Consider the following 55461-nt stretch of genomic DNA (forward strand, 5'->3'; position numbering starts at 1 on the left):
GCTTGTCGAGATCGACGTCGAAGGGCCCAAGGCCGGCGAGGTGCTGGTTCGTATCGCGGCCACCAGCGTCTGCCACACCGACGCCTTCACGCTCTCCGGCGCCGACCCGGAGGGGCTGTTCCCCTCCGTGCTCGGCCACGAGGGCGCCGGCATCGTCGAGGAAGTCGGCCCCGGCGTCACCAGCCTCAAGCCCGGCGACCACGTCATTCCGCTCTATACCGCCGAGTGCGGGCAGTGCAAGTTCTGCCGCTCGGGCAAGACCAACCTGTGCCAGGCGGTGCGCGCCACCCAGGGCCAGGGGCTGATGCCGGATGGCACCTCGCGTTTCTCGCTGGAAGGCAAGCCGCTGCACCACTACATGGGCTGCTCCACCTTCAGCGAATACACCGTGCTGCCCGAGGTGTCGCTGGCGGTGGTCTCGCCGGAGGCCCCGCTGGACAAGATCTGCCTGCTCGGCTGTGGCGTCACCACCGGCATCGGCGCGGTACTCAACACCGCCAAGGTGGAGCCTGGCTCCACCGCGCGGTGTTCGGCCTGGGCGCCATCGGCCTGGCGGTGATCCAGGGCGCGCTGATGGCCAAGGCCAGCCGCATCATCGCCATCGACGTCAACCCGGACAAGTTCGAGCTGGCCCGCCAGTTCGGCGCCACCGACGTCGTCAATCCCCGGGAGCACTCGGACCCGATCCAGCAGGTGATCGTCGACCTCACCGATGGAGGCGTGGACTACTCCTTCGAGTGCATCGGCAACGTCAACGTGATGCGCGCGGCGCTGGAGTGCTGCCACAAGGGCTGGGGCGAGTCGGTGATCATCGGCGTGGCGGGGGCCGGCGAAGAGATCTCGACGCGGCCGTTCCAGCTGGTGACGGGCCGGGTGTGGCGTGGCTCGGCGTTCGGCGGCGTGAAGGGCCGGAGCGAGCTGCCGGGCTATGTGGAGCGCTACATGAACGGCGAGATCAAGATCGACGAGTTCATCACCCACGACATGCCGTTCGAGACGATCAACGAGGCCTTCGACCTGCTGCATGCCGGAAAGAGCATCCGTACGGTGCTGCACTATTGAAGACGACGAAACGGCAACCGGTCGCAAGCGCGACCCATGACCCGGATGACCCCATATGACAACTAGAACGAATGAGGAGTGCATGCCAATGAGCCTGATGGACGCTCTGAAGCGCTGGTTTGGAGGACAGGGAACGGCGCCCCCCACGAGACATCAGCCCACCACGCCACAGCAGCAACGCCATAGCCGGCCAGCGGATCCCGCGCCGACAGCCACCTCGGCCGCCACCACCCAGGGGACAACGACCATGAACCCGACCATCCATCCCGCCGTGGACAACGGCGTACGAGCCGGCAGCGACAGCTTCCCCGGCGGCACCCTCCACTGTCACTGCGCCAGCGATCGGGTCGAAGTCGCCGTCAAGGCACAGTCCGCCCACAATCATGTCTGCGGCTGCACCAAGTGCTGGAAACCCGACGGCGCCACCTTCTCGATGGTCGCCGTGGTGCCCCGCGACAGCCTCAGCGTCACCGCTCATGAGGAGAAACTCGACGTGGTCGACCCCTCCGCCGCCATACAGCGTCATGCCTGCAGGGGCTGCGGGGTGCACATGTACGGGCGCATCGAGAACACCGGGCATCCCTTCCATGGGCTGGACTTCATCCATACCGAGCTCTCCGACGACAGCGGCTGGTCGGCCCCCGAATTCGCGGCCTTCGTCTCCTCGATCATCGAATCCGGCACCAACCCCGGCGACATGGATGCCGTGCGCTCACGCCTGAAGGAACTGGGGCTGCCACCCTACGACTGCCTTTCACCACCGCTGATGGATGCCATCGCCACCCATATCGCCAAGGCCAAGGGAGTACTCTAGGCTCACGCGGGCAATACCGGCATGGGCGAGGCGGTGGCCAGCAGCAGTCATCCCATGCCGGGAAGCTGCTTTCCGAGGCTCGATGAACTTCGATGCCTGCACAATGCCGCCCTGACCATGAGTCGCACTGGACAGCGTGATGACTGGCGATACTATCGGGACAAATCGCTGGTCACCTCCTCGCGCAAGGCGGTCTGCCAAGGTCGATGCAGGACAAGATAGGCGATACCGCCAATCACCACGCCCCAGAAGGCCGAGCCCAATCCGAACAGGCTCATGCCCGAGGCAGTGGCCAGGAAGGTGATGATCGACGCTTCGAGATGATCGGTCTCCGCCGCTGCCTTGCTGATATTGGTGACAATGGCGCCGATCAGCGCCAGTCCGGCCAGCAGTGCCACGAAGGTCACCGGCAGCGAGGTGAACAGGAGCACGATGCTGCCGGAAAACAGTGCGCCAAGCAGGTAGAAGACACCGTTGGCGACCCCGGCCACGTAGCGCCTGCCGGGATCGGGGTGCGCCTCCTTGCCGGTGCACAGCGCCGCGGTGATCGCCGCCACCACCGTGGTGATACCGCCGAACAGTGCCATCGGCAGCGATACCAGGCTGGCCACGGTCAGGATCGGCCGCGCCTGCGTGTCATAGCCTGCCCCGCGCAGGATCGCCATGCCCGGCAGGAACTGCCCGGTAAGGCTGACCAGCGCCAGCGGAATCGCCAGGCTGAGGGTCGCGCCGAGCGTCCACTCGGGACGGATCAATTGCGGCTGGGCCAACTGCCAGGAAACGCCCTGCAGGCTGGCGTCTTCGAACAGCACCGCCAGGGCGATACCCGCGATCAGCAGCAAGACCAGGAAGTAGCGCGGCGACAACCGCTTGAAGAGCAGATAGGCGGCCAACATGCCCACCGCCAGTGCCGGCGCCCGCTCCAGCGAGGTGAATACCCCCACGCCGAACTGGAACAGGATACCGGCCATCATCGCCGCGGCGATACCCGGCGGAATCAACCGGATGATGCGGTCGAAGGAGCCGCTGACGCCAACGACCAGAATGATCGCCGCCGCCGTGATATAGGCCCCCACCGCCTCGTTCAGCGACAAGCCCGGAAACAGCGTCACCAGCAGCGCCGTGCCCGGTGCCGACCAGGCGGTGATCACCGGCACCTTCAGCCACAGGCTGAGGCCGATCCCGGAGATGGCGGCGCCGATGGAGATCGCCCAGACCCAGGAGCTCATCATCGCCGGCGAGACATCGGCGCTCTGCGCCGCCTGGAAGAAGATCGCCAGCGGGCCCGAGTAGGAGATCAGCACCGCCACGAAGCCGGCGGTGAGGGCGGGGATCGACCAGTCCCGGTGAAGTCGCATAAGTGGCCCCCTTGAGTATGCGGTGTAAGGAAAAACGTCTCAGGCGACTCCGAGATGCGTCTCGAGCATCGAGGGATCCTCCCTGAGCCCCCGGGAATCCCCACTGAAGACCACCTCGCCCTTGACCAGCAGGACGTGCCGGTCGGCCACCTCCAGCAGGTTGTCGATGTTCTTGTCGACGATGATGCTGGCGATGCCGGACGCCTTGATCTCCCGGATGATCTTCCATATCTCGTCGCGGATCAGCGGCGCCAGCCCCTCGGTGGCCTCGTCAAGGATGATCAGGTCGGGGTTGGTGGTCAGCGCCCTACCGATGGAGAGCATCTGCTGCTCGCCGCCGGAGAGGAGCGAACCATCGTGGTGGATGCGCTGGCCGAGCCGCGGGAAGGTGTCCAGCACCCGCTCCAGGGTCCAGGGCGACTGGCCGCGCTCGTTGGGGCGCGCGGCCATGATCAGGTGCTCGCGAACGCTGATGCCGGGGAAGATGCCGCGCCCTTCCGGCACATAGCCGATGCCCTGGCGCACCAGTTGCCAGGGGCGGCGCTTCGCGGTGGATTGCCCCTTGATGCTGACCTCGCCCCGGCGCGGCGGTACGAAGGCGAGGATCGACTTCAGGGTGGTGGTCTTGCCCATGCCATTGCGACCCAGCAGGCTCAGGGTCTCGCCGGGCAGCAGGGTCAGGTCGATCCCGTGCAGCACATGGCTCTCGCCGTAGTAGGTGTGCAGGCCGCGCACCTCGACCAGCGGGGTAACGGCGGCCTGGGCAGGATGCGGTTGCTGGATGGCAGTCATGCGTGTACCTCCTCTTGGTGGCGGCCGAGATAGACGTCCCGGACCTTCTCGCTGGCGCGAATCTGGGCGGTGGGGCCCGTCTCCAGCACGCAACCGTCGACCATCACGGTGATGCGGTTGGCCAGGCGGAACACCGAGTCCATGTCGTGTTCGATCAGCACCAGAGTGTAGGTGTCGGCCAGGCCCTTGAGCAGTTCGGTGACCTGGGCGGTCTCCTCGCGGCCCATGCCCGCCATGGGCTCGTCGAGCAGCATCAGCGTCGGTTCCGTGGCCAGCACCATGGCGATCTGCAGCTGGCGCTGCTCGCCGTAGCTCATGGCCGCGGCCGGCGTATAGGCGCGATACACCAGTTGGCAGGTCTCCAGCGCCTGCAACGCCCGCTCGTCAACGGCCCGGGCCCGCTGGCGGGAGCGCCAACTGCCGAGCACCCCGCCCAGGTGGATGCGCGCCGCCAGCTGACAATTCTGCAGGCAGGTCAGCCGTGGGAAGACATTGGTCTTCTGGTGGCTGCGGCCGATGCCCATACGGGCGATCTGCTGTGCCTTCCGCCCCTGGATGGGCCGGTCCTGGAAGCGGATCTCGCCCTCGGAGGGGGGAAACTCACCGGAGAGCAGATTGATCAGCGTGCTCTTGCCGGCGCCGTTGGGCCCCAGGATGGCGTGGATCTCGTTTTCGCGAACGTCGAAGTCGACCTCATTGACCGCCACCAGGCCGCCGAAGCGGCGGGTCAGACCCCGGGTCTCAAGCATGGTCGCGCTCATGGCTCAGCCCTCCCTCGGTGCAGGGGCGGCCGGTTTGACGGCCTCGGAGGCTGGAGCGGCCCGGCCAGGCTTCAGCCACCTGAGCGGCGACGACTTGGCCAGGCTGGCCCGGCTCGGAGGATCGATGATCAGCCCGGCGATGCCCCGTGGCAGGATCAGCACCGCGAGGATGATGGTGATGCCCATCAGGATCGGCCAGTGGGTGGTCAGGTGCTCGAAGGTGTGCTGGAGGATCTCGTAGGCGAAGGCCCCCAGGATCGGGCCGAAGACAGTGCCCATGCCGCCCAGGATCAGCATCATCAGCACCTCGCCGGAGGTGTGCCAACCGAGCTGTGAGGGGTTGGCGAAGCCGTACTGCATGGCTGCCAGCATGCCGGCGAGGGAGGCCATCACCCCGGAGATCACGAAGGCGACCAGCTTGTAGTGGCCGGTGGCATAGCCCAGCGCCTCCATGCGATGCTCGTTGTCGTGGATGCCGTCGAGCACCTGGCCAAAGAAGGAGCGGGTCAGCCAGCGCAGGAAGAGATAGCCGACCACCACCATCGCCAGGCAGACGTAGAAGAAGGTCAGCGGATTGTCGAGGTCGAGCAGCACGGCCCCGCCGACCTCCACGCTGGGCCGGAACATGATGAAGACCCCGTCCGTGCCCCCGGTATGCCGCGAGGTGCTGACGAAGTAGTAGAGCATCTGGCCGAAGGCCAGGGTGGTCATGATGAAGAAGATGCCCCTGGTGCGGATGACCAGGAAGCCCACCACCAGCGCCGCCAGGGCCGCGACCAGCATCACCAGCGGCGCCATCCACCAGATGGCGGCCGGGCTGAAGGCGGGGCTGGCGAGTGCCAGGGTGTAGGCCCCGAGGCCGAAGAACAGGGCGTGCCCGAGGCTGACCAGGCCGACGATGCCCACCAGCAGGTCCAGGCTCATGGCGAACAGCGCCAGGATCAGCATCAGGGTCATCTTTTCCATCATGAAGTCGCTCTGCGCGCCGAACACGGCGGGACCCCAGAGCGGAAAGATGGCGACGATGGCGGTCAACACCAGCATGATGACGACGACGCGCTTGGGATAGGTATGCAACATGACAAGGCTCCCTCAGGCGAACAGCCCGCGTGGTTTGACCAACAGCACGGCGGCCATGATCAGGTAGATGACCATGCTGGCCAGGCTCGGAATCAGCACCGACCCGAAGGTCTCGGCCATGCCGATCAGGATCGCCCCCCAGAAGGCGCCCTTGATCGACCCGATGCCTCCGATGACGACGACGACGAAGCAGGTGATGAGGATGCTGTCCCCCATCCCCGGGGCGATGGAGGTGAGCGGGGCGGCGATCATCCCGGCGAAGGCGGTGAGCGCCACGCCGACGCTGAAGATCAGAGTGAAGAGAGTGCGCACGTTGATGCCGAGCCCCTCCACCATGTCCCGGTTCACCGCGCCGGCTCGGATGATGATGCCCAGCCGGGTATGGCGGATCACCCAGTAGATGACCCCGGCAAGCGCCAGGCAGACACCCATCACGAACAGCCGATAGTGGGAGTACTGCAGGTTGTCGGTGAGCTGGATGCGCCCGCTGAACAGTTCCGGGACCGGCACGCTGTGCACGTCGCCGCCCCAGATGATGCGCTGGGCCTCGTTGAGCACCAGGATCAGGCCGAAGGTGAGCAGCACCTGGTAGAGGTGGTCGCGCTTGTAGAGGGTGTCGAGGAACAGCCGTTCGATGATCAGGCCGAGCGCAATGGCGACGGGAATGGCCGCCAGGATGGCCAGCCAGAAGCTGCCGAGACGGAAGGTCAGGTCGTAGACCAGGTAGGCCCCGATCATGTACATGGCGCCATGGGCGAGATTGATGATGCCCATGATGCCGAAGATGAGCGTCAGGCCGCTGGCGATCAGGAACAGCAGCAAGCCGTACTGCAACCCGTTGAGCAGCTGCACGCTGAAGAATGCGAGATCCATGGAAGACCCCTCCGGAAATGCCGATGAGGGGGCGAGCCGGGCTCGCCCCGTGAGTCCGTGACGCCGCCGTTACATGTTGCAGGCTTCGTCGGGCACCTCGAGGTTCTCGTGGGCGATGCCCACTACCTCGTGCCGGCCGTTGCGGATCTCGCGCAGGTAGACGTTCTGGATCGGATGGTGGGAGTCGGAGAAGGCCAGGGGGCCCCGCGGGCTGTCGAGCTGTATGTTGGACAGGGCGGTGATCAATCGATCCTGGTCGGAGGTGTCGCCCCCCACGGCCTCCATGGCCTGAACCAGCATCATGCCGGTGTCGTAGCCCTGCACCGCGTAGGTGTCGGGCATGTCGCCGTAGGCGGCCTGGTAGGCCTCGACGAAGGCGCGGTTCTGCGGCGTGTCGAGGGTCTCGGCATAGTGCAGGGTGGTCAGCACGCCCTCGCCCGCCTCGCCGATGGCCGCCAGGTTGCCGTCGGTGAGGAAGCCGGAACCCAGCAGCTGGATGGAGTCCTTCAGTCCCGAGGCCGCATAGTCGCGCACGAAGCTGACGCCACCGCCGCCGGCGAAGAAGGTGTAGACGGCATCCGGGCGCAGGCTGCCGATCTGGGCCAGGTAGCTCTGGAATTCGGTGCTGGGGAAGGGCACCAGAATTTGCTGGAGGATCTCGCCACCCTCCTCGGTGAAGGCCTGCTCGAACCCGGCGATGTCCTCCTTGCCGCCGGCGTAGTCCCAGGTGATGGTCACCACCCGGCGGTGGCCGCGGTCGTAGGCCACCTTGCCCATGGGGTAGCTGTCCTGCCACATGCTGAAGGAAGTGCGGAAGACATTGGGCATGCACAGTTCGTTGGTGGCCGCGCCCAGGCCGGCATTGGGGATGATGGTGATGGCGCCGGTCTGCTGGGCCACGCGCAGCATGCCCATGGCCACCCCGGAGTGCACCGGGCCGATCACGAAGTCCACGTTGTCGCCGCGCACCAGGCGGCTCATGTTCTGGGGGGCCCGCGAGGGGTTGGCCTCGGAGTCGAGCTTGACGTACTCCACGCTACGCCCGCCCAGTTGGTCACCGTGCCGGGCAATGGCCAGCTCCAGGCCATTGGTGATCGCTTCGCCCAGCGCCGCATAGGTACCGGTGTAGGGCAGCATCAGGCCCAGTTTTACGGGGTCGTCGCTGGCGTTGACGACACCGCCGATGGCCAGGCCGGCACCGATCAGGGAAGCGAGGGCGGTCTTCTTTACGGTCGTTTTCATTGTTTTCACCAGGGGTGGTTATTTGTTGGTATTGGACTGATGGTGACGCTGGCGATGTCACGGTGATCGGTCACGAGGCATGGTCTGGCGCGGCCTCCCTGCCGCCTGCCAATCGTCCCTCCTCACCGCACCGGGTCAGACGTGGTAAACGTCGATGACCTGATGGATATAATCGTTATTGAGTTGCACGACTTTCTTCTCGATAAGCGGCGTCTCGCCGGACACGTCCAGGGTGTAGCGGGACGTGCCGAAGTAGCCGTCGGTCTGCTTGTAGCGGTGGCTCAGGGTGTGCCAGTTGAAGCGCAGCTCGACCTTGCCACCGTCCTGGCTCAGCACCTCGATATTGGTGATCTGGTGCGTGGTGCGCGGCTCCGGCGTGCTGGCGCCCGAGCGCTCGGTCTTGATGCGGTAGACCCGATCCTCCAGCCCTTCGCGGCTGGGGTAGTAGATCAACGAGATCTCGCTGTGCGGATCACGGGTCAACTGGTCGTCATCGTCCCAGGCCGGCATCCAGAACACTGCGCCCTTGCCGTAGCACTCGAGCCATTCATCCCACTGGCGGTCGTCGAGCAGCCGTGCCTCGCGATACAGGAAGGCCTGGATCTCGGGATAGGAAATGCTCATGCGGAAGCCTCCTCCTCGACAGGTGCGGTGGCGATGAACTGGCTGCGTTCCTTGTCGATGGCACGCAGCATCTCCTCGACCCAGTGCTTGTGATGCAGCACGTAGAGGCCTTCGTCCTCGGGGGAGGCCCCGCTCAGCAGCGGTTTCATGTCGATGGCGCGGGCGTTGTCGTCGGCGCCCTCGATCCACTGCCTGGCACCGCGGGAGAGGTCGTTCCACTCTGCATCGAGCCCGGCATAGCCGGCCTGACAGGCGCGAAACTCCTCCAGGTCGTCCGGGGTGCCCATGCCGGAGACGTTGAAGAAGTCCTCGTACTGGCGGATACGCACGCGACGGTTTTCGGCCGATTCCCCCTTGGGCGCGAAGCAGTAGATGGTGACTTCGCTCCTGTCGACATCGAGGGGGCGGATCACGCGGATCTGGGTGGAGAACTGATCCATCAGATAGACGTTGGGGTAGAGGCAGAGGTTACGGGTCTGGTTGACGATGGAGTCGGCTCGCGCCTCGCCCAGCGTCGCCTCTATCCACTCCTTCTGGGTGTAGACCGGGCGTACCTCGGGGTTGAGCAGCCGGGTCCACAGCATCATGTGGCCGTTGTCATAGGAGTAGAAGCCGCCCTGGCTCTTCGACCAGCCGTCGGCGTCCACCGCCTTGGTGCCACCGGCATCGTAGTTGCGGCGCTCCATGGTCGAGGCATAGTTCCAGTGCACGGTGCTGACGTGATAGCCGTCGGCGCCGTTCTCGGCGCCCAGCTTCCAGTTGCCCTGAAAGGTGTAGGAGGAGGTGCCGCGCAGCACTTCCAGGCCCTGCGGCGCCTGATCGACGATGTTGTCGATGATCTTCATCGTCTCACCCAGGTACTTCTCAAGAGGCTGAACGTCGTCGCTGAGGCTGCCGAACAGGAAGCCACGGTAGTTGGCGAAGCGCGGCAGCCGCTTGAGGTCGTGGGAGCCCTCCTGCTTGAAGCCGTCCGGGTAGGCTCCGGTCTTCTCGTTCTTGGCCTTGAGCAGCTTGCCGTCGTTCTTGAAGGTCCAACCGTGGAACGGGCAGGTGAAGGTGCCCTTGTTGCCCTGCTTGCGCCGGCACAGGGTGGCGCCGCGGTGGGTGCAGGCGTTGATCAGGCCATGCAGCTCGCCGCTCTTGTCCCGGGTGATCACCGCCGGCTGGCGCCCCATGGTCACGGTGAAGTAGTCGCCCGGCTCGCTGATCTGGCTCTCGTGGGCCAGGAACAGCCAGTTGCCTTCGAAGATATGCTTCAGCTCGAGTTCGAAGAACTCGCGGTCGGTGAACATGCTGCGGTGGCAGCGGAAGATGCCGGCCTCGGCGTCGTCGATGACGGCACCGCGCACGCGCTTCTCGAGTTGATCAAGCTTGGTGGTCATGATCAGGCTCCTCAGTATCTCGTCGTGTCGATCCGGCAGGCCCAAGGCGTGGCCCGCCAGGGTCAAGGAATGAGGCCATCCAGCAACCATCGTTCGGGAACTGACCCGGCGGCGCTCCTTGCTGGAGGCCGCGGCGATGGCCCGGTGCCGATCACACCTTGGCGGTAGCGGCCAGCTGGCTGCCGATGTCCTCGACATCTTCCTTGGCCCGCGGGCGAGCGTGGCGGGTCTGCAGCTCGGCCACCTCTGTCTTGGCCAGCTCCACGTCGAACACCACCTCGGTGAAGACACCTTCCAGCCCACGCCTATCCGCCTCGGCGGCGTCCTCGATGCGCTTGCCTTCCACCACCAGCTCCTCGCGGGTCGCGAAGGCGAAGTCGTCCCAGGTGTACTTGTCACCGGCCAGGTTGATCTGGGTGGTCAGGTGCTGGTGCCCCGGCGCCGAGACGAAGTAGTGGATGTGTGCCGGACGCTCGCCGTGACGGCCCAGGGCCTTGAGCACCTGGTCGGTGGGGGCGCCTTCCGGCACGCCGTAGCCGGAGGGAATGATGCTGCGAGCGCGGTAGCGACCTTCGCCGTTGGTGAAAATGGTGCGGCGCAGGTTGTACTCGCTCTGGGTCGGGTCGAAGAAGGAGTAGCCGCCCTTGGAGTCGCAGTGCCACACCTCCACCTTGGCGCCGGCGATGGGCGTGCCGTCCACGTCACGCACCTGGCCGGTCAACCACATCACCTCGGCGTCCGGGTCGCTGCCGTCGTCCATACGCGCGAAGCCCTCGGCCTCCGGGGCGCCGGCCACGTAGAGCGGACCCTCGATGGTGCGCGGGGTACCACCGGTGCGCCGGGCCTCGGCGTCGGCGGCGTCCTGGCGCATGTCCAGGTAGTGGTCGAAGCCCAGCCCCGGCGACAGCAGGCCGAACTGGGTCTCGTGGCCCAGGGCGTTGAGCAGGCTGACGGCGGACCAGTATTCCTCGGGGGTGACGTCGAAATCGTCGATCAGCTTGTAGAGGTCGGAAAGCAGGCGATGCATGATCTGCTTGGCGCGCTCGTCGCCGCCCGCCTGGTCAAAGCCGGCGACTGTCTTCAGGAAATCCTGCACGTCAGGGGTGTCGAAGATCTTCACGGTCATGGTGGAGTGCTCTCTCGTTGTCGTGATGCCCTGCCGGGTCGTCAGCGAAGGCAGGGACAGTTGTCGAGGGCTCGTCCCGTTCCCTGCCGGAGGCGGGCGAGCATTTTCTTGTCATCTCGACTGGATTCTGGCCAGACGCATGAGTGCTCACCAATATCGATTGGGTTCGCCCCTATACCTCCAGGGTATCGCCTGATTCACCCTCGGCGTCCCGCGACCGTCGGCCACGAGACCCAGAGTTCACAAGACAACTATTTTGTAATCAGCGATTTATAAATACATCCCGAGAAGCGCCCAGGGTCTCTTGAGGACAGTTGTCCCAATGCGCCAGGCATCGCACCCCATCTCGCAGAGAAAAAGAGCCTCTCCTGCTCGCTCCGGGGTTCCTGCTGACCGAGGACATTGCGACAAAAGGATAAGGAAGGGTTCGCCAGAGCAGGAGGGTGCTGTCCTGGAGGCCAGCGCCGCCGAACGCAGCACCCTTATCGCAGCACCACGATACTTTCCCACATAGGGAAATCGGCCCTTGGAATGCTCCCAAGGGCCGGAACTCATACCGCTGTGCTTTATGCCGCCAAAGGGCGCCTTCTCCAACGAAGGCTCAGCCGGTTTTCTGCTCAGTGCCATGCTCTGCTGAAGGGTATCAGGCCAAGGCAGTGAGTGAGGTGGCCTCCCATCCCAGGCGAGTTCTGGCCGTGGCCACGTCGTCCTGCGGATCGTGGTTCCACAGCCAGTCGAAGCGGGTCTCCAGCTCAAAAGCCACTTTTTCTTCGTCATCGCCAATGTCGGGGGCACTGTACTCGTAGAGATCCCCCGCCTCGTGGGAGGTACGCTGTACCCTGCAGGTGCGCTCGTGGCGAACCGCCTCGAAGGCCGTCAGGACTTGCTGGGCGTTTTTCCGGGTGCAGGCTTCATCGGTGAGCAGGCTGGCCAGCACATGGGCATCTTCCAGCGCCTGACCGGCTCCCGCCCCCTGGTGGGGCACCATGGCGTGGGCCGCATCCCCCACGAGCAACACCCGATCGCAGTGATAGCGAGGCAGCTCCGGCAGCTCATGCAGCGCCCAGCGCGTCGGCTCGGGAATGCAGGCGAGAATGGCCTGGGAGGCCGCGCCCCAGCCCTCGAACACGCCCAGCATCTCCTCCTGGCTCACGGCATTGACCCACTCCTCGCCTTCGGGAAGCGTGGGGGTCGGGGCAGAGCGGTCGGTGATGAAGGCCACCACATTGATCAGTTCGGACTGCTTGACCGGGAAGGACAGGATGTGACGATCTGGGCCGAGGTACATCTGTGGCACCAGGGCCAGACGCGTGTCGGCGCCCCTGGCCGCCATGGCCGCCTCCAACTGCCCGGCGGGGATCATGCCGCGATAGGCATAGGTACCGCTCCAGTACGGGCCGAGATCACCGTACTGCGCCGGTGGCAGTACATGATCACGCACCGCCGACTTGATGCCGTCGAAGCCGACAAGGATATCGCAGCGATGGCGGCTGCCATCCTCGAAAGCCACCTCGACGCCATCCGCATCCTGCCGCACCTCGATACAGCGCTTGCCAAAGTGGGCGATCCCCTCGGGCAGATTGGCGACGATGGCATCCAGGAAGTCGGCCCGATGCACCGAGGACTGGCCGCAGCCAGGCGCCAGGCTGGCGGTCAGGTAGGCGTCGTCATGCCAGCGCCGCCATTCGAACCAGACGTCCTCATAGGGGGCCGGGGAGGAGTCGGCGATGCGGCGGTACGAACGCTCCAGGCCAAGCAGTTGGATGGCGCGCACGGCATTGGGTCCGAAGGAGACACCGGCCCCGATCTCGGAGAACCGTGGTGCCGCTTCGAAAAGGTGAACGTCGAGGCCGGGCTTCCGCGAGAGGGCCACGGCGAAGGCCACGCCGCCGATGCCGCCGCCGACGATGCCGATGGAAAGACGCTTGCGCGAGATGTCGGATACCATGATGGTGTCTCCTGTCAGGGATGGGATTGTCAGAGCTTGTTGTGGTGCTCCTCACGCTATTCCCCTGACTCGGCTGCCACCACACAGCCCCCTGCATTCACTGCATAAACACAACTAATAAGTCCATAAAACAATAACCTGGGTGATTCCGCGCCTATCGGAACTCGACCTTTGTCCAATGTCAGGGGCGACCGGAAAACACTCCCTTGACGACGAGAACGCCATGATCAAGCTGTCCGAGATCGACGTGAACCTGCTGGTAGTGTTCGACCTCCTCTACCAGGAACAGAACACTCAGCGCGTGGCCCTGCGCCTCGGCATCACCCAACCCGCGGTCAGCCACGCCCTGAAGCGGCTGCGCACCCTGCTCGGCGACGAGCTCTTCGAACGCACCTCGCGAGGATTGATGCCGACGCCACTGGCCTCTAGCCTGCATCTTCCCGTCGCCGAGGCTCTGGCTCAGCTCCAGGAGATCCTCAACCGGCCGGAAGACTTCGAGCCGGCCGTGAGCGAACGCACCTTCAACATCGCCATGACCGACATCGGCGAGATCGTTTTTCTGCCTCGTTTACTCAAGCACCTGGCCCACGAGGCCCCGGGCATCTCCCTGAGTACGGTGCGCAGCCAGAATGAAGACCTGAAGCGGGAGATGGAGGACGGAAGCATCGACCTGGCTATCGGACTGATCCCACAGCTTGGCGCCGGTTTCTATCAGCAACGGTTATTCATGCAGAGATATGTTTGCTTGATGCGCCGCGACCACCCTCTCTCGAAGGGCAACTTCGGGTTCGATGATTTCATGGCCGCCAAGCACGCTGTCGTAGTCGCCAAGGGTACCGGTCATGGCATCGTGGAGGAGCAGCTGACCCGTGCGGGCATTGACCGGCCAGTGAGATTGAAACTGCCACACTTCGCTGCCGTGCCCTACATCATAAGCGAGAGCGACCTGGTGGTAACGGTGACAGACAAGCTGGCCAAGGCAACCCAGCACCGGTTCGGGCTGGAAATGCATGAGCATCCTCTACCGTTTCCAGAAGTCTCCATCAATCTATTCTGGCATCGCCGTTTTCATCAGGATTCAGGAAATCGGTGGCTGCGTAATTTGCTATTCGGTGTGTTCTCCGAGTGAGGCATACCATCCAACAAAGGCCCGTGCCGAACTGGCAGGCACGGACCAGGGAGGATAGGTCCAGCTAGACTCACTTCGCCTGCCCTACTTTAAGCACGTTCCGCTCGGTGACGAACTCGAAGTCCTTTGTCTCGAAGATCAGCGAGACCACCACGCCCAACACCAAGGCCCAGAATGTGGCGCCGATCTCGAGAATCTGGATGCCGGAGGCGGCGATCAGGAAGGCAAACAGCGCCCCCATCTCATGCTTCTTGCCGGAGAAGGCGATGGCCATGGACGAGGTGATCACGCGCATCAGCGCCAGGCCGGCGATGATGACGATGAAGTAGCGCGGCGTCACCTCGAGCAGGCTCACCACATAGCCGTAGAACGGCGCGAAGATCACGAAGATGGCCCCGGCGATTACCGCCGCCACCCAGCGCTTGTCATGGTCACCGGCCTCCGGCGAGGAGCAGACCCCGGTCATTGGCGCGGCAATGCAGGTGCTATGGAGGTTGAAGAAGGCCGAGACCATGGTTCCCAGGCCACCCACTGCGGTAATGCCGTTGGCCGGTACCTGCTTGTAGCCCATACCCTTGACCAGGCCGACACCAGCTGGAGTCTCCATGCCCACCAGGATGATCGCCAGCGGCAGGCCGTAGGCCAGGAAGGCGGCCAGGGTGAACTCTGGGACGATGAACTCGGGGAAGCGGATGGTGGCCTCGATGCCGGAGAGATCCACGCCGGTGGCCACCAGGTAGACGATCCCCGCCAGCATGGCCACGACCAGCGGCGGTATCTTGCGAAACAGCCGCGCCGAGAGGAAGAACGCCAGGATCATGATTGATGCGGGCAATAAGGCGTTCTCCAGCGGCTCTACCATGTTGAGACCGAAACTCAGCAGCATACCGGCGACCATGCCCATCACGATGGGCATGGGAATCAGGCGCATCACAACGCCCATCACCCCGGTCAGTCCGGCAACCAGCGAGATGGCTCCTGCAATGAAGGTCGCTCCCAGTGCCGCCTCCAGGCCCACCACGGGGATTACCGCCGCGAACATCAGCGCGCCGGGAATCGAGTTGGCCATGGGCAGCGGCAGCCGATAGTAAGCCGGCATGAAGAGGCCGAACAGGCCGTTGATCATCAGGTAGCCGATGACCCAGATCATGATGAAAGACGATTCAAGCCCTGCGGCGGTGCCGGCACTGATGTGCACGACGCCGACACTGAGCCCTAGAATACCGGCGACCAAGCCTGTGCTGGCGTTATCAACATTGAGGTCGCGCAGGAAGTCTCCAGGCGCGCGCCTGAGGCTGATGCCCTTTTCGATATGTCTCATGGTGGCTCCAGGGGTTATTGTCGTTGGAATCGTGTTGAGTCGACCGAGCTGGCGCGACGAGGCCTAGCCCAGGTCTCCTCCTGCCACAGGGACCACGGTGCCGGTGATATAGCTGGCTTCATCCGAGGCCAGGAACAGGATCGGTGCAGCCATCTCGTCCAGGGTGCCGTAGCGCCCCATCAGACAGCTGTCCCTGGTCTGATCAATGTGCGCCTGGAACCAGCTCCTTTCCTGCTCGTTACGGGGCTCGGGGGTACCACGTGAGATACGCCGTGGCGGCGCCTCGGTGCCACCGGGCGCGGTGGCCACCACCCGAATGCCATGTTCGGCATACTCGAAGGCCAGCGAGGCGGTCATGGCGTTGACACCGCCCTTGGCCGCCGAATACGGAATCCGATGGATACCGCGGGTCGCCGCCGAGGAGACGTTGACGATGACACCACTGCCCTGCGCCACCATGGTGGGCAGCGCGGCACGGCAGCACCACAGGGTCGGCATCAGCGAGCGGGTGATCTCCGCCGCGATCTCGGTGTCGGTGAACTCGGTGAACGGCTTGAAGTTGATGGCTCCGCCCACGTTGTTGATCAGGACATCGATCCGCCCGAAGCGCTCGACGGTCCAGGTCAGCGCATCCTGAGCGCCTTTCCAGGTCTCCAGATCGGCCTGCAGGGCGATGGCATCCACACCCTGCTCGCAGAGCCCAGCCACCACCTCGTGAATAACGTCGGCGCGGTCCACCAGCGCCAGGCGGGCGCCTTCGGCGGCGGCCCGCTCGGCGACCCGCTGGCCGATGCCCTGGGCCGCCCCGGTGACCATCACGACCTTGTCGGTAAAGCGGCTCATGCGGCCTCCTCCACCTGGTTCGGTGTAAACTTCTCGTAGTGGAAGCTCTGCGGGATGATGCCTTCCCTGTCGAAGTGCTTGAGCACGGCATCGACCATGGGCGGCGGACCGCACAGGTAGACGTCCACGTCGCCATCGTTGAGCACTTCGGCGTCCATGTGGTGCGTCACATAGCCCTTGCGCGGATGCTCGCTCATTTCGTCCACCACCACGGTGGTGTAGCGGAAGTTCGGCAGCCGCTCCTTGAACGCTTCCAGCGCATCCACCTTGACCAGGTGATCGTCCTTGTTGACGCCGTAGATCAGGTGGATCGGCGCCTCGGCGCCCTCACCCGTATCGCCCCTGCGCACCAGCTGCTCCAGCATGGAGAGAAATGGCGCCAGGCCGGTACCGCCGGCCAGCATCAGCACCGGACGCGTTACCTCGCGCAGGTAGAAGCTGCCCAGCGGGCCGGTCAGGCTGAGGCGGTCGCCCACCGCGGCGCGCTCGGAGAGGTAGCCGCTCATCACCCCGTTCGGAATGTTGCGGATCAGGAAGGTGGCGCGCATCTCCCCCGGCAGCGAGCTGAAGGAGTAGGAGCGGTGCACCTCGCTGCCGGGCACGTCGATGTGCACGTACTGGCCGGGCAGGAAGGCGAGTTCGCTGTCCTCATCCAGATCCACTGCCAGTTCGATGCTGTCCTCGGAGAGCCGTTCGACCACGGCCAGGGTGCCCTTCACCCTGCCTACCGCGGTCTTGCACAGGGTGGAGGCCACCGGCACCTGGATGACGCAGTCCGAGGACGGCACCATCTGGCAGGTCAACACCTGGCCTTCGGCCATTTCCTCCTCGGATAGTGCCTCGTCCAGATAGTCGTCGCCCAGGTCGAAGGCACCCTGCTCGCAGCGCCCCTTGCATGTCCCGCAGACGCCGTCGGAGCAGTCCATCGGCAGGTTGACCTTCTGGCGATAGGCGGCGTCGAGCACCGTCTCGCCGGCCTTGCAGCCGATGAAGCGGGTCACGCCATCCTCGAAATTGAGGGCAATGGTGTAGCTCATGGTCGAATCTCCTCCCACCGGCTCGGACGTGGTAGACGTCGATGACCTGGCGGATATCGTCGTTGTCGAGTTGCACGACTTTTTTCTCGATCAGCGGCTGCTCCGGTGCGTGGCGCGCGGTTCGGGCGTGCTGCCACGGATCGTCCCGGATCAGCTGTCGTCCTCACGGATGGAGGAGGGGTGCCGGCACAGCGGCTTGACGCGGATCTCCATCCAGGGAAAGAGCGGCAGGTTGCTGACGATCTCCTGCAGCTCGGCGTTGTCCTCGACGTCGAACACGCTGACGTTGGCGTAGCTGCCAGCGACCCGCCACAGATGGCGCCACTTGCCTGAGCGCTGCAGCTCCTGGGAGTAGGCTTTCTCGGTCGCCTTGATCTTGGCGGCCTGCTCGGCCGGCATCTCCGGCGGCAGCTTGACGGTCATTTCCACCTGAAACAGCATGCGGTTTCTCCTCGTGGTCAGTGCAACGCGCCACTGCGCGTCGAATCGCTTACCGAGCGCGAGCCCGGCCTATTTCGCGTATCGCCGGCGGCGTGCGTAGTGCGCCAGCTTGTCTTCATCCAGGCGGATGCCGAGCCCCGGCCCGCTGGGCAGGTCAACACCGAACTCGTGGTAGTTGAGTGGTTCGCTGACGATGTCGTCCTTGAGCAGCAGCGGGCCGAACATCTCGCTGCCCCAGGCCAGCTCGCCGAGAGTGGCCCAGGCATGCAGCGAGGCGGCGGTGCCGATCGTGCCCTCCAGCAAGGTGCCACCGTAGAGGCCGATGCCGGCCGCCTGGGCCACCTGCGCCAGTGCCAGGGCACCGCGTGGGCCACCGGCTTTGGCGATCTTCAGCGCATAGGCGCCGCTGAAGCCGGCGGCCGCCAGCTCGAATCCGTCGCGGGCGTCGGCCACCGCCTCGTCGGCCAGCATCGGCACCTCGAAGCGGTTGGCCAGGCGGATCAGCCCGGCGTGCTCACGGGCGGGAATCGGCTGCTCGATCAGATCGATCCCGGCGTCCTGCAGCGCAGCGATGCCGCGCACGGCGGTGCTCTCGTCCCAGGCCTGGTTGACATCGACCCGCACGCTTGCTCGCTCGCCCAGGGCCTCCTTGATCGCGGCCACGTGGCGCACGTCGGCATCGACGGAGTTGGCGCCGATCTTGAGCTTGAAGTCGCGATGGCGGCACTGTTCCAGCCGCTGAAAGGCCTCGTCGATGTCCTTGCGGGTGTCACCGCTGGCCAGCGTCCACAGCACCGGCACATGGGTCTGGCGAGCACCACCAAGCAACTCGGCCATGGGCAGGCCCAGGCGTTTGCCCTGGGCGTCGAGCAGTGCCGTTTCCAGCGCCGACTTGGCGATGGCGTTGCCTCGGGCATGGCGATCGAGGCGGGCGCGCAGTGCGCCGATGGCGGCCGCCGGCTGGCCGATCAGCAGCGGCGCCAGGTAGGTGTCGATGTTGTGCTTGATGCTCTCGGGGCTCTCGGGGCCGTAGGCGAGCCCACCGATGGTGGTGCCCTCGCCCAGCCCCTCGACGCCATCGGAGTCGCGCAGGCGCACGATGACCAGCGTCTGGCAGGCCATGGTGGTCATGGAGAGCTTGTGGGGACGGATGGTCGGCAGGTCGACCAGCAGCGTCTCGATGGCGTCGATCAGAGGTGTCATGGCGGCTCCCGCTCCGGGAAATGTGTTGGGGACTGGCAAGCAGTGTGATTGCGCCGCGATGAGGAAACCAATATTGTTTGGGTGCCGAGCCATACCCAGGAGGTATCATGGAGCTACGCCACCTACGGTACTTCTGCGTGGTCGCCGAGGAGCTCAACCTGACCTGTGCCGCCGAGAGGCTGCATATGTCACAACCGCCTTTATCTCGACAAATCAAACAATTGGAAATAGAAGTGGGCGCCGAACTGTTCGAGCGGGGGCCCCGCGGGCTGCGTCTGACGCCCACCGGACTGTTCTTTCAGCAGCATGCACTCCAGATACTTGAAAAGGTGGATGCCACCGTGGAGGCCACCAGGCGCATGGCGCGAAGCCAGCGCGTCATGTTCGGTATCGGTTTCGTACCCTCGGTGTTCTACGGCCAACTGCCCCTGTTGGTACGCGGCCTACGACAAAAGGATAACGTCGAGCTGGCCCTGGTGGAGTTGACTACGGTGCAACAGATCCAGGCGTTGAAGAGTGGGCGCATCGACATCGGCTTCGGTCGCCTGAAGATCGACGACCCGGACGTGGAGCAGGAGGTGCTGTTCGACGAACCGCTGATGGCCGCCCTGCCCGAGGGCCATCCCTTGGCCGACACCACGCCAACCCTGGAGGCACTGGCCCGCTATCCGCTGATCGTGTTTCCCGCCAAGCCGCGCCCCAGCCTGGCCGACACGGTCCTTGGCTTGTTCCGCCGCCGCAGCCTCAAGGTGGAGGTGGTGCAGGAGGCCAACGAGTTGCAGACCGCACTCGGCCTGGTCGCCTCCGATATCGGCATCACGCTGGTTCCCGAGCAGGTCAAGCGGGTCAAGCGCGATGGCATCGTCTACGTCTATCTCGCCGACAAGAGCCTTACCTCGCCGGTGATCTGCAGCCGTCGCAAGGGCGAGACCTCCTCGCCCGCCATGCGGGACGCCAACGCCATTCTCGGCGTGCTGGTGGAGAACCGGCGCAGCGGACGCTACCCGTGATGGCAGTGGCTCCCGATAGCGGCGCACCTTCTCCAGCGGCACGACCGGGACGTCAGGCGCTCGAGCGGGAGGCAGTCGCTCCGCGCGGCTCGGCCAACATCACTTCCGCCTCCTGCTATCAGCGCAAAGCCCAGGCATCTGCCACTACATGGGCCGCCGATTGACTACTGGCCCCTTTTCCTGGCAAAGAAGGCATCTATGGCACTCTGGGCCTCTCGGGAGCGGCACCGCTCCAGCAGTTGCTGCTCTTCTCGATCCAGAGCTTGGCCGATCACCTCGGCGTCGCTTGCACGCAGTAGCGCCTTGGTGGCCAGTAGCGTTTCGTAGGGCTTGGCGATCAGGTGCTTGGCACAATCGATCGCCTGCTCGAGCGCCTTGCCATCGGAAGTGGTATCGGTCAGCAGACCCAGTTCATGCGCGCGGAGCGCCGTAAAGGATTTGCCGAGCATGAGCATTTCAGTGGCCGCCTTGTTGCCGGCCAGCTTGGGCAGCAGGTACGTCGTGGCCCCGAGAGGCGTCAAGGCGAAGTTGACGAAGGGCAGGTAAAACTTCGTCGAGTTGCCCGCATAGGCAAAGTCACAGTGCAGCAGAATCGACGAGCCTAGCCCCAGGGCGATACCTTCCGCAGCGGCGATAACGGGCTTTCGAAAGGCATGCAGGTGGCGCAGGAAGGTGATGGCCGATACACTCGTGGCATCCGCCAACGCCTTGTAATTGGCCAGGTCATTCCCGGCGGTGAAGCAGTTCTCGCTGCCCGTGATGATCAGAACCTTGACCCCATCGTCCGCCTCGGCCGCCGCGATCACCTCGATCATATGCGCGTAGCTCGCCTCATCCAGAATGTTGCGTCGTTCGGGACAGCTGATCTTCAGCAGCGTGATGCCATCATCTCTCCGGGAAGTCGTGATTCTGGTCGCCATGACGATATCTCCGTTGCGGGCAAGAGGCCTGACCCCATCATAAGAATTTTTTGATACAGCCGCTAAGGTTTTCCTGAACGCAACTCACCGCCCTTCCCTGAAACCTACAGCATCTCCGGCAGGAATTGATCGCGACGGCTGATGATCTTGCCAGCCACCATGAAGACACCGTCGCCGGTGTAATGGAGGGTCTCTGGATACTCAGGGGACACCGCCGCCCGGGCCGCCACCACCTCCCAGATGAAGAAGTTGTAGCGCTCCACCAGGGCGTCGTCGAACATCCGGCATTCGAAGTGGGCGTGGCACTCGCCAACCAGCGGCGCGCTCACCTGCTCCGCCGGCTCCGCGGTCAGCCCGAAGCGGGCGAACTTGTCGACCTCGGCACCGCTGCTGTTGCCCACGCCCACCACCTGATCGGTCAAGGTCGTGGTCGGCAGGTTGATGACACACTCGCCGCTGCGGCGAATCATCTCGAAGCTATGGTTGTCGGCCGAGATGATGCAGCCCACCAGTGGCGGCGAGAACGCCATCACGGTATGCCAGCCCATGGTCATGATATTGCGCCGCCCCTCCCAAGCCGACGAAACCAGCACGATGGGCCCCGGCTCCAGGTAGCGGCGCACCTTCTCCAGCGGCACGGGGGCCTTGTCGGTGAATTCACTCATCACTGCGTCTCCCAATCAGTAGGGTATCGACACCCCAGAGGCAGTGTAGCAGTCATCTCTTCTATCCCGAGAGCCTGAAGGCAGCCAGGAGGCCGGTTCAGATCCACACGTCGTTTTCAGCGGTCCGCTCGCCGCCGGCATTGCCCGTATTCACGACCCCGCGCGGCTCGATCAGCATCACTTCCGCCTCCCGCTCGGCGAAGGGCTTGTGCTCGACGCCTTTCGGGACCACGAACATCTCGCCGGCGGCCAGGTCGACCGCACCATTCCGGAAATCGATGCGCAGGTTGCCCTTGATCACCAGGAAGACCTCATCCGTATCGGGATGATCATGCCAGACGAAATCCCCCTCGAGCTTCACGAGCTTGAACTGATAGTCGTTCATCTCGGCGATCACCCTGGGCGACCACTGCTCATCGAACAGGCCAAGCTTCTGTTGGATATCGATTGCCTTGTAGTCCATCGCTTCCCTCCCCTCGTCGGATACCGTGCGAGTCGCCGAATTGGCACATCGCCGCCGCTAGGACGGCGTATGGAAACATTAGCATCAGGAACCAAAGGCAGGACAGGTACAGGCTCGCTGACTTTCCAACATGACAGTTGAGCCGATCCCCTCATGACCCTCTCGGGGTCTTGTCGGGATTATCTTGCAGCGCAACATGACAATCTCTTGTCATATATAGCTCTCCATTTCACCATTACATGGGATACATAGTCAGGCTCATCGTAAATAAAAGACAAGCTATTGACATAAATTTTCGAATATCCTAGCTTGCATTCAAGGCATACCGGGATGGCCCAGCCATCGACCGCCGCACCGACAACAACGACAACGTGTTTTCAGGAGCTTGTATGGCTATCGAGACGAATCTGACCCCGGCGCGCAGAAAGGCCATGACCGAGGCCGGCGCCTGGAATGACATGCTCATTACCGACTACCTCGATGAAGCCGTGGCCGAAGCGGCCAACCGCCCGGCCATCATCACCTATCGCATGGCGGACGGCTCCCGCTCGGCGCTGAGCTACGGCGAGCTGAACGAGAAGGTCACGCGCATGGCGGCCGGCCTGGCCGGCCTGGGTGTGGCGAAGGGTGACGTGGTCTCCTGCCAGCTGCCCAACTGGTGGCAGATGACCGCTCTGCATCTGGCCTGCGTGCGCATCGGCGCGGTGCTCAACCCGCTGATGCCAATCTTCCGCGAGCACGAGCTGCGCTTCATGCTGGCCCAGGCCGAGAGCAAGGTGCTCGTCGTGCCCGGCGTGTTCCGCGACTTCGATCACGCGGCCATGGCCCGCGACCTCGAGGCGGGGCTGGACACACTGCGGCACGTGCTGGTGCTCGGCGGCGAGGGCGAGGACAGCTTCGACGCGGTACTGCTGGATCGCGCCTGGGAAACCGAGACCGACACCGCCGCACTGTTCAAGGCGCGCCGTCCCGCCGGCGACGACGTGGTGCAGCTGCTCTATACCTCCGGCACCACCGGCAAGCCCAAGGGGGTAATGCACACCTCCAACACGCTGATGAGCCACATCCGCCCCTTCACCACCCGTCTGGGGCTGGGCAACGACGACACCACCTTCATGCCCTCGCCGCTGGCACACCAGCTCGGTTTCCTCTACGGCCTGATGATGCCGATCTACCTGAAGGCTACCGCCGTGCTGCAGGACATCTGGAACCCCGGCGAGGCGGTGGGGATCATCCGCGCCGAGCGGCCCAGCCTGATGCTTGGTTCCACCCCCTTCCTGACCGATATCGCCGAACAGGCGGTGGACCACGGCCCCGACCTGCAGTCGCTGAAGCTGTTCCTGTGCGCCGGTGCGCCGATCCCCAGCCCGCTGGTGGAGAAGGCGGCCCGCAACCTGCCGACGCGGATCATCTCGGCCTGGGGCATGACCGAGAACGGTGCGGTGACCACCACCCGCCCCGGTGACGACCCGGCCCGCGCGGTCAATACCGACGGCCTGCCGCTGCCCTACATGGAACTGAAGGTCACCGATATGGAGGGCAACACCCTGCCTCCCGGCCAGGAAGGACCGCTCTACGTACGCGGCGCCAGCCTGTTCGTCGGCTACTTCAAGCAGCCGGGGCTCTACGGCGTCGACGACGAGGGCTGGTTCCCCACCGGCGACCTCGCCCGGCTCGACGAGGAGGGCTACGTGCGCATCACCGGCCGCTCCAAGGACGTGGTGATCCGTGGCGGCGAGAACATTCCCATCGTCGATATCGAGAACACCCTCTACCAGCACCCGGCGATCCAGACCGTGGCCCTGGTGGGCCGCCCCGACGAGCGGCTGGGCGAGCGCCTGTGCGCCTACGTCACCCTCAAGGAGGGCCACGAGACGCTGACGCTGGAGGAGGTCACCGCCTTCCTCACCGAGCGCAAGGTGACCCGCCAGTACCAGCCGGAGTTCCTCGATGTGCTGGACGAACTGCCCCGTACTCCCTCGGGCAAGATCCAGAAATTCAAGTTGCGCGAACAAGCCAGCCAGGTGACGTCTTCGACCTGACGCGACAGCGGCTGGCATTGCATCAGTGAAGCTTCCATTGGACGACAGAGAGAGCAGTCATGAGAGGACTCAAGGACAAGACGGTCATCGTGACCGGCGGCGGCGGCGGCATTGGCCGCGCGGTATGCAAGCGCTTCGCCGAGGAGGGCTCGAAGGTGGCGGTACTCGACCGCGACATCGAGGCCGCCCAGGCCACGGTGGACGTGATCGTCGAGGCCGGCGGCCAGGCCAGGGCCTTCGGGGCCGACATTACCGACTACGCGGCCATCACCACCACGGTGGAGCGCATCGAGGCCGAGCTCGGTGTCCCGACGGTGCTGGTCAACAACGCCGGTTTCGACCGTTTCATGCCCTTCCTCAAGACCGAACCGAGCCTGTGGGAATCGCTGATCGCCGTGAACCTGAGCGGCGCGCTCAACATGCACCATGTGGTATTGCCGAGGATGATAGCGGCCGGCGGCGGCAAGGTGATCAACGTCGCCTCCGACGCCGCCCGGGTCGGCTCCTCCGGGGAGGCGGTCTACGCCGCCTGCAAGGCCGGCCTGCTGGGCCTGAGCAAGACCCTGGCACGGGAGCTGGCCACCAAGGGAGTGAGCCTCAACGTGGTCTGCCCCGGCCCCACCGACACCGCACTGCTGCAGGGCTTCGCCGAGACTTCCCGCGACCCGGAGAAGCTGCTCGAGGCGTTCCGCAATGCCGTGCCCATGCGCCGCATCGGCCAGCCGGAGGACTACCCCGGCATCATCACGATGCTCGCCAGCGATGACGCGAATTTCATCACCGGGCAAGTGATCAGCGTTTCCGGCGGCCTGACCATGGCCGGCTAGGAAAGCGCCGATTCACTGCTGCGCTCGCGCCCTTTGTGAAGAGATGGCCGCCGGCGGTGAACACAATACCGTTTCAGGAGCTCAACAATGAACTATGAAGACATTCTCTACGACGTCACCGAGGGCGTGGCGACCATCACCATCAACCGGCCGGAGCGCTACAACGCCTTTCGCGGCCAGACCTGCATGGAGCTGCTCGACGCCTTCAACCGTGCCGGCTGGGACAAGTCGATCGGCGTCATCGTGCTGGCCGGCGCCGGGGAGAAGGCGTTCTGCACCGGCGGCGACCAGGGCGCTCACGAGGGCCAGTACGACGGTCGCGGCCTGATCGGCCTGCCGGTGGAGGAACTGCAGACCCTGATCCGCCAGGTGCCCAAGCCGGTGATCGCCAAGGTACAGGGTTTCGCCATCGGCGGCGGCCACGTGCTGGCGCTGGTCTGCGACCTGACCATCGCCTCGGAGAAGGCGGTGTTCGGTCAGGTGGGCCCCAAGGTCGGCTCGGTGGACCCGGGCTTCGGCACCGCCTACATGGCGCGGGTGATCGGCGAGAAGCGGGCCCGGGAGATCTGGTATCTGTGCCGCAAGTACAGCGCCCGGCAGGCGCTGGACTGGGGCCTGTGCAACGCCGTGGTGCCGCCGGAGCAGCTCGACGAGGAGGTGCGCCTGTGGTGCGACGAGATCCTCGAGAAGAGCCCCACCGCGATCTCCATCGCCAAGCGTTCGTTCAACGCCGACAGCGAGAACATCGCCGGCATCGGCGCGCTGGGCATGCAGGCGCTGAGCCTGTACTACGAGACGCCGGAGTCCCGGGAGGGGGTCGCCGCCTTCAAGGAGAAGCGCAAGCCGGAATTTCGCAAGTTCTAGCTCCGCAAGTACGACAAGTGACGCCTGTTGCCAGCATGACGGCGCCTGCCGGCCACGATGCCGGCAGCCTGACCCGGTGAGGATGACGCCATGAACTTTGCATTTACCGAACAACAGCAAGCCATTCGCGACAGCGTGGCCAGACTGGCGGCCGACAGGCTGGCCCCCCGCTACCGGGCCCGCGAGCAAGAGGCCGGCATCGAGCGTGGGATCATCGCCGAACTGGGCGAGATGGGTTGCCTGGGTGGCGAGTTGCCCGAGGAGTATGGCGGCAGCGGCCTGGACTGCGTGACCAGCGGCGTGATCGTCGAGGAGATCGCCCGCGGTGACTTCAACGTGGGCTACCTGCCCCTGCTCGCCTCGCTCAACGGCCAGATCATCGCCCGCTACGCCCGTCCCGAGCTGGCCCGCGAATGGCTCGCCGGCATCACCGCCGGGCGCAAGGTGTGCTGCATCGCCCTGACCGAACCCCACGGCGGCAGTGATGCCGCCAACCTGAAACTCAAGGCGACCCGCCAGGGCGAACGTTTCGTGCTCAACGGCGAGAAGACCTCGATTTCCATGGCGGACCAGGCCGACGTGGCCGTGGTCTTCACCCGCACCGGCACCCAGGAGCAGCGCGCCAGCGGCATCAGCGCCTTCCTGGTGCCAATGGACCTGACCGGCATCTCCACCAGCCGTTTCGAGGATTCCGGCCAACGGGCCATTGGCCGGGGCTCGATTTTCTTCGACAATGTCGCGGTGCCGGCGGATCACATGCTGGGCGAGGAGGGACAGGGCTTCAAGCAGGTGATGCAGGGCTTCGACTACAGCCGCGCGCTGATCGGCCTGCAATGCCTGGCGGTGGCCCAGCAGTCGCTGGACGAAACCTGGCAGTGGCTGACCGAGCGCGAGGCCTTCGGCCAGCCGCTGTCGGGCTTCCAGGGGCTGACCCATCCGCTGGCCGAATACCAGACCTATGTGCAGGCGGCTCGATTGCAGTGCTACTACGCGCTATGGCTGAAGGACAATGCGCTGCCGCACACCGCCGAAGCCGCAATGACCAAGTGGTGGGGGCCTAAGCTCGCCTTCGATGTGATCAAGCAGTGCATGCTGGCACACGGCCATACCGGCTGGGGAGAGGACCTGCCCTTCTCCCAGCGCATGCGCGATGTGCTGGGCCTGCAGATCGGTGATGGCACCGCCCAGATCATGAAGAACATCATCGCGCGTCAGTCGGTGCCCCGGTGAACGCCACCATCGAGGCCAAACGCCACCCCGGCCGTCTGACGCTGCCTGATCCTGACCAAGGAGTGTTTCAGATGGTGATCGAGGACGACAAGAGCGTTGCCAACCGGCTGTTCTTTCGGCTCTTCCAGGCCAGCAACATCCTGCAGAAGCAGACCGTGGGCCAGGTCGGCCTGACCACGGTGCAGTGGGCGGTGCTCGGCGCCCTGTCGCGCAAGGGTTACGAGAACGGCATTTCCTTCAACGCCCTGACCGAATACCTGATCGTCAGCCGCCAGAGCCTGGACGGCGTGCTCAAGCGCCTGGAGCGGGAGGAGCACGTGCTGCGCATCCCGCACCCGGACGACAAGCGCGCCCGCATGATCCTGCTCACCGACAAGGGCCGGGCGTTCTGGGAGAGCCTGCAGCCGCGCATCCACGAGTTCTACGCCGACGGGCTGTCGAGCTTCACCTTCGACGAGACCGTGAGCCTGCTGCACTACCTCAACAAGTTCCAGCGCGACCTGGAAAGGATCGCGCTGGCCGACCCCGACGAACCCGACCAGGAGGTGCCGCCTATCGACTAGCCTTCACGCCCCAGCGTCCCGGCCCGGGCCTCGCCCGGCCGCATTCCCGAGCAATAACAACAACAGCTTCGTCATCGACGAGGCAGGAGACCTCATCGTGTCCAAATCATGCCCGATCACCCTCAAGAGCGGTATCCTGGCGCTCGGCGCCACCCTGATGACCGGCATCGCCAGCGCCGATATCAGCGACAACGAGATCCGTATCGGCTACCTCGCCGACATGTCCGGCCCCTACCGTGACCTGGCCGGCCCCGGCGGACTCGAAGCCCTGCGCATGGCCGTGGAAGACCATGGCGGTGCGATCCATGGCGCCTCCATCGAGGTGTTCAGTGCCGACGACCGCAACAGCGCCGACGTCGGCGCCAACACGGTGCGCGAATGGATCGACCAGCGCAACGTCGACATGGTTGCCGGCCTGGTGGCCTCATCGGTAACCATCGCCGCTACACGGCTGCTCGAGGAGCACGACCGGATCGGCATGGTCTCCGGTGCCGCCGCGCTGAGTGTCACCAACGAGTACTGCTCGCCGAACCATATCCAATGGGTCTACGACACCCACGCCATGTCCAACGGTACCGCCAAGGCCATCGTCGAGGAGGGTGGCGACAGCTGGTACCTGATCACCGCCGACTACGCCTTCGGCCACTCGCTGGAAGCGGACGTGGAAGCCATGGTGACGAAGAACGGTGGCCAGGTGCTGGGCACGTCGCGCCACCCGCTCAATACCAACGACTTCTCCTCCTATATCCTCCAGGCCCAGAGTTCCGGCGCCAAGATCGTCGGCCTGGCCAACGCCGGCGCCGATACCGTCAACGCCATCAGCACGGCGGGCCAGTTCGGCCTGGCCGAATCGGGGCAGGCGCTGGCGGGGCTGATGGTGTTCCTCAACGACATCCATGCCCTGGGGCTGGAAACCACCCAGGGCATGCAGCTCACCACCGGCTGGTACTGGGACATGAATGACGAGGCCCGGGAATGGGCCCAGCGCTACTACGAGCGGGTCGGCAGCATGCCCACCATGGTGCAGGCGGGGGTCTACTCCAGCACCATGCACTACCTGAACGCCATCGAGGCCACCGGCAGCGACGATGCTTCCACGGTGCGCGCCTGGATGGGCGAGACGCCGGTCAACGACATGTTCACCACCAACGGTATCGTGCGCGAAGATGGCCGCATGGTGCACGATATGTACCTGGCCGAGGTGAAGTCGCCTGCGGAGTCCGAAGGCGAATGGGATCTCTACCGCATCCTGAGCACCATCCCGGGTGACGAGGCCTTCCTGTCGCTGGAGCAAAGCGGCTGCCACCTGGTCAACCCGTAACCGGCCCCGAGGAAGGCAGCGGCGCGATCGCTGCCTTCCACACGTTTCAAACCGCCACGGAGACGAACATGCACGTCGATGATGCCATCCTGAGCCGCAAGTCGGTCCGCCGCTTCCTGCCCGAGCCGGTGAGCCTCGAGACGGTGGAACATCTCCTGAAGGTTGCCGGCCGAGCCCCCAGCGGCAGCAACATCCAGCCGTGGAGGGTCCACGTGGTGGGAGGCAGGGCCCGGGAGAGACTGAGCGATGCCATTATGGCGGCTTTCGATGCCGGCACGGCCGACCACCGGCCCGAGTATCACTACTACCCCGAGCACTGGTTCGAGCCCTACCTGGGTCGGCGCCGCCGCTGCGGGTACGGCCTCTACGAATCGCTGGGCATCCAGCGTGACGACAAGCAGAAACGCCTCGAGCAGATGCGCCGCAACTACCTCTTTTTCGATGCCCCGGTGGGCATGATCGTCACCATCGATCGACGGCTGGAGGCGGGCAGCTACATGGACACCGGCATGCTGATTCAGAGTATCCTGGTGGCCGCCCGCGGCCAGGGGCTGCACACCTGCGCCCAGGCCGCCTTCGCCTGGTACCACGACATCATTCGCGAACAACTCGGCCTGGACGACAACGAGCTGGTGCTGTGCGGCATCGCGCTGGGCCATGAGGACCCCGAAGCGCCGGAGAACCACTTCATTACCGAGCGTGAGCCCATCGAGGCGTTTACCACGTTTCATGGTTTTGTGTGAAAGAACCCGGATTGCAGGCGAGCACAAGCCTGCCGGCTGCCAGCTCAAAGTCTCTTTCACCTTCCAGGGTGGTGCCAGCCACCATGATCGTTAGCTCAACGCCAATCCAGCTTGGGCAGCACGATCTCCGCCGCGCCTTCTCGGTCGCTGAGGGCGATGGCACGGAACACGCCATCCTGCCACTGGCCGACCTGCCATCCTTCCCAGTAGATGCGTCCATCCAGGGTGATCTCGCCCAGCACCGTGTCGAAGGTGCCGTTCTCCATCTCGGCCACCACCTGCTCGTGATCGATGCTGCCCGGCCAGCTCGATGCCGAACTGGTCGGCCACGTTGACCATGGCCACCCGGCCTTCGATCACGCCGCTCTCGCGTAGCTCCTCGAGCATGGTGACGATGCCCTCGGCGTAGTGGCTAGAGGTACTGAGGAAGAAGAAGATGCGCGACCAGCGGTCCATCAGGTCCTGCTGGCGGTCGGACACTGCCGTCACGGCCAGGCGCGGATAGCCGGCGCGGTGCAGTACGGGTGCCACTGCGAGATTCAGCGCCGTGCCCCAGGGGGGAAGCACGAAGTGCACCTCGTCCTGGTTGATCAGCCTTTCGACGGCGCGAACGGCCTCCTCGGAGCTGCTGCGATCGTCATAGGCCACCACTTCGATAGGGAGCTGGCGATCCCCCACGCGGATACCGCCGGCCTTGTTGACCTCCTCCGCCCACAGCTCGTAGTTGGGGGTAATCGTGGTACCGGCGCCCCCGGCATAGGGCCCCGTGTCGGAGACGGCATAGCCGATGCGAATGCTTTCCGGCAGGTCGTCGGCCATGGCGGAAAAGCTCAGGGCGACACAGGCTCCGATTCCCAGTAACGCCCGGGCAAGTGAGGTCGATGGCATGATGGCGGCTCCGTTTTTCTTGTGGCTCGATAGCTTTTGCATTCTCGTGTTCGAATAACGAACAAATATACGCATTGCATGTCGAGCCTAGAATCGCCGTGGGCCAGCGTACAGTCATGCCAAAGTTGTAGCTGCTGCCAACTTGAAAAAAGAATTGATATTACAATAACATACAGAAATTTTTCCAGATATCTAACTGGCTTATATCGTTTATCGAACAGATCTATCCACTAAAACCTTTACAAGAATGACCACCTGAAAACGAGTGCCGCCACCGGTCGCCGCCAGCCTCATAAAAGGTTAACCACTGAGTATTCACGCATAGCATTTTACGCACTGGCATTCGCAGTCGCGTTTAGTCCTAGAACTAGACTCCGCCACGTTCACCGATTGGCGGCCAGCACTTCCGCGAGGCCTTCCTGCAGGTCCCTGACGAAATATTCCGGCACCTCCAGCGACGGAAAATGCCCCCGCGTTCGGCCGTCCTCCATCGCACGATCTGCCGGTACCGCTGCTCTGCCCAGGGGCGCGGACACTTCTCGATGTCGCGGGGATATATCGTGATGGCCGACGGAACATCGACCCGCAGCTCGGGGTCGAGCGTGTTAACCCCGCCGTGGCTTTCGTAGTAGATGCGGGCCGCCGAGGCGCCGGACCGCGTCAGCCAGTACAGGGTGACGTCGTCGAGAATGCGATCCCGGGAAATCGTCTCGAACGGGCTATCGTCGGTGTCCGTCCACTCGGCGAACTTGTCGAGGATCCAGGCCAGAAGCCCGACGGGTGAGTCGACCAGCGAGTAGCCGATGGTCTGCGGTCGGGTCGCCTGCTGCTTCGCGTACGCCGCGCGGTAGAGCCAGAAATCGCGGGTGTCCTCGGCCCACTTGCGCTCGGCCGCCGTCAGCCCGTCCATGGTCAACCCGGGTGGCGCCTGCGCCAACGTCGAGTGGATGCCGAGAACCTGGGCCGGGAACCTGCCGCCGAGGACCGTGGTGATGACACCGCCCCAGTCGCCGCCGTGGGCGACGAACTTGTCGTAGCCGAGCCTTTCCATCAGTTCTACCCAGGCAGCCGCGATCTTTCCGGCGCCCCAGCCGGTGGTGGCCGACTTGTCGCTGTAGCCAAAGCCCGGCAGCGACGGAGCCACGACGTGAAATGCCGGCGCGCCCGGCTCCTTCGGATCTGCCAGTTCGTCGACGATATCGATGAACTCGGCAATGCTGCCCGGCCAGCCGTGGGTCAGGATCAGGGGAGTGGCATCGGCGCGAGCGGATCGGCGGTGCAAAAAGTGGATGCCGAGGCCGTCGATCACCATGCGGAACTGGCCAAGACGGTCAAGGCGCGCCTCGAACGCCCGCCAGTCATACTCGGTGCGCCAGTAGTTCACGACATCGACGAGGTCGGCGAGAGGCACGCCTTGGTCCCAGCGGCGAGGGTCAGGCGCGGCGCGCTGGACCGTCTCGACCTCCGGCAGCCGCGCCGTGGCCAGTCGCGCGCGCAGGTCGTCGAGGTCGGCATCGGTTGCACGGGCTTCGAATACTTGAACGTCCCTGCTTGGGCGATTCATGAGTTGGCCCCTTCAGCCTCGATGTTGACGCCGACGGTAACGGAGCCGAAGGCATGACATAGCCTTGCGCAATCCGCGCCTGGCAGCACCAAACAGCTTGGCAAAGAATGCGGCGCGCAACCGGGCATTGCGCCGCTCGATGGCGCGCATCTTTGGATCAGGGTTATGGAAGGCCATCGCCACCTCCGCGGTCACTGTAGAAGCGTAGCAAAGGAGGGGCATCGGCACCCGGATCGGCGCCGATCATGGTTTTCATGGCTGCCTGAAAGGCAGAAATCGGCCAAAAGCGGAGCTTCGAAGACTCCTCATTAACGCCCACATAAACGGCGTGAGCTTCGAGCGTCCGGCGACCGAAGGTAGCGGATTTAATGTGCTTGTTATGACTCTTCATCAGGCTTGGTATCTATCACCATTACGCTATAAGACTGCGGGAGAAATTCTTTGACCTCTGCTGCCGAGTACCCTTTTGCGTGAAATATCTTACCATCATCGGTAGTGATCATAACTTCCCTATTGTTTCTGGCTTCGATCCAAGCTACTATCACCTTGGCGATTGCATTCCAAGGCATAGCGTCAGAAACAGCGCTAATCACTTCTTTTACACCAGTGGCCTGTGGGGTTGTAGAAAAAATCACAGTCCGACTGTGAGCAACGCCAGCTTCGTCTAAAGCACGCAGGAAGGACGCTTCACTGTGCTTGTATAGCGTGAACTCCAGGACACTTACGCTTTCTGTTTCCATGACTTTCCTACGACTCCCATACTTAAGATTATAACGACACGCTCTGCGGCAGATCTGGAGCACAGCGGAAAGTTTGTCCGACCGCAGCGCTTTTTTATATTTTTGCCGGTATTCCTTTTCGAGTTACTGATGATGTCCAGTCCTTAATAGTTTCAATAAAAGCCCAAACATCTCCGATTTCTGGCTTTACGTAATCTAGGGAGTCAGGATTTTCTCCCATCTTTTCAAATATCTCTATCAGCCACTTTGGCCCATGGCCTGTTGCTTTTAGCGTTTTCAGCCAAGACTCTAGCTCACCATTAGGCACTACAAACAGACCATATTCTGCCAGTTGATTGAGAAGATTTTCGGCAGCTTCGCGTTCCTCGTCAGGCAGTGCGGATATCCCCCCACCACGCTTCATATCGATACCCAGATCAGTAAACCTCTGCTTTAAAGATTGCCTAATAGTACCAAGTGGCGCCTGAGATATTTGAGGCATGAAGCCTCCAGTAAGAAAATTGCTCCACACTTGACCACCTTCTTTAAGGACATCTATATCTACGATCGCTGCTGCAGGAATACCGAGTTCCCTTAGTGGCTTTATAATCTGGTGCACGGTTTGCTTATTTTGGGCATTGATAAACAGGCAGTTACTGATACCTACAGTTGGCGAATATCTCAAGAGCCGCTCGTTCACCTCTTGATAAAAAGCACGGTCTGCATCAGATTCAGTTACGATTACCGCCTCATAGAACAATCCATCAACAACCCCTGTTGATCGTAAAAGAGGGTTCCGCATAAGTTGAAGCAGCTTATCATCTGGCAGCAACCTCGCTGTCGCACTGCCTTGCGAATAAGTCAATCTGACAATATTTATGGGAACACCTGACTGAACACAGCCCATAATGAAGTTTGCACTATGAGTTGAAACAAAAATATTTTTATTTTGCGATGAAGATGTTACCGATACTTCCCTGCCTAATTTATAGGATAGCGATGGGTGTAGAAATGCCTCTGGCTCATCTATTAGAAGAACCATTGGGTCACCTGCCACCAATTCTAATACGATGCCTGTGAATGCTTTTACCCCATCGCTTAGATCTTCTATTTTCTTTGCCTTACTGTGAAACACTACAGCTTCTGCATGAACTCCACGCTCCTCCATATTATTTTTAGGCGGAGTTTCTGACAACCTAACTTTTAATTTTCCAAGATCCGTCGGATCAATAACAAAACTTAAGCCGAATGCATCACGCACTATTCTTCGCACTTCTTTTCGCTTTTCATCATCACGAAAAAGAGCACTTAAGCTATTTTGAGGGGGAGATTGAAGATTTCCGCCATTCTGCTCGCGAGCTAGCTGCATTCTACCCTGTCCATCTAGCAATAAAGTATTAAACCTTAAAAACCACTGACAGAACCACTGCCTGAAATGCCCAGTGTTAACTTGACCGATAGCTTGCTCTAAGTCTTTCTTTGTTATTTGTATTCTTTCCTGATAATTACCAACGATTATATTACCTTCAGGTAAAGAATCATGTTCGCTTGGTTCTTTTTCGAGATGTGACAGTTTTTCATGGAAGTTTTCCTTGTCCACATTTCTCAGAATTGCTTCCTCTAGAATTACACTCCGAGCATCAAGCTGTCCTTCCCTGCAAAAGTACTGGATCTCTCTCAATACTTTTGATTTTCCAGAATTATTTGGGCCTACAAAAACAGTAATGGGGGTGACATTCAGATCTAACGCCTCCTCCCCCTGCGCACTTCCAAATTTCAACTTAATTCTTTCAAACATTCTTCAATCTCTGATGAAAATATAACGTGCCAGCTCAGCCGCGGCGAAGCCGTCGGCTGCAGCACCTCGTTAGGCACCTATCGATCATGGCTACCCGAAGCACCTGCTAGGGCAGGAGTAGCCAAGTAACCTGATAAACCCTTCCTAAAATGATCTGCGCTCGCTTGACCGGGCTGGCTCGCTCCACCTCCCGAGTGAGCGCCGACCTGAACTTTGAATCCCTTGTGCGATAAAGAAGCTCGTCGCTCAGCGATTCAACGTACTCCTCATCAATCTTGTTTTCCCTCAAATGCGGCGACCGATCTCTCGCGCCAGCGTACGTCTGCTTGAAGGGTCTAGGGTCTGAGTGCAAGGTCGCGTTCATCCCTGCGGGGCAGTAGGTGATGTTATGACGATCCCGATCTAGGATCTCGCCGACGTCAAGGGGATCAAGCAGAACCGCGTGCGCCGCAATGTCGACGGCGCGGAAGCGTGCCTCTAGCTCGTGACTTAAATGAAACCTTGGGGCGCAATAGAAAGCGTTTCCCTTGGTCCGACTAAGGGCGCAAAGCGTGTTGTGCTGCTCGTTGTCGACGCTGAAGCGAAAATAGGGCCCGTTGTGGCAATCATAGAAGCGAGCGTTGCGGCCGGCTCGGTGCTCTGCGAAAGAAGAGACCTTGTGCTGGAAGAACACGGAGCGTGTATAGCGGCCCTGCCGTAGTCGGAACTCGACGTCATACCCAAGATCCTTCTCAAGCTGCTGAGACGGGATATGCGGATGACTAGCCAGCAGCGCCGCATTCGCTTGGCAATACTCGGCGTTGAAGCAAAACTCAAATGTGCGCTCGCTGAAACCCGGATTCAAACCTCACCCCCCAATTGTGCTGGCCTAACGCCCAGCTTAACCCGCCGGCTTCGGAGCGCAGCGGAGAAGCCGGCGGGTTCAAGCTGTTGCTGGACGATCTACACTCGAACGCTCGGACGTGTCACGTGTCGGGGGATCTTCAATGCGCTCCAGAGCGTCCCGAACCCGCTGAAGACCGGCGGAATACTTGTCCACGCCCCATTTTGCCTTCGTCAGCACCGCGAGCAATAGACCGAGTGTAACCGTCAAGGCCCAGTCGCTGTCCCCAAGGAAGTAGGCAGTACCCAACCCGAGCACCCCCATCATCGCGGCGTAGAACTTGCTGTAGACTGCCACGGATGTAGCGTGGGCCTCGGCGCGTTCACTCCAATAGGCAGGGCGCCGCGCCTCCCCACTTTGCTCCGCGAGCGCTACGCGAAGGACTCGGTCAAGACAGGCCACCCGCCCATAATCGGTTTCCCTGACGCGCTGAAAGTGTTCTGAGCTTTCGCGCAGCGCTGCGACAAAAACACAGTAATTGAACCTTGCAGCCTTCCGCTGCCGCTCAAGCTCAGCGATGCCTTTCTGAATAGGATCCATGCGCCACCTTGACTCCTTCACCTACCTGTCGTCCAACAGCGATTAGACAGCACGCTCTAATATTGGATGAACGCGCACGCACATTTAACAATGTTATCGAGTGCGTCATTCATGCCCTAACCTCTTAAAATGCCGAGACACTAAGTATCATTCGGCAGCATAACACCGATCATCGTGCTTGCCTTTGCCAGCATGGCCACTTTGGGTAGTTAGCAGCCATGGGACTTCCGCCCCGCTGACAATGTAAGCAATCCAGCTCAGAGAAACTAACACCATTCAACTTACAAACATTCACATACCCCCAGCCTAGACGTTCGCCCAGCCCCACACCAGAGACCTAGGTCAACGCAACGACAGAATGACGAGAGCCAGCGCAATGGCTGGCTCTCGGTGCTGACTCGCCCGCTGATCTCACCGGTAACGACCTAACTCTCCATCGCCGCGAAAGCCTCGGCGATGGTGGGCGGTGCGGTGGGTCGGGCGTACATGGCCTTCAGGTACTCTGTCAGCTGCGGAGCGGCGTCGAGCAAGTTCTCTTCGTTGGCCCAGTCCAGGGTATAGGCGGCATTGAAGTCGGCGACGCTGAGCCGGTCGCCGACCACGTACTCGCGTTCCTGCATGTGGCGCTCGAGCACCGCCAGCATCTCCCTGCATTCCTGCCTGGCCAGGTCGACGTCCTGGGGCAGGCGCTTCTCGTCCGGGTAGAGGAAGGTGTGGCGGGCAATACGCCACAGCGGCGGCTCGATCTCGGTCATCAGGAAGAAAATCCAGCGGTACATCTGGGCCCTCTCTTCCACAGCACTGGGAATGAAACCCGCCTGTGGATATTTTTCGGCCAGGTAGAGCTGGATGGCGGCGGATTCGGTGATGACCTGATTGCCGTCGACCAGTACGGGAACCTTGGCCGCAGCGTTGAGCGCAAGAAAATCGGGTTGAAGATGCTCTCCTTGCATGAGGGCCACCGGAACCTGCTCGTACTCCAGGTCCAGTTCGTTGAGCATCCAGATCACACGCAGGGTGCGGGTCGGGGGCGTTCCGTAGAGTGTCAGCATTTCCGGCTCCATCGATTGGCAGGCATCCGCTGTGTTGCAGGCCTAATCCAGTCGAGCGAGTGCAGGTGGAATCGACACTGCCTGGTGGAAGGCATCGCTGCCTGGGCTCGAGATTCGGTCGAGCGCGCACACCCATCACGAGAAGAGCCGGCGCAGGGCGCCGGCTCTTCTCGTCGTGTCGCGTTGCCGGGTCCACCTTGGGCCCAGCACGGCCTCAGCCGTTATAGATACAAATGGTTGCGCAAGATGGGCTTGTACTGTTGATAGGCGCTCTCGGTCATCCGCTCGAGCAGACGGTAGGCGGCAAGACCGATGCGCTTGATCAGGGGCGCGCTGGCTTTGGTGGCGGTCGCACTGTGGGGAAGCGTCTGGGTGGTCATGGCGAGGATCCCGGTCATTTCATGAGGATGCTAACAGCACAGTCGAAATTTAGACTTTAGTCTAATTTCTTCGCCTTTAGTCGCATGCGCCGGCTCTCGGTGTCTTTCGGCCCCTTGGGGCAGATTCTCTACAGCGGGTTCAGGAAGACCAGCCCGCCGCCTGGGAGCCGCTACCCAGCCAGGTGGTAAGCGCGTGCTCTGTGATGGCCTCCAGCATGTCGCGGCTGAAGCCGGCCTTGGCCTGCACCGCCATGCCATGCAGCACGGTCATGACATAGGCGGCCAGCACGGCGCTGTTGGCCGACGGCGGCAGATCTCCCTCCTGCCTGGCCCGTTCGAAGCGATCGCGCAGCATGACCTCTCCCTTCGCACGGGCTTCGACCAGGGCCTGACGAATGGGCTCGGCGTCGTCCGAGCCCGCCAGGGCGCCATGGATGCCGAGACACCCCGGGCGGTCGGGGTGACGGGTATGCAGCTCTACCGCCCCGCGAAAGATGTCTTCCACCACCTCTCGAGAGGTCGGCCGCTCCAGCGCAGCCGGGAAGTAGTCCAGGTAGTGCGTGAAGTAGCGTTCGATCGCTCGACGGAACAGCGCCTCCTTGTTGCCGAAGGCCGAGTAGAGCCCGGGGCGCTCGACACCCGTGGCCTGAGTCAGGTCGGTGTACGACGTGCCCTCATAGCCCTTGCGCCAGAACATACAGAGGGCCGCGTCCAGCGCCTGCTCCACATCGAATTCACGCTGACGTCCCATCGGATCGCCTCCTCTTTTTCATACCGATCGATACTAAATTTCTTGACGCCCTCAGTCCAATTCAATAACGTTCATTATAGTAACGATCGTTACTGTTTCAATTCCCTTCGAACGGAATCGTTCTTCCATGTTGAGAGAGGTGGTTATGCAGAAGGAATTGATGGGCAAGGTCGCACTCGTCACCGGCGGGTCACGCGGGCTTGGAGCGGCCATTGCAGAAGCGCTTGCCGAGCAGGGGGCGGACGTGGCCATCAGCTACGTGGCCTCTGCCGAGAAGGCCGAGGCTGTGGTCGAGAAGCTGAAGGCAAAAGGGGCTCGGGCCATCGCGATCAAGAGCGACCAGGCCGATACGTCTTCCGCCGCCGCCTTGATCGATGACGTCGTCTCTCATTTCGGCAGACTCGACATCCTCGTCAACAACGCCGCCATCGCGGTTCAGGGCAAGCTGGTCGACGATCCTGAACTCGATGCCGAGGCGCTCGACCGCCAGTGGCACATCAATGTGCTCGGTGCGGTGGCAACCACGCGGGCCGCCGCACGCCAGCTCTCGGACGGTGGACGCATCATCTTCATCGGCTCGGCCATCGCCAGCCGTGTGGCCTTCCCCGCCGTGGCGGACTATGCGGGCACCAAGGCCGCCATCGTGGGTTACGCGAAAGGGGTCGGGCGCGATCTTGGCCCGCGCAACATCACCGTCAATGTCGTGCAGCCGGGCATCATGCCGACGGATATGGCGGCGGAAGTCGCCCACAACGTGCCGGAAACGTTGATGGATCTTCATCCCATCCGCCGGATCGCCACCCTCGAGGAGGTCGCGGCGACGGTTTGCTTCCTGGCAGGACCCAACGCGGGCTACATCAGCGGCGCCGTACTGGACGTGGCTGGCGGAGTCCAGATCTGAGCATCAAGGATGGGGCGAAGAAGACCCTACACGGTAGAGGAAAAGACATGACTGAGTACTTGGGTGCAAAGACGACCGCCGAGGAGGTGCTTGCCGGCATCGATCTCACGGGAAAGCGATTCCTCGTTACCGGGGTATCGGCGGGCATTGGGCTCGAAACGGCCCGTGCGCTCGTGGCCAAGGGCGCCGGTGTCATCGCTGCGGTAAGGGACCTCGCCAGAGCCGAGGCGGCCACGACAGCGGTTCGTGACGCCGCGTCGCAGGGCGGGGGCAACCTGGCGCTGGTCGAACTCGACTTGGCTTCCCTGCAAAGCGTTCGCGCCTGTGCGGACAAGCTGCTGACTGACGGGACGCCGTTCGATGCCATCATCGCCAACGCCGGAGTGATGGCCACGCCGTTCGAAAAAACGGTGGACGGCTTCGAACTTCAGTTTGCCGCCAACTATCTCGGCCATTTCGCCTTGATCACGCGGATCGGACGGCTGCTCACCGACAATGGGCGCGTGGTGATGCTCTCCTCCCAGGCTCACCGCGTCGCCGATGTCGACCTGGATGATCCTGGTTTCGAGCGACAGGAGTACTACCCCTTTGTCGCCTATGGCAAATCGAAGACGGCCACGTCTCTCTTCGCCGTGGAATTCGACCGGCGGCATCGGGATCGCGGGATCCGCGCGGCCTCAGTGATGCCGGGGAACAGCATGACGGATCTCGGCCGTCACTTCTCTCCGGAGGCGGTGCAGGAGCTTTTCGAGACGGTGGGCAAAGCGCGCGCCGATGCGGGTCTCCCCCCACTCGAGCTGAAAGAGATTCCCCAGGCGGCCGCCACGTCGGTCTGGGCTGCCGTCGTGGCCGACAAGGACGAGATTGGCGGCCGCTACCTCGAAGACTGCGCGGCCGCTCCGATCGACGATACTCCCAACCCCTTTGCCGACGGTGTGAAGTCCTACGCGCTCGACGCCGACAGGGCCAGGCAGCTCTGGTCCCTCAGCGAGAAGTGGATAAACGTGCTGTAACGGCGTCTGGTACGAGCCATCCAAAAAAGCCAAGAGCCAGCGCAGTGCGCTGGCTCTTGATGCTGGCGGGCCGTCCTTGCCTGGCAAACGCCAAAATCGAAGCGCCTAGAAGTCGAAAAAGACGGTCTCGCCTTCGCCCTGCAGCTTGATGTCGAGGCGGTAGCGCACCTTGTCGTCGGCCTCTTCGCGCTTGGCGATGAGGGTCTGGCGGCGGCTCGGCGACTCGATGCGGGAGAGCACCGGGCAGGCGGCGTTGGCCTCGGCTTCGTCCTCGAAGTAGAGACGGGTCTGCAGGTGGATGTTCTCCCCCCGGGCAAAGATCGCCAGGTTGATGTGCGGCGCCATGGGCTGACCGCTCACGTGGGCCACCGGGCCCGGCTTGACGGTCTTCAGCGACCATTCACTGCCGTGGTCGAAGGTAGTGGCGGTGCGCCCGAAGCTGTTGAACGGCTTCTTGAGGTCGTACTCGGGCTGGTAGGCTCCGTTGGCGTCGGCCTGCCAGGCCTCGAGAAAGGCGTCGCGCACCAGGTCGCCGTTGCCGTCGATCACGGTGCCGACGACTTCGATCAGCTCGCCCTCGGCCCCTTCCCGGGCCATCTCGTTCCAGATCTCCTCGTCGCGGGTCGGGTTGCCGACGGCGGCCAGGGCCAGGCCGATATGCACGTAGGGCCCGGCGGTCTGGGAGGAGGTCTCGCGCAGCATCAGCTCGCTGGCGGGAACGCTGTTCGGCTGTTTCATGTGCTTTCCCCTTACTGGTTCTCTGCCCGCTTACTGATTTTCGAAATAGGTCTGCAGCTCGCCGCGTACCACCAGATCGAAGCGGTAGGCCAGGCAATCCATGGGTTTGCTGCGCGCCATGTCGAGGCGCCCGATCATGGTCTCGACCGCATCCGGGTCCTTGATGGTGTGGACGATGGGACACAGTGGAATCAGCGGGTCGCCCTCGAAATACATCTGGGTGATCAGGCGGGTGGAGATCGATGGGCCCATCACCGAGACATGGATGTGCGAGGGGCGCCAGCTGTTGGGGTCGTTGGGCCAGGGGTACGGGCCGGGCTTGATGGTGCGGAAACGGTACCAGCCCTGCTCGTCGGTCAGGGTACGGCCCACGCCGCCGAAGTGCGGGTCCAGCGGGGCCAGGTAGCGGTCGTTCTTGTGACGGTAGCGCCCGCCGGCGTTGGCCTGCCACATCTCGACCAGGGTGTGCGGCACCGGTTTGCCGAACTGGTCGATCACGCGGCCGAACATGATGATGCGCTCGCCGACCGGGAGTCCTTCACCCTGTGTGAAGTTCAGCAGCAGGTCGTTGTCGTGGGGACCCATGCGCAGGTGGCGGAAGTCGGGGCCGGTGAGTTCGGAAACGCTGGGCTGCTGCATGCTGACCAGCGCCTGCTGCGGCGAGCGGGCCACGGTGCCAGCCGCTCGGCGGCCCGGGCGAAACTGCGCTGGCGGGCCACCTCGAGGAAGACCTGCAGATGGCGCAGCTTGATACGGGCGTTGAGCATGCGGGTTTCCTACTGACGTGAGGCGAGCAGCCGCGGGGTGACGACCATGGCCACCAGGCTGATCAGCAGGGTCGGCAGGAAGGCCAGCGCCACGGTTCCCGAGAGGTCGTTGAGCCAGCCGCCCACACCACGTGACCGCCCGGCAGCCACAGCATCAACGGCAGGGCCAGCAGCGCCAGGGCAGTGATGCCGATCAACGGGCGGGCCCGGCCCATCAGCCGGTCGGCGTAGAAGATCAGCAGCGCCGAGGAAAGCATCTGGGCGCCGTTGAGGGCCGTGAGGCTGGGTGCCAGCAGCGAGAGGCGCGCGCGCCTCGAGCAGCGGCGTCAGGAAGACGTTGCCGGTGAAGTAGAGTGCCGCCGCCGAGCCGAGCAGGGCCACCAGGCGCCACGTGCGGCCGTCGCGAACGTTCGGCAGGGTGAGGCTCGCGCTGCGGGAGCCGTTCGCCATGGCCGGAAGTTGCCGACAGCCGACGATCAGCGCCAGCATCAGCAGCGGTACGGGCGCCACCCACAGGGCGAAGGCCCACTGCCAGTAAGCGCCGAGCCAGGCCGCGGCCAGGGGGCCGGTGGCGCCCGCCGCCAGCAGCTCGCTCACCAACATCGGCGGCGGTGTGGTGGTGTCCTGAGTCATGCCCTGCTCTCCTGATTTCAAACGCCCTGCCCATAAAGCCGAAACCGGCCAAAGGCCGGTTCGGATCGTGCCATGCGGCACGTCTTGTTAGCACTCTAAAAAAGGTCCCAGGCAAACTTTCCACGGTCGAATGGCAGCCCGCTTCGCCACCACCGACCTCCCCACAAGTACCTGATAAAAAACTTTATTAGCCAAGCCAGAAGCAGGACTCGCCATTGGCACTACAGACAGCCCGATGACACTTTGTTACGCTAAGCTCCATTAGAGCGCTGATCAGCAAGCGCCAATGCCGCAGGGGCGCGTGTGCCTGGATGCCAGGACCGCGTCCCCCCGAAATAGAAAAAGGGCCGCGTGCAGTACGCCGAGGGAAGGAATGGGCCAGCACCAGCAGTTTGCACCGGGCATGCGCCTGGAAATCCGTGATGCCGAGTGGCGCCTCACGCGCCTGGATCATTCGAGCGACGGCGGCTACCTGCTCGGCTGCACCGGACTCTCCGAGCTGGTGCGCGGCCGCGAGACCCAGTTCCTCAGTCGGCTCGAGGACGACATCCGCATCCTCGACCCGGCGACCACCGAACTGGTCGATGATCTCTTCCAAGGCTATCGTGCCGGCCTACTCAACCTGGCCACCCAACTGCGCGACACCGCTCCGACTGACGAGCGCATCCATCTCGGCCACCACGCCGCCATGGATACCCTGCCCTTCCAGCTCGAGCCGACCCGCCAGGCGCTGGGCCAGCCCCGGGCCCGCATCCTGATCGCCGACGCAGTGGGCCTGGGCAAGACCCTGGAGGCCGGCATCCTCACCAGCGAACTGATCGCCCGCGGCCGCGGCAAGCGCATCCTGGTGCTGGCGGTGAAATCCATGCTCGGCCAGTTCCAGCAGGAGTTCTGGAACCGTTTCACCATCCCGCTCACCCGGCTCGACTCACAGAGCCTGGCAAGGGTCCGGGGCCGCATCCCGGCCAACCACAACCCTTTCCACTACTTCGATCCGGCGATCATCTCCATCGATACCCTCAAGCAGGACATCGAGTATCGCCACTACCTGGAGCAGGCCCACTGGGACATCATCATCGACGAGGCCCACAATGTGGCCGAGCGCGCCGGGGCCCACGGCGCCTCCCAGCGCGCCCGCCTGGCCCGGCTACTGGCGACCCGCTCCGACACCCTCATCATGCTCTCGGCCACACCCCACGACGGCAAGCCCGAGAGCTTCGCCAGCCTGATGAACATGCTGGATCCCACGGCCATCGCCACCCCCAGCGACTACGCCCATGAGGACTTCCGCGACAAGGGCCTGGTGATCCGCCGCTTCAAGAAGGACGTGCGCGACCAGCTCGGCGACTTCCCCGACCGCGAGATCGCCCGCCACCGGACGCCGGCCAGCTCCGAGGAGGAACACGCCTTCGGCGAGCTGATGAATGTCAGCTTCCATACCCTAGACGGCAAACGCACCGCCGGCAGCGGCCTGTTTCGCACCCGCCTGGAGAAGACCCTGTTCTCCAGTCCCGCGGCCTGTCTCTCCGCCATCGAGAACCGCCTGGCAAGGCTGCACAAGCAGGCGCGAAGCCCCGAGCGCGATACCGACATCTCGAGTCTCGAGGGGCTGGCCCTGGCGATCCGTGCCGTCACCCCCGAGCGCTTCGGCAAGTATCAGGCTCTCCTCAAGCTACTGGGCCGCCAGGCCGGCCAGGGGGAACTGGGCTGGAGCCGCGACAGCGACAACCGCCTGGTGATCTTCACCGAGAGCCTGGTCACTCTGGCGTTTCTCGAGAAAAACCTGCCCGCCGACGCCGGCCTGCTCGACGACCAGCTCGCCCACAGCGAATCACCGCTGGAGGCCTTTATCCCCGAGGCGCCGCCCGCCCGGGACCTGGCGGACTTGACCACCCAGCCACCGCGGCTCTATCCCAGCACCCTGGCCTGGCCCCCTGCGGCCATCGACTGGCTGCGCCAGGCCATGCGCGACCAGGGCCAGGAGCTGGAGGCCAGCGTAGACGAGCACGCCCAGCGCCTCGAGTTCGTCGCTCCCGAGGACCTGCGTCAGCGGCTCACCTACCTGCCTCGCGAGATCCGCCCCGAACACGATCGCTTCATCCTCACCGCCGATATCGCCCGCATGCAGCAGGCCCTCGACCAGGCCCGCCAGGAAGACGACCCCTGGCCCACCGTGCAGTACCTCTGGCCGCTGCACCCTCTGCTCGAATGGCTGCGCGACCGCATCCTCAACGCCTTCGGCCGCCACACCGCCCCGGTGATCCGCGTGCCCGGCCATCTGCCCACCGGCCAGGCCCGCTTCCTGCTCCAGGGGGGCTACCCCAACCGCCACGGCCAATCGCTTATCCAGGCCTGGTGCGCCGTACCGGTAGAGACCACCAGCGGCAACGTCGGCGAGCCCATGCCCCTCGAGGAGGTTCTGGCCGAGCTAGCGCTCGATCCCACCGTCCTGCCCAATCCCGGCATCCCCGGTAATACCACGGCCCTGCAGGACGACCTGCCCAGTGCCGTGGCGCTACCTCGAGGCCACCCGTCAGGTGCGCGAAGACGAACTCAACAAACGACTCAACGCCCAGATGCGGGCCATGGACGCCCTCAAGGCCCACCATCAGAACCATATCGAGCTCGACCTCGCCGCCAGCCGCGAGCAGCGCCGCCGCGAGGAACGCACCGCCCAGCTCGAGCGCGTCTTCGACGATTACCTGGACTGGCTGGAAGCCACCCAGCAGATCGAGCCCCGGCCCTGGCTCCAAGTCGCCGCCGTCTTCACCGGCGACCCCGCCTCTCCCCAGGAGGCGCAGGCATGATGCGTCTCATCGAGTTGACTCTCGCTCACCCACCCCTGGCAAGCCGCCACGCTTCGGCCGCTGGCGCCTTGCAACGGGCCGCCGGCGCGACTACCATTGCCATCAATACACCCGCCAAGCCTATGTGGACTTCGGTTCTCACGCTCAAATTGCGCGGGTTTTTTATTGTCCGCGATAAAACCCGTGGCCACCCCTCACAGGAGATGGCCTCATGATGCGCTTTACCAAGCCCGCCCTGACGGCACGCGATCAGCTCGACCTGCTGATCGAGCGAGGCTTGCACATCAATGACCGTGAACGCGCTCTTCGGCTGCTTGAAGTCACGACATCCTTCAGACTCAGCCCTTATATGCGGCCCTTCCAATATCCCGATGACTCAGAGCACCGGTTCAAACCGGACGCCCGGTTATCGGATATCATGCAGGCCTACCGTTTCGACAGCGACCTCCGTCAGCTAGTGATGGTGGCCATCGAGAGGGTCGAGATCGCCGTACGGACGGGTATCAGCAACCATATGGCCTGCCAATACGGTACGCATTGGTACTTGACGCCCGCGCGCTTCAAGGCCCACTTCGATCATCCACGGTTGCTCACTGAGCTCAACGACAAACTCGCCAAGGAAGCCCGTCAGTATCACAAAGAGATAGAACGCATCGAGAGGGCGAAGGTACCCGAGGAAATCAAACAGGCGCGAAAAGAGAGCCGCAAGCGCGACAATTACCCACGCTATTACGCTCTCACCTACGACCAGCCTGCGCACCTGCCTTCCTGGGCGATGGTGGAAGAGCTGAGCCTCGGCACGCTATCCCATCTGTTCGATGGGCTTGACGAGTACCGTGATCGAAAGTCCATCGCACGTCGCTTCGCCCTCCCGCACCATGTGCTCGCGAGCTGGCTGCACACACTGACATTCATTCGGAATGTCTGTGCGCATCATTTCCGACTCTGGAACCGCGAGCTCTCGATTCCGCCCAGTTGGCCGAAACACCTCACTTTTCCGGCACCTCAGGCGGGAAGGGGCGTCCCTCGCCGCCTCTTCAGCGTCCTGATGATGCTGACTCACCTCACCACCCAGATCAGCCCGGACACCCGCTGGCCCGGTCGCCTGCAGGCCCTGCTGGCGGAATTCCCCGATATTCCTCGTCCGCCCATGGGTTTTCCGGACGACTGGCTGCAACGACTGGCATCGCTTCATCCACAACCGCCGGCTGCGGCCGGCGGCGCGCAGACGCGTTAAGGCAAGGAACGCTATGGCAAACGCAGACATCGTCAACGACAACGAGTTCTACAGCGAGCACTACCTCGCCGACATCTTCGAGGGCGATATCCGCGGCGTGCCCGAGGCCTGGCAGCAGCGCGCCACCGAGCACGGCGACAAGACGCCCTGGGCCCTGCTGCACCGCGACGCCCATAAGCGGCTGCGCGAGATCGAGGCGGTGCATGCCCTGGCCCGTCGCGGCCGCGCCCGCGAGGCGGTGGATGCCGTCCGGAACCTGGCCCGCCCGCTGCTTGAGGCCTTCGGCTATGCGGCGCATCCCGAGCGGCTCTCCCGCGAGTGCCTGCGCTACATGTACTGGCTGCTGTTCCTGTTCTATATCTGGGCTGGGAAGATATCAAATATCTGCAGGAAGGCGTCGTCCGCAGACCTACCTCGACGACACCCTCCCCGACGGCCCTTGGGAAAAGACCGTGGAATACCACGCCCCCTTCACCCGCCCGGACCGGGAGAGGGACTACGAGGAAGCCTGGGCGTTTTTTGAGCGAGGAGAACAAGGTTGATTTTGGGTAGTAATATCCCTAACTCTGTCCTCGAGTGAGGCCATCATATAAAAAGGAAAAAAATCATGAAAAAGCGCAAGGGAATCAACATGAAGGGAAAGTTTATGATGGCTGCTGCAGGTGCCACTCTCCTTGTTACAGGCTGCACCAGTGTCGGAGTCACCCCGGTCAATAGCTTCTCCGCCAAGCCGGCCAACTGCCAGCTCGATATCTATGCTAGCGAGGCAGAAATCCAACGCCCCTTCCAGACGGCTTGTCTAATCAATTCACGGACCGGCACCACCGCATTCCACCGCAAGAATGCTGCAGCGGCCATTGATCACGCACGCTCCGAGGCCTGTGGATGCGGCGCCGATGCCATGCTGATACAAGCAACCGATACTCAAGGAGTTACCATGACGACCTGGGGGCAGGGAAAAGCCATCATCCAAGCGATCCGCTATACAGACTAAACGGGAACATCGTCACTCTATCCGCTGATGATGCACGACCTGATTTAACCGAGGAGTCATAATGAATCCTGCAGCAGCTCTCGAATCATTCCTGAGAGGACAGGAGGCGGAAGGTGTCACTTTCCTCTTCTTCTGGCTCATCATCAGTGCCTTCGCTCTTGCCGTGATATGCTACCGAGCCGACAAGGCCAAGGGATTTACTCACTATACCCCTAACCTGCTGACGTCACTCGGCATCCTGGGAACATTCATCGGTATCGTCATCGGGTTATTGCACTTCGACCCTGCCGACATCGACAGCAGTATCACCCTACTGCTCGGAGGCCTTCAGACAGCCTTTATGACCAGCTTGTTAGGGATGGCTGCTGCTATTCTTTACAAGATTATCACTACCAGTGCACCATTCGTGCAGCCGAAGTCTGTTGAAGGCATTGGGCCGGATGAGGTCGGGCCCGAAGATATCCATGCCAGTCTGCAGCATCAGTCAGAAAGCCTGGAAAAGCTTCGGCATGCCATCGCAGGTGACGAGGATAGTTCCCTGGTATCGCAGTTGAAGCTGCTGCGCATGGACAATAAGGACATCGGCGAAAAGCTCGGCCTGCTCGGTGATACCGGCAAGAAGCAACTGGATGTAATGATTGAGTTTCACAAGCACTCGGAGCAACAGTCAGAGCGTTTCGATCGTTTCGCCAATGATCTCGAGCAGCAGCTCAAGGATTTCGCCGATATGCTGTCACGGTCTGCCACCGAGACGGTCATCAATGCCCTGAAGGAGGTAATCGCCGACTTCAACAAGAATCTCACCGAGCAGTTCGGCGAAAACTTCAAGGCACTCGACGCCTCCGTACAGAAACTGGTGGAGTGGCAGGAGAACTATCGGCATCAATTGGAGAAGATGAAGGCTCAGTATGACCAGGGCGTTCAGGCCATCACCCAGACCGAACAGTCGGTAGCCCATATCAGCGAAAAGGCTGGCGCCATTCCCGACACCATGGAAGGATTGAAAACCCTGCTGGAGATCACGCGACACCAGCTCAACGAACTCAGCAACCATCTGGAAGCCTTCAAGGGAATGCGTGATGCGGCTGTTGAGGCCGTACCCACAATCCGCGAACAGGTGGACAGCACGGTTCGTGATGTCAGTGGGGCCGCGCAGAGCGCCAGCGAGCATTACAAGAAGCTGCTCGACGACTCCGACAAGTATATCGAGGCGCACGACTCGATGCTTCAGGAATTTCTCAAGAGGTTCCAATCAACCACCCAGGAAGGCGTTGAAAAGCTGCGCGAGGACCTGACCAATAGCGCCAAGGATGCGTCTGACCGCCTCATTGATGGAGCCGCCAGGGTCAACGAGTCTCTGATTCAAGGTTCGGAATCAATCAATACGAACTTCGGCAACCTGAGCCGAAACCTGACCCAGACTTCCGATACCGTCGCGAGCAAGTCAGAGCAGATCGCCGAGCAGTTCGATGACGCCCTCAAGGATGTGAATAGCCATGTCCGCAATATAGGTGAGACCCTGACCAAGGAGAGCCAGACCCTCAGCCAGACCCTGGCCGATGCCGGGAAGCAAACCGAGCAGCATATCCGCTCCGTGCAGTCCCAGGTTCAGGAAAGCATCGGGCAGATGCAACAGCGCCTCGCTCATTCTGTCGATGAGATGACGAGCATGCAGACACGCCAGATGAACGAAGCCTTCCAACAGATGGATGGCGTCATGCGCCAAGCCGCTCAACGAACCGGCGAGAGTGTCAACTCCCAACTCAAGGCCGTCGACGAGAGCATGCAACAAGAGCTGGAGCGAGTCATGACGGAGATGGGCCGCGCCCTTGCCCAGATATCCGGTCGCTTCACCCACGACTATCAGAAGCTGACACAGCAGATGCAGCAGATCGTCCAGACAGCCAATAGCGGACAGTACTGATGAGCCAGTTGAGATCGCTTTTCGGCAAGGGGCACTCCGGGGGCAGCGGTGATGAACATCACTGGCTGTCGGTGTCCGACTTGATGGCCGGGCTGATGATGGTCTTTTTGTTCATCTCCATCGCCTTGATGCGCCATGCGCTCCTTGAGCGTGACCGCATCAAGGAAGTTGCCGTGGCCTACCAGGAGAATCAGGTCGCCATTTACGATGCCTTGATGGAGGAGTTCGAGGAGGACCTCGAAATATGGCAAGCCTCTGTCGATGATGACACCCTGGCCTTTACCTTCCAGTCTCCTGAAGTTCTTTTTGCCACCGGCTCCGAGGCGCTGCGGCCAAGGTTTCAGCAGATTCTCGACGATTTCTTTCCGCGTTATCTCGACATCCTTCTGGACTTCTCCGATTCCATCAATGAAGTAAGGGTCGAGGGACATACCAGCAGTCGCTGGGCTGCGGACTCGACAGTTCAGGAAGCCTACTTCAATAATATGGAGCTCTCCCAGGGAAGAACCCGATCCGTGCTGGGCTACCTGTACGACCTACCCGAGATGTCGTCACAACAGGAATGGATCAAGGCAAACATTGCCGCCGTCGGCTTTTCCTCATCGCGTGTCGTGCTTGATAGGGAGGGTAACGAGGATCCTGATCAATCTCGCCGAGTCAGCTTTCGTGTCATTACCAATGCCGAGACTCAGATTCGCCAAATACTGGATGGCAACTGATGAAGCTCACGGTTGACTTCTCCGCCCTGTTTTCCGCGGCCAGGAGGATGGGATACCCCATCGAGGATGACTTCGTCCTCGATACTCCACGCGAGCCATGGGAGGACAGGCTAGAGTCTGAAGGCATTGAGATTGATGACATCAACGAGATTGATGTTGTAGACAACTTACTCTCCTATCGTGGCAGGCAGATACTTCTTTATATTAAAGATCATGGATACCGCGTCGAAAATGCCCTAGAAGATGGTAGCACAGGCAACAAATACCATGTGTCTGAATGCAGAAAGTTAAGAGAAATGAGGTCCCAAGGCAGATTTGAGCGTTACGTCGTCACCCAAAATATAAATGGTGAATTTGATATCACTGGATATCGTCACCACTCCAGAAATTACACTGAAGGAAAAACTCGACTAGATGTCTGCAAGCTATGCCTGGGACAAATAAACTACAAAGGTTACAAAAGCCACAGGAATTTCAATGCATTCGTGAAATTCAACCTAGATGAGTTCTTCCAGACCTACAGCTCTTTCTTTACCCATTTGCCTCAACGAAAGATGGGGGAAGGGGAAGGCTATACGGTCGACTGGCCGGAAGTCTCCCGAGCTTTCCGACAAGAGAAGGGTTACACCTGTGAAAAGTGTGTGGTCCGCCTCTCCGATCACCCACGTCTGCTACACGTCCACCATATCAACGGGGTGAAGAGCGACAACCGGAAGGCCAACCTCAAAGCGCTCTGTGCCGACTGTCACAGCAAGGAAGCTTTCCATGAGAGCATGTATGTCTCGCATTCCGACAGGCAGACCATCTCCCGCCGCCGCCATGAGCAGCAGTTCCGGAATCCCGACAACTGGCAGGAGGTCATCGAACTGGCCGATTCCGGGCTCCGGGGGTTCATTGAACGCTGTCACAGCAGACGGCTGCCGGTACCGGAAGTCGGCCTTGACCTGCAGGATGATAGGGAAGAGGTGAAGGGAATGCTGGAGTTGGCTTGGCCACGGCAACGCCTGGGCATCGCCATCAATGAACGGGATCGGCTGCATGCCGAGCGCCTCGGCTGGAAGGTTTTCAGTGTGCATGAGGCACTCGACAACTTCACAACCTTCGTGACTCGCCTATGATCACAGCCCTATCTGTCATATTGCTTCATGGCAGCTCGGCGCAGCGTAGCATTTCTGTTAATTTGAGTGAGCATTACGCCTGCACGACTACCTGCTGGCAGCCTTCCTGATCTCCACGCCGCACTTTCGCGGCGACGGCAACCAGGGCGAGACGGCGCTGATCGATCGTTTCCTGGCCGCGCCGGATAAGCTGCGCAAGGGGCCCTACCTGTCGCTGGGCCTGCCGCGCCTGTGCGGCGAGGTGAAGCTTGCCACCCTGATGGCCACTGCCACTGGCTCGGGCAAGACCAAGTGTTTCCTGCTGCCGATCCTCGACCACTGTGCCAGCCTGCGCGCCGACCCGACGGCGGTTGGGAAGTGCGGCATCAAGGCGCTGCTCGACGACGAACTGACCCTACTGCCAACCGAGTGGATCACCGCCCTGGCCGAACGCGGCCTGCCGCTCCCCACCCCGGGCCTGGACGTGCTGGATGCCGCCGGAGAGGCAGTCCATCACCCTCGAGCTGGCCTGGGAAGGCCCACGGGTGGCGGTGGCCATCGAGGAGGACCTGCCCACCGGCTGGCAGCAGGTCCTGGCCGACTGGCGAGTGGTCACCACCCTGGATGACGCCGCCATCGACCGGTTGGCAGAGTGGCTGAACATTGATGAAAGGAGTGACCCATGAGCGAGATCACCGTCGCGCTGTCCCAGGAGTTCCTGGAAGCCTATGCCCGAATTCCCCGTCGCAAACAGGGCAAGGTGATGGCCATGGTCACCAAGTTCCGCGAAAACCCGCGCTCGCCGGGGCTCAACTACGAGACCCTGGCCACGCCCGATCCCAACCTGCGCTCGATCCGCGTCGACGACGATTACCGCGCCATCGTACTCAAGCCCGAGCGCGGCAACGTCTACGTGCTGTTGTGGGTGGACAAACACGACGACGCCTGGGCCAGCCGTCACCGGGTGGATATCCATCCTCAGACCGGCAGCCTGCAGATTCTCGCCTCCACCACCGAGGAAGTGCCCGCCGAACGGGGAGAAACGACGCCAGAGGCACCAACCAGCGCACCCATCGAACCGCTGTTTCAGACCCGCGACCGCGAGTTGCTGCGGCTGGGTGTGCCGGAGATGCTGCTGGAGCGGGTCGAGGGACTCAGCAGTGAGAGCGCGCTGGAAGCGCTGGCGTCTCGCCTCCCCGAGGAAGCCTTCGAGGCGCTCACCTTCCTGGCCCAGGGGGAGCCGCTGGACGAGGTGCTGGAGACCTACGGGGTGCCCGACAGACCCACCCCGGTGGACCGCGAGGACTTCGCCGCCGCCCTGCGCCTCAGACTGCAGACGCTGAGAACGAGGCTTCTCAGGAGTCACGGCAACAGCCCAAGGCGCTGCAGCTGTTCAAGGAAACGCCCCTTGCGCCGATGCTCGGCCACGATCCTGTCCAGGCGCTCCTCAAAGGCGGCCTGCTCGCCGCGTTCGATGGCCAGCTCACTCAGGTCCGCAAGCAACCCGGCGGCCGTCTCGTAGCCCTTGGGCTGCCGACGGCCAATCTGGCTCAGCGCTTCCTGCCAGGCTCGCTCGCCCAGCCTGGCCACCTGTGCCAGTCGCTCCCGACGCTGCTTCTCTTCTGCCGCCGCCTGCTCCGCTTCCCGGCGTGCCTTCTCCGCCAGATAGGCCTGGCGATGTCGCTCGTTAGAGGCGTTGGCCTGAATCTTCAGCTCGGCCACGCTGCGTCGAGGCGGCTGATCCGCCTGTCCATGCTGGCGAAGACAACGCTGCAGCTCGGCGATCACACTGCCGTCGTCCTCCAGCAGGCGCCGCAACAGCGCATCCTTTTCCTGCAAGGGAAAAGAGGCGACAAAGCCCTCGACCTCACTACCGGCAGGCGCCTTCTCGCCGGACTCGGCAGCGGCCTCCACCAGCATGGGATCAAGCGCCATGAACTCGGCCAGCGCCTGCTGGCTGGGAGTCAGGGGGCCGATGCCCGGCAGCGGCTCCAGGGCCTCTTCACGGATATAGCCGAGCTGAACGGCCCACAGCCAACCGAGGTAGAGCAGCCGCAAGTCACCGGAGAGCAGCTCCTGGCGCAGCCCCGCCAGCGCCCCCATCCAGCCGCTGCCATCGTCGAACTCGTCCCAAGCGGCTTCTTCATCGGCTTCGACATCGATGTCGATCAGCCAACCTTCGGGCGTCTGACGGACCTCCAGCAGATCACACTGATCCAACTAGAAGGCGTCCAGATCCGTCTGGGAAAGTGCCGCCCCGGGCAGCCGAATCAGCAGGCGTTTCGATCCCCAGATCGCCACATAGACATGCAGGTCGAAGAAGCGCTGCAGCAGCTGGGTGGGGTCTGCCTTCAGGTCGCCCCACTGGTAGTGGTTGGTAAAACCAGTCGCCGTGATCCGCGCCCGGCTGGAAATCGCTCGCAGCGCCTGTTGATCATCTGCGCTCAACGGCCGATCCACCGCTAGGAATTCGTAGTACTGGTATTCGCTCATTGAGAAAAAATCGCGGTCTATGGGCCCTCATCACTTATTGCGGTTTCTGTCCATCTCGGCCTGCAGTGCCTGCATCAGCTTCTCGATGGTGCGAAGGTTCTCCTCATGGAGCGAGGCTTCCATATCCCGCCTGGCGGCAATACCCGGTGGCGTGCGCCGATCGGCTGCCTTGCGGCCACCCCGGAGAAAGCCGGCCTGGATCGGTTCAAGCATGAACTCGATCTCGTCCTCATCGAACTTTTGCGGATCAAAATTGCCGCCCATGGCTTCCAGCAACATCTCGCCATGCTCATCCCCGCGTCCGGCGGCGGCTGCCTTGAGCGCCTCGAAGCCACCGGTGCCGCCGATATCCTCCGGCGGGCAGGCCATGGCGCCATCGATCAGCCGCGGGCAGGGGGTGGTCTCGGCCAGCCCGGTCGCTTCCACCACGATGCGATGCTCCCAATCGTCGCCGAAGTCGTAGAGGTAATGGAAGGTGTTGTCGGCCAGCCGCGCGGCGATGGTCTTGAGCTTGGCGTTGCGCGCCAGCGCGATGGGACGGTCGCTCCAGTCGTCCGGCTCGCCGTAGTAGCGGCCGCTGCACTCGAACTCGAAGAGGTGGCAGTCGCACCAGCCCATGGCAGCCTGGATGACCTCGTGCAGGCGGTGCAGATTGATCTGCTCCGGCACCAGCACGCGGCGCCAGACCAGGGGATCGGTGTCGAGCAGTTCGATACGCAAGCGAATATCAGGCATGGTGAGGTGGCTTGATCAGGCTCTCAGCGGGAATACCGAACATGTCGTGTAGTTTCCAGACCATGGCAAGGGTCAGGTTGCGCTTGCCGTTCAGGATCTCATAGACGCGGTTGCGCCGGCCAATAGCAGGCTCGAGATCCTTGGGCGTGAGCCCCTGCTGCTCCATTCGAAACTTGATGGCCTCGATAGGATCCGGCAGGTCCACGGGGAAGTGCTTGGCTTCGAAGGCCTCGATCAGCGTCAGGAGGATCTCGAAGCGGTCGCCTTCCTCGGTGCCGGGTTCCGGCTCATTGTCGAAATAGGCAGAAGCTTCCCGCAGGGCGGCCTGGTAGTCGTCCTCGGTACGAATGGGGCGAATATCCATGGAGTTACTCCATCTCTACGGTTTCGGCATCGACCTTGTCATACTCCGCGTGCGTGCCGATGAACTTGATGTAGACCGCGCCAAATCGGTAGGCAACGGCGACGATCAGTCGATAGTCGTTACCCTTGATGTTGAACACGACGCGCTTGTTGCCCACAGGACTGGCGCTGCGGTACTTGGCCTTGATGTCATGCGCATCTTTCCATTCGGCATGCTTCACCTCATCGACCCAGGCTTCCAATGACGCCTTGGCATCGGGGTGTTGCCGCCAAAAGTCACGCAGATACTTGATGGCGATGATCCTCATAGAGCCATGATGTCCCAATATGGGACCATGCGCAAGATGAGAGGTTCCCAGGCTTCCCCGCCGTATCACCAGACCGCGTGATACGGCGAATCAGCTCATCTCTTCGCCACAGCCCAGCTCCTTGGTCAATGCAAACGCATGGTTCGCCGCCGGTACGCCGGCGTAGATCGCCACGTGCATCAGCACCTGGCGCAGCTCCGCTTCGGAGAGGCCGATGCGCTTGGCGGTCTTTAGGTGAAGCACCAGTTCCTCGCGGCCCAGGGCGGCGAGGATGCCGGTGGTGATCAGGCTGCGTTCGCGGCGGGTGAGGTCGTCGTTGCTCCACAGCTCGCCCCAGGCCAGCCGGGTGATCATCTGCTGGAAGGGGGCGTCCAGGCTGTTGGCGTTCTGGCTGGCGCCAGGAACGCCAGCAGATTCTCGGCAAACTGCGCCGGCACTTCGACGGAAGGCACATGGGCCACGCCCTCGATGAT

General features: G+C 62.6%; 58 protein-coding genes and 1 pseudogene (1 of these 59 only partly in view). 21 read left to right on the forward strand and 38 right to left on the reverse strand.

The window, feature by feature from the left end:
• Together C1H69_RS21865 and gfa are read left to right on the forward strand one after the other, a co-directional pair.
• Positions 1-1062, forward strand: a pseudogene (locus C1H69_RS21865) (S-(hydroxymethyl)glutathione dehydrogenase/class III alcohol dehydrogenase); the annotation flags it as partial.
• A gap of 247 nt (positions 1063-1309) precedes the next feature.
• Positions 1310-1876 carry an S-(hydroxymethyl)glutathione synthase gene (gfa, locus tag C1H69_RS21870; RefSeq protein ID WP_102655505.1) on the forward strand — a complete coding sequence of 189 codons (567 nt, stop codon included), beginning with the start codon at positions 1310-1312 and terminating at the stop codon, positions 1874-1876.
• Between the two features lie 152 nt (positions 1877-2028).
• On the opposite strand, the gene C1H69_RS21875 is transcribed toward gfa, so the two are convergent.
• From C1H69_RS21875 to salA, 10 genes are all read right to left on the reverse strand, one after another.
• Positions 2029-3234, reverse strand: coding sequence for a benzoate/H(+) symporter BenE family transporter (locus tag C1H69_RS21875; RefSeq protein ID WP_102655506.1), 1206 nt, complete (start codon positions 3232-3234; stop codon positions 2029-2031).
• 39 nt (positions 3235-3273) lie between these two features.
• On the reverse strand, positions 3274-4026 hold the full coding sequence (locus C1H69_RS21880; RefSeq protein ID WP_102655507.1) for an ABC transporter ATP-binding protein: 753 nt from the start codon (positions 4024-4026) through the stop codon (positions 3274-3276).
• Positions 4023-4787 (reverse strand): ABC transporter ATP-binding protein, encoded by a 765-nt coding sequence (locus C1H69_RS21885; RefSeq protein WP_102655508.1) that lies wholly within the window; start codon positions 4785-4787, stop codon positions 4023-4025. The genes C1H69_RS21880 and C1H69_RS21885 overlap by 4 nt, the downstream gene beginning before the upstream one ends.
• A 3-nt stretch (positions 4788-4790) precedes the next feature.
• Positions 4791-5867, reverse strand: coding sequence for a branched-chain amino acid ABC transporter permease (locus C1H69_RS21890; protein WP_102655509.1), 1077 nt, complete (start codon positions 5865-5867; stop codon positions 4791-4793).
• Between the two features lie 12 nt (positions 5868-5879).
• Positions 5880-6740, reverse strand: a complete 861-nt coding sequence (locus C1H69_RS21895) for a branched-chain amino acid ABC transporter permease (RefSeq protein ID WP_102655510.1) — start codon at positions 6738-6740, stop codon at positions 5880-5882.
• Between the two features lie 69 nt (positions 6741-6809).
• A complete protein-coding gene (locus tag C1H69_RS21900; protein WP_102655511.1) occupies positions 6810-7982 on the reverse strand; it encodes an ABC transporter substrate-binding protein in 1173 nt (390 codons plus the stop codon).
• A 135-nt stretch (positions 7983-8117) separates the two neighbouring features.
• The gene (gene benB, locus C1H69_RS21905) at positions 8118-8606 is read right to left on the reverse strand and encodes a benzoate 1,2-dioxygenase small subunit (RefSeq protein WP_102655512.1); all 489 of its coding nucleotides are present in this window, start codon (positions 8604-8606) and stop codon (positions 8118-8120) included.
• Positions 8603-9988, reverse strand: a complete 1386-nt coding sequence (locus C1H69_RS21910; protein ID WP_102655591.1) for a Rieske 2Fe-2S domain-containing protein — start codon at positions 9986-9988, stop codon at positions 8603-8605. The genes benB and C1H69_RS21910 overlap by 4 nt, the downstream gene beginning before the upstream one ends.
• 151 nt (positions 9989-10139) lie before the next feature.
• The gene (gene catA, locus C1H69_RS21915) at positions 10140-11114 is read right to left on the reverse strand and encodes a catechol 1,2-dioxygenase (protein ID WP_102655513.1); all 975 of its coding nucleotides are present in this window, start codon (positions 11112-11114) and stop codon (positions 10140-10142) included.
• 643 nt (positions 11115-11757) lie between these two features.
• A complete protein-coding gene (gene salA / locus C1H69_RS21920) occupies positions 11758-13062 on the reverse strand; it encodes a salicylate 1-monooxygenase (protein ID WP_102655514.1) in 1305 nt (434 codons plus the stop codon).
• A 223-nt stretch (positions 13063-13285) separates the two neighbouring features.
• Between salA and C1H69_RS21925 the strand changes: the two genes are divergently transcribed.
• Positions 13286-14191, forward strand: coding sequence for a LysR family transcriptional regulator (locus C1H69_RS21925; protein WP_102655515.1), 906 nt, complete (start codon positions 13286-13288; stop codon positions 14189-14191).
• 70 nt (positions 14192-14261) lie between these two features.
• On the opposite strand, the gene C1H69_RS21930 is transcribed toward C1H69_RS21925, so the two are convergent.
• The 5 genes from C1H69_RS21930 to C1H69_RS21955 all read right to left on the reverse strand — a co-directional run bounded on the left by C1H69_RS21930 (position 14262) and on the right by C1H69_RS21955 (position 19036).
• On the reverse strand, positions 14262-15512 hold the full coding sequence (locus C1H69_RS21930; RefSeq protein WP_102655516.1) for a benzoate/H(+) symporter BenE family transporter: 1251 nt from the start codon (positions 15510-15512) through the stop codon (positions 14262-14264).
• A gap of 63 nt (positions 15513-15575) precedes the next feature.
• On the reverse strand, positions 15576-16355 hold the full coding sequence (benD, locus tag C1H69_RS23965) for a benzoate diol dehydrogenase BenD (RefSeq protein ID WP_102655517.1): 780 nt from the start codon (positions 16353-16355) through the stop codon (positions 15576-15578).
• Positions 16352-17392: a benzoate 1,2-dioxygenase electron transfer component BenC gene (gene benC / locus C1H69_RS23970; RefSeq protein ID WP_102655518.1), complete on the reverse strand. Its 1041-nt coding sequence runs from the start codon at positions 17390-17392 to the stop codon at positions 16352-16354. The genes benD and benC overlap by 4 nt, the downstream gene beginning before the upstream one ends.
• A 150-nt stretch (positions 17393-17542) precedes the next feature.
• A complete protein-coding gene (gene catC / locus C1H69_RS21950) occupies positions 17543-17833 on the reverse strand; it encodes a muconolactone Delta-isomerase (RefSeq protein WP_102655519.1) in 291 nt (96 codons plus the stop codon).
• A gap of 69 nt (positions 17834-17902) precedes the next feature.
• Positions 17903-19036, reverse strand: coding sequence for a muconate cycloisomerase family protein (locus C1H69_RS21955; protein WP_102655520.1), 1134 nt, complete (start codon positions 19034-19036; stop codon positions 17903-17905).
• Positions 19037-19143: 107 nt separating this feature from the next.
• On the opposite strand from C1H69_RS21955, the gene C1H69_RS21960 reads away from it, so the two are divergent.
• Positions 19144-20046 (forward strand): LysR family transcriptional regulator, encoded by a 903-nt coding sequence (locus C1H69_RS21960; protein ID WP_102655521.1) that lies wholly within the window; start codon positions 19144-19146, stop codon positions 20044-20046.
• 164 nt (positions 20047-20210) lie between these two features.
• Here the strand turns inward: C1H69_RS21960 and C1H69_RS21965 are convergent, their stop codons facing one another.
• From C1H69_RS21965 to C1H69_RS21975, 3 genes are all read right to left on the reverse strand, one after another.
• Positions 20211-20966 carry an enoyl-CoA hydratase-related protein gene (locus C1H69_RS21965; RefSeq protein WP_102655522.1) on the reverse strand — a complete coding sequence of 252 codons (756 nt, stop codon included), beginning with the start codon at positions 20964-20966 and terminating at the stop codon, positions 20211-20213.
• Positions 20967-21070: 104 nt separating this feature from the next.
• Positions 21071-21631, reverse strand: a complete 561-nt coding sequence (locus tag C1H69_RS21970; protein ID WP_102655523.1) for a flavin reductase family protein — start codon at positions 21629-21631, stop codon at positions 21071-21073.
• Positions 21632-21728: 97 nt separating this feature from the next.
• Complete coding sequence (locus C1H69_RS21975) at positions 21729-22094, reverse strand: cupin domain-containing protein (RefSeq protein ID WP_102655524.1); 366 nt, start codon at positions 22092-22094, stop codon at positions 21729-21731.
• Positions 22095-22483: 389 nt separating this feature from the next.
• Between C1H69_RS21975 and C1H69_RS21980 the strand changes: the two genes are divergently transcribed.
• The 7 genes from C1H69_RS21980 to C1H69_RS22010 all read left to right on the forward strand — a co-directional run bounded on the left by C1H69_RS21980 (position 22484) and on the right by C1H69_RS22010 (position 29684).
• The gene (locus tag C1H69_RS21980) at positions 22484-24136 is read left to right on the forward strand and encodes an AMP-binding protein (protein WP_102655525.1); all 1653 of its coding nucleotides are present in this window, start codon (positions 22484-22486) and stop codon (positions 24134-24136) included.
• A 59-nt stretch (positions 24137-24195) separates the two neighbouring features.
• Positions 24196-24963 (forward strand): SDR family NAD(P)-dependent oxidoreductase, encoded by a 768-nt coding sequence (locus tag C1H69_RS21985; protein WP_102655526.1) that lies wholly within the window; start codon positions 24196-24198, stop codon positions 24961-24963.
• A gap of 87 nt (positions 24964-25050) precedes the next feature.
• Positions 25051-25827 (forward strand): enoyl-CoA hydratase-related protein, encoded by a 777-nt coding sequence (locus C1H69_RS21990; RefSeq protein ID WP_102655527.1) that lies wholly within the window; start codon positions 25051-25053, stop codon positions 25825-25827.
• 90 nt (positions 25828-25917) lie between these two features.
• A complete protein-coding gene (gene aliB / locus C1H69_RS21995) occupies positions 25918-27057 on the forward strand; it encodes a cyclohexanecarboxyl-CoA dehydrogenase (protein WP_102655528.1) in 1140 nt (379 codons plus the stop codon).
• Complete coding sequence (locus C1H69_RS22000; RefSeq protein ID WP_240610045.1) at positions 27054-27620, forward strand: MarR family winged helix-turn-helix transcriptional regulator; 567 nt, start codon at positions 27054-27056, stop codon at positions 27618-27620. Before aliB ends, C1H69_RS22000 begins: the two co-directional genes overlap by 4 nt.
• Positions 27621-27777: 157 nt before the next feature.
• Positions 27778-28941 (forward strand): ABC transporter substrate-binding protein, encoded by a 1164-nt coding sequence (locus tag C1H69_RS22005; protein WP_102655592.1) that lies wholly within the window; start codon positions 27778-27780, stop codon positions 28939-28941.
• A gap of 68 nt (positions 28942-29009) precedes the next feature.
• A complete protein-coding gene (locus C1H69_RS22010; protein WP_102655530.1) occupies positions 29010-29684 on the forward strand; it encodes a nitroreductase in 675 nt (224 codons plus the stop codon).
• A 90-nt stretch (positions 29685-29774) separates the two neighbouring features.
• On the opposite strand, the gene C1H69_RS22015 is transcribed toward C1H69_RS22010, so the two are convergent.
• From C1H69_RS22015 to C1H69_RS22050, 9 genes are all read right to left on the reverse strand, one after another.
• Positions 29775-30572, reverse strand: coding sequence for an ABC transporter substrate-binding protein (locus C1H69_RS22015; RefSeq protein WP_205738586.1), 798 nt, complete (start codon positions 30570-30572; stop codon positions 29775-29777).
• 367 nt (positions 30573-30939) lie between these two features.
• A complete protein-coding gene (locus C1H69_RS22020; RefSeq protein WP_205738587.1) occupies positions 30940-32136 on the reverse strand; it encodes an epoxide hydrolase family protein in 1197 nt (398 codons plus the stop codon).
• A gap of 377 nt (positions 32137-32513) precedes the next feature.
• Positions 32514-32876 (reverse strand): hypothetical protein, encoded by a 363-nt coding sequence (locus tag C1H69_RS22025; protein ID WP_102655531.1) that lies wholly within the window; start codon positions 32874-32876, stop codon positions 32514-32516.
• Positions 32877-32970: 94 nt separating this feature from the next.
• Positions 32971-34653: an ATP-dependent nuclease gene (locus C1H69_RS22030; protein ID WP_102655532.1), complete on the reverse strand. Its 1683-nt coding sequence runs from the start codon at positions 34651-34653 to the stop codon at positions 32971-32973.
• A gap of 106 nt (positions 34654-34759) precedes the next feature.
• Positions 34760-35497: an adenylosuccinate lyase gene (locus C1H69_RS22035; protein ID WP_102655533.1), complete on the reverse strand. Its 738-nt coding sequence runs from the start codon at positions 35495-35497 to the stop codon at positions 34760-34762.
• A gap of 78 nt (positions 35498-35575) precedes the next feature.
• Positions 35576-36076: a hypothetical protein gene (locus C1H69_RS22040; RefSeq protein WP_102655534.1), complete on the reverse strand. Its 501-nt coding sequence runs from the start codon at positions 36074-36076 to the stop codon at positions 35576-35578.
• Positions 36077-36501: 425 nt separating this feature from the next.
• The gene (locus C1H69_RS22045) at positions 36502-37128 is read right to left on the reverse strand and encodes a glutathione S-transferase family protein (protein WP_102655535.1); all 627 of its coding nucleotides are present in this window, start codon (positions 37126-37128) and stop codon (positions 36502-36504) included.
• A 221-nt stretch (positions 37129-37349) separates the two neighbouring features.
• Positions 37350-37508 carry a hypothetical protein gene (locus C1H69_RS23710; RefSeq protein WP_165789561.1) on the reverse strand — a complete coding sequence of 53 codons (159 nt, stop codon included), beginning with the start codon at positions 37506-37508 and terminating at the stop codon, positions 37350-37352.
• 139 nt (positions 37509-37647) lie between these two features.
• Positions 37648-38259 (reverse strand): TetR/AcrR family transcriptional regulator, encoded by a 612-nt coding sequence (locus C1H69_RS22050; RefSeq protein WP_102655536.1) that lies wholly within the window; start codon positions 38257-38259, stop codon positions 37648-37650.
• Positions 38260-38404: 145 nt separating this feature from the next.
• Between C1H69_RS22050 and C1H69_RS22055 the strand changes: the two genes are divergently transcribed.
• Entirely contained in the window at positions 38405-39160 is a 756-nt protein-coding gene (locus C1H69_RS22055) for an SDR family NAD(P)-dependent oxidoreductase (protein WP_102655537.1), read from the forward strand.
• 47 nt (positions 39161-39207) lie between these two features.
• Positions 39208-40173, forward strand: coding sequence for an SDR family NAD(P)-dependent oxidoreductase (locus C1H69_RS22060; RefSeq protein WP_102655538.1), 966 nt, complete (start codon positions 39208-39210; stop codon positions 40171-40173).
• Positions 40174-40278: 105 nt separating this feature from the next.
• Here the strand turns inward: C1H69_RS22060 and pcaG are convergent, their stop codons facing one another.
• From pcaG to C1H69_RS22080, 4 genes are read right to left on the reverse strand one after another with little or no spacing between them, the layout of a single operon-like run.
• Positions 40279-40911, reverse strand: a complete 633-nt coding sequence (pcaG, locus tag C1H69_RS22065; protein WP_102655539.1) for a protocatechuate 3,4-dioxygenase subunit alpha — start codon at positions 40909-40911, stop codon at positions 40279-40281.
• Between the two features lie 30 nt (positions 40912-40941).
• Positions 40942-41550, reverse strand: coding sequence for a protocatechuate 3,4-dioxygenase subunit beta (gene pcaH, locus C1H69_RS22070; RefSeq protein ID WP_479688541.1), 609 nt, complete (start codon positions 41548-41550; stop codon positions 40942-40944).
• Positions 41466-41678, reverse strand: a complete 213-nt coding sequence (locus C1H69_RS24700) for a helix-turn-helix domain-containing protein (protein WP_479688542.1) — start codon at positions 41676-41678, stop codon at positions 41466-41468. The genes pcaH and C1H69_RS24700 overlap by 85 nt, the downstream gene beginning before the upstream one ends.
• Before the next feature lie 9 nt (positions 41679-41687).
• Positions 41688-42311 carry a hypothetical protein gene (locus C1H69_RS22080; protein ID WP_102655540.1) on the reverse strand — a complete coding sequence of 208 codons (624 nt, stop codon included), beginning with the start codon at positions 42309-42311 and terminating at the stop codon, positions 41688-41690.
• Between the two features lie 373 nt (positions 42312-42684).
• Here C1H69_RS22080 and C1H69_RS22085 point away from each other — a divergent pair, with 373 nt between their 5' ends.
• The 8 genes from C1H69_RS22085 to C1H69_RS23350 all read left to right on the forward strand — a co-directional run bounded on the left by C1H69_RS22085 (position 42685) and on the right by C1H69_RS23350 (position 51717).
• Positions 42685-45333, forward strand: coding sequence for a DEAD/DEAH box helicase (locus C1H69_RS22085; RefSeq protein ID WP_205738588.1), 2649 nt, complete (start codon positions 42685-42687; stop codon positions 45331-45333).
• Positions 45330-46355 carry an Abi family protein gene (locus C1H69_RS22095; RefSeq protein ID WP_102655542.1) on the forward strand — a complete coding sequence of 342 codons (1026 nt, stop codon included), beginning with the start codon at positions 45330-45332 and terminating at the stop codon, positions 46353-46355. The genes C1H69_RS22085 and C1H69_RS22095 overlap by 4 nt, the downstream gene beginning before the upstream one ends.
• Positions 46356-46368: 13 nt before the next feature.
• Positions 46369-46878 (forward strand): hypothetical protein, encoded by a 510-nt coding sequence (locus tag C1H69_RS22100; RefSeq protein WP_102655543.1) that lies wholly within the window; start codon positions 46369-46371, stop codon positions 46876-46878.
• Between the two features lie 84 nt (positions 46879-46962).
• Positions 46963-47349, forward strand: a complete 387-nt coding sequence (locus C1H69_RS22105) for a hypothetical protein (RefSeq protein ID WP_102655544.1) — start codon at positions 46963-46965, stop codon at positions 47347-47349.
• 61 nt (positions 47350-47410) lie between these two features.
• The gene (locus C1H69_RS22110) at positions 47411-49273 is read left to right on the forward strand and encodes an apolipoprotein A1/A4/E domain-containing protein (RefSeq protein ID WP_102655545.1); all 1863 of its coding nucleotides are present in this window, start codon (positions 47411-47413) and stop codon (positions 49271-49273) included.
• Positions 49273-49992, forward strand: a complete 720-nt coding sequence (locus tag C1H69_RS22115) for an OmpA/MotB family protein (protein ID WP_102655546.1) — start codon at positions 49273-49275, stop codon at positions 49990-49992. The genes C1H69_RS22110 and C1H69_RS22115 overlap by 1 nt, the downstream gene beginning before the upstream one ends.
• Positions 49992-51110: an HNH endonuclease gene (locus C1H69_RS22120; RefSeq protein WP_102655547.1), complete on the forward strand. Its 1119-nt coding sequence runs from the start codon at positions 49992-49994 to the stop codon at positions 51108-51110. The genes C1H69_RS22115 and C1H69_RS22120 overlap by 1 nt, the downstream gene beginning before the upstream one ends.
• A gap of 259 nt (positions 51111-51369) precedes the next feature.
• Positions 51370-51717: a hypothetical protein gene (locus C1H69_RS23350; RefSeq protein WP_133155005.1), complete on the forward strand. Its 348-nt coding sequence runs from the start codon at positions 51370-51372 to the stop codon at positions 51715-51717.
• Positions 51718-52451: 734 nt separating this feature from the next.
• On the opposite strand, the gene C1H69_RS22135 is transcribed toward C1H69_RS23350, so the two are convergent.
• The 7 genes from C1H69_RS22135 to C1H69_RS22160 form a co-directional block, all read right to left on the reverse strand.
• The gene (locus C1H69_RS22135; protein ID WP_102655550.1) at positions 52452-53309 is read right to left on the reverse strand and encodes a hypothetical protein; all 858 of its coding nucleotides are present in this window, start codon (positions 53307-53309) and stop codon (positions 52452-52454) included.
• On the reverse strand, positions 53310-53582 hold the full coding sequence (locus C1H69_RS22140; RefSeq protein ID WP_102655551.1) for a hypothetical protein: 273 nt from the start codon (positions 53580-53582) through the stop codon (positions 53310-53312).
• 30 nt (positions 53583-53612) lie between these two features.
• The gene (locus tag C1H69_RS22145) at positions 53613-54317 is read right to left on the reverse strand and encodes a plasmid pRiA4b ORF-3 family protein (protein WP_102655552.1); all 705 of its coding nucleotides are present in this window, start codon (positions 54315-54317) and stop codon (positions 53613-53615) included.
• A complete protein-coding gene (locus tag C1H69_RS22150; RefSeq protein ID WP_102655553.1) occupies positions 54310-54681 on the reverse strand; it encodes a helix-turn-helix domain-containing protein in 372 nt (123 codons plus the stop codon). The genes C1H69_RS22145 and C1H69_RS22150 overlap by 8 nt, the downstream gene beginning before the upstream one ends.
• A gap of 4 nt (positions 54682-54685) precedes the next feature.
• Positions 54686-54988 (reverse strand): type II toxin-antitoxin system HigB family toxin, encoded by a 303-nt coding sequence (locus C1H69_RS22155; RefSeq protein WP_010627501.1) that lies wholly within the window; start codon positions 54986-54988, stop codon positions 54686-54688.
• A 90-nt stretch (positions 54989-55078) separates the two neighbouring features.
• Entirely contained in the window at positions 55079-55342 is a 264-nt protein-coding gene (locus C1H69_RS24315; RefSeq protein WP_165789562.1) for a carboxymuconolactone decarboxylase family protein, read from the reverse strand.
• On the reverse strand, positions 55339-55461 hold the 3' portion of the coding sequence (locus tag C1H69_RS22160) for an alpha/beta fold hydrolase (RefSeq protein WP_165789563.1). 708 nt of this gene lie beyond the right edge of the window; 123 of the gene's 831 nt are visible here — the last part of the coding sequence; its start codon lies beyond the right edge, outside the window; its stop codon occupies positions 55339-55341. The genes C1H69_RS24315 and C1H69_RS22160 overlap by 4 nt, the downstream gene beginning before the upstream one ends.

This window comes from Billgrantia endophytica (assembly GCF_002879615.1).
GTDB lineage: Bacteria > Pseudomonadota > Gammaproteobacteria > Pseudomonadales > Halomonadaceae > Halomonas > Halomonas endophytica.

Excerpts from the sequence above, each read along its gene's own strand:
- gfa (WP_102655505.1), top strand. The coding sequence starts at position 1,310 with ATGAACCCGACCATCCATCCCGCCGTGGACAACGGCGTACGAGCCGGC.
- C1H69_RS21875 (WP_102655506.1), bottom strand. The coding sequence starts at position 3,234 with ATGCGACTTCACCGGGACTGGTCGATCCCCGCCCTCACCGCCGGCTTC.
- C1H69_RS21880 (WP_102655507.1), bottom strand. The coding sequence starts at position 4,026 with ATGACTGCCATCCAGCAACCGCATCCTGCCCAGGCCGCCGTTACCCCG.
- C1H69_RS21885 (WP_102655508.1), bottom strand. The coding sequence starts at position 4,787 with ATGAGCGCGACCATGCTTGAGACCCGGGGTCTGACCCGCCGCTTCGGC.
- C1H69_RS21890 (WP_102655509.1), bottom strand. The coding sequence starts at position 5,867 with ATGTTGCATACCTATCCCAAGCGCGTCGTCGTCATCATGCTGGTGTTG.
- C1H69_RS21895 (WP_102655510.1), bottom strand. The coding sequence starts at position 6,740 with ATGGATCTCGCATTCTTCAGCGTGCAGCTGCTCAACGGGTTGCAGTAC.
- C1H69_RS21900 (WP_102655511.1), bottom strand. The coding sequence starts at position 7,982 with ATGAAAACGACCGTAAAGAAGACCGCCCTCGCTTCCCTGATCGGTGCC.
- benB (WP_102655512.1), bottom strand. The coding sequence starts at position 8,606 with ATGAGCATTTCCTATCCCGAGATCCAGGCCTTCCTGTATCGCGAGGCA.
- C1H69_RS21910 (WP_102655591.1), bottom strand. The coding sequence starts at position 9,988 with ATGACCACCAAGCTTGATCAACTCGAGAAGCGCGTGCGCGGTGCCGTC.
- catA (WP_102655513.1), bottom strand. The coding sequence starts at position 11,114 with ATGACCGTGAAGATCTTCGACACCCCTGACGTGCAGGATTTCCTGAAG.
- salA (WP_102655514.1), bottom strand. The coding sequence starts at position 13,062 with ATGGTATCCGACATCTCGCGCAAGCGTCTTTCCATCGGCATCGTCGGC.
- C1H69_RS21925 (WP_102655515.1), top strand. The coding sequence starts at position 13,286 with ATGATCAAGCTGTCCGAGATCGACGTGAACCTGCTGGTAGTGTTCGAC.
- C1H69_RS21930 (WP_102655516.1), bottom strand. The coding sequence starts at position 15,512 with ATGAGACATATCGAAAAGGGCATCAGCCTCAGGCGCGCGCCTGGAGAC.
- benD (WP_102655517.1), bottom strand. The coding sequence starts at position 16,355 with ATGAGCCGCTTTACCGACAAGGTCGTGATGGTCACCGGGGCGGCCCAG.
- benC (WP_102655518.1), bottom strand. The coding sequence starts at position 17,392 with ATGAGCTACACCATTGCCCTCAATTTCGAGGATGGCGTGACCCGCTTC.
- catC (WP_102655519.1), bottom strand. The coding sequence starts at position 17,833 with ATGCTGTTTCAGGTGGAAATGACCGTCAAGCTGCCGCCGGAGATGCCG.
- C1H69_RS21955 (WP_102655520.1), bottom strand. The coding sequence starts at position 19,036 with ATGACACCTCTGATCGACGCCATCGAGACGCTGCTGGTCGACCTGCCG.
- C1H69_RS21960 (WP_102655521.1), top strand. The coding sequence starts at position 19,144 with ATGGAGCTACGCCACCTACGGTACTTCTGCGTGGTCGCCGAGGAGCTC.
- C1H69_RS21965 (WP_102655522.1), bottom strand. The coding sequence starts at position 20,966 with ATGGCGACCAGAATCACGACTTCCCGGAGAGATGATGGCATCACGCTG.
- C1H69_RS21970 (WP_102655523.1), bottom strand. The coding sequence starts at position 21,631 with ATGAGTGAATTCACCGACAAGGCCCCCGTGCCGCTGGAGAAGGTGCGC.
- C1H69_RS21975 (WP_102655524.1), bottom strand. The coding sequence starts at position 22,094 with ATGGACTACAAGGCAATCGATATCCAACAGAAGCTTGGCCTGTTCGAT.
- C1H69_RS21980 (WP_102655525.1), top strand. The coding sequence starts at position 22,484 with ATGGCTATCGAGACGAATCTGACCCCGGCGCGCAGAAAGGCCATGACC.
- C1H69_RS21985 (WP_102655526.1), top strand. The coding sequence starts at position 24,196 with ATGAGAGGACTCAAGGACAAGACGGTCATCGTGACCGGCGGCGGCGGC.
- C1H69_RS21990 (WP_102655527.1), top strand. The coding sequence starts at position 25,051 with ATGAACTATGAAGACATTCTCTACGACGTCACCGAGGGCGTGGCGACC.
- aliB (WP_102655528.1), top strand. The coding sequence starts at position 25,918 with ATGAACTTTGCATTTACCGAACAACAGCAAGCCATTCGCGACAGCGTG.
- C1H69_RS22005 (WP_102655592.1), top strand. The coding sequence starts at position 27,778 with ATGACCGGCATCGCCAGCGCCGATATCAGCGACAACGAGATCCGTATC.
- C1H69_RS22010 (WP_102655530.1), top strand. The coding sequence starts at position 29,010 with ATGCACGTCGATGATGCCATCCTGAGCCGCAAGTCGGTCCGCCGCTTC.
- C1H69_RS22015 (WP_205738586.1), bottom strand. The coding sequence starts at position 30,572 with ATGCCATCGACCTCACTTGCCCGGGCGTTACTGGGAATCGGAGCCTGT.
- C1H69_RS22020 (WP_205738587.1), bottom strand. The coding sequence starts at position 32,136 with ATGAATCGCCCAAGCAGGGACGTTCAAGTATTCGAAGCCCGTGCAACC.
- C1H69_RS22025 (WP_102655531.1), bottom strand. The coding sequence starts at position 32,876 with ATGGAAACAGAAAGCGTAAGTGTCCTGGAGTTCACGCTATACAAGCAC.
- C1H69_RS22030 (WP_102655532.1), bottom strand. The coding sequence starts at position 34,653 with ATGTTTGAAAGAATTAAGTTGAAATTTGGAAGTGCGCAGGGGGAGGAG.
- C1H69_RS22040 (WP_102655534.1), bottom strand. The coding sequence starts at position 36,076 with ATGGATCCTATTCAGAAAGGCATCGCTGAGCTTGAGCGGCAGCGGAAG.
- C1H69_RS22045 (WP_102655535.1), bottom strand. The coding sequence starts at position 37,128 with ATGCTGACACTCTACGGAACGCCCCCGACCCGCACCCTGCGTGTGATC.
- C1H69_RS23710 (WP_165789561.1), bottom strand. The coding sequence starts at position 37,508 with ATGACCACCCAGACGCTTCCCCACAGTGCGACCGCCACCAAAGCCAGC.
- C1H69_RS22050 (WP_102655536.1), bottom strand. The coding sequence starts at position 38,259 with ATGGGACGTCAGCGTGAATTCGATGTGGAGCAGGCGCTGGACGCGGCC.
- C1H69_RS22055 (WP_102655537.1), top strand. The coding sequence starts at position 38,405 with ATGCAGAAGGAATTGATGGGCAAGGTCGCACTCGTCACCGGCGGGTCA.
- C1H69_RS22060 (WP_102655538.1), top strand. The coding sequence starts at position 39,208 with ATGACTGAGTACTTGGGTGCAAAGACGACCGCCGAGGAGGTGCTTGCC.
- pcaG (WP_102655539.1), bottom strand. The coding sequence starts at position 40,911 with ATGAAACAGCCGAACAGCGTTCCCGCCAGCGAGCTGATGCTGCGCGAG.
- pcaH (WP_479688541.1), bottom strand. The coding sequence starts at position 41,550 with ATGCAGCAGCCCAGCGTTTCCGAACTCACCGGCCCCGACTTCCGCCAC.
- C1H69_RS24700 (WP_479688542.1), bottom strand. The coding sequence starts at position 41,678 with ATGCTCAACGCCCGTATCAAGCTGCGCCATCTGCAGGTCTTCCTCGAG.
- C1H69_RS22080 (WP_102655540.1), bottom strand. The coding sequence starts at position 42,311 with ATGACTCAGGACACCACCACACCGCCGCCGATGTTGGTGAGCGAGCTG.
- C1H69_RS22085 (WP_205738588.1), top strand. The coding sequence starts at position 42,685 with ATGGGCCAGCACCAGCAGTTTGCACCGGGCATGCGCCTGGAAATCCGT.
- C1H69_RS22095 (WP_102655542.1), top strand. The coding sequence starts at position 45,330 with ATGATGCGCTTTACCAAGCCCGCCCTGACGGCACGCGATCAGCTCGAC.
- C1H69_RS22100 (WP_102655543.1), top strand. The coding sequence starts at position 46,369 with ATGGCAAACGCAGACATCGTCAACGACAACGAGTTCTACAGCGAGCAC.
- C1H69_RS22105 (WP_102655544.1), top strand. The coding sequence starts at position 46,963 with ATGAAAAAGCGCAAGGGAATCAACATGAAGGGAAAGTTTATGATGGCT.
- C1H69_RS22110 (WP_102655545.1), top strand. The coding sequence starts at position 47,411 with ATGAATCCTGCAGCAGCTCTCGAATCATTCCTGAGAGGACAGGAGGCG.
- C1H69_RS22115 (WP_102655546.1), top strand. The coding sequence starts at position 49,273 with ATGAGCCAGTTGAGATCGCTTTTCGGCAAGGGGCACTCCGGGGGCAGC.
- C1H69_RS22120 (WP_102655547.1), top strand. The coding sequence starts at position 49,992 with ATGAAGCTCACGGTTGACTTCTCCGCCCTGTTTTCCGCGGCCAGGAGG.
- C1H69_RS23350 (WP_133155005.1), top strand. The coding sequence starts at position 51,370 with ATGGCCACTGCCACTGGCTCGGGCAAGACCAAGTGTTTCCTGCTGCCG.
- C1H69_RS22140 (WP_102655551.1), bottom strand. The coding sequence starts at position 53,582 with ATGAGCGAATACCAGTACTACGAATTCCTAGCGGTGGATCGGCCGTTG.
- C1H69_RS22145 (WP_102655552.1), bottom strand. The coding sequence starts at position 54,317 with ATGCCTGATATTCGCTTGCGTATCGAACTGCTCGACACCGATCCCCTG.
- C1H69_RS22150 (WP_102655553.1), bottom strand. The coding sequence starts at position 54,681 with ATGGATATTCGCCCCATTCGTACCGAGGACGACTACCAGGCCGCCCTG.
- C1H69_RS22155 (WP_010627501.1), bottom strand. The coding sequence starts at position 54,988 with ATGAGGATCATCGCCATCAAGTATCTGCGTGACTTTTGGCGGCAACAC.
- C1H69_RS24315 (WP_165789562.1), bottom strand. The coding sequence starts at position 55,342 with ATGATCACCCGGCTGGCCTGGGGCGAGCTGTGGAGCAACGACGACCTC.